Source organism: Nocardioides sp. B-3, from assembly GCF_024703895.1.
In the GTDB taxonomy this organism is placed as follows: domain Bacteria; phylum Actinomycetota; class Actinomycetes; order Propionibacteriales; family Nocardioidaceae; genus Nocardioides.
In genome coordinates, this window is record NZ_CP087968.1 from 1,926,893 (window position 1) to 1,979,687 (window position 52,795).

General features: G+C 71.1%; 67 protein-coding genes and 13 pseudogenes (2 of these 80 cut by a window edge). 40 read left to right on the forward strand and 40 right to left on the reverse strand.

The genetic code is table 11. The annotated features are described in order from the left end of the window. Both LP418_RS33295 and LP418_RS12690 read left to right on the forward strand, forming a co-directional pair. Positions 1 to 286: the 3' portion of an acyl-CoA dehydrogenase family protein gene (locus LP418_RS33295; RefSeq protein WP_257956532.1), read on the forward strand. 236 nt of this gene lie to the left of the window's left edge; only the last 286 of its 522 coding nucleotides appear in the window; the start codon falls outside the window, past its left edge; it ends in the stop codon at positions 284 to 286. A gap of 179 nt (positions 287 to 465) precedes the next feature. Next, complete coding sequence (locus LP418_RS12690; RefSeq protein ID WP_257956533.1) at positions 466 to 588, forward strand: hypothetical protein; 123 nt, start codon at positions 466 to 468, stop codon at positions 586 to 588. Here the strand turns inward: LP418_RS12690 and LP418_RS12695 are convergent, their stop codons facing one another. Both LP418_RS12695 and LP418_RS12700 read right to left on the reverse strand, forming a co-directional pair. Beyond that, positions 589 to 1,236, reverse strand: coding sequence for a BBE domain-containing protein (locus LP418_RS12695; protein ID WP_257956534.1), 648 nt, complete (start codon positions 1,234 to 1,236; stop codon positions 589 to 591). After that, a complete protein-coding gene (locus LP418_RS12700) occupies positions 1,236 to 1,976 on the reverse strand; it encodes an FAD-binding oxidoreductase (protein ID WP_257956535.1) in 741 nt (246 codons plus the stop codon). The genes LP418_RS12695 and LP418_RS12700 overlap by 1 nt, the downstream gene beginning before the upstream one ends. An 85-nt stretch (positions 1,977 to 2,061) precedes the next feature. Between LP418_RS12700 and LP418_RS12705 the strand changes: the two genes are divergently transcribed. After that, positions 2,062 to 2,733, forward strand: coding sequence for a winged helix-turn-helix transcriptional regulator (locus tag LP418_RS12705; protein ID WP_257956536.1), 672 nt, complete (start codon positions 2,062 to 2,064; stop codon positions 2,731 to 2,733). Between the two features lie 121 nt (positions 2,734 to 2,854). On the opposite strand, the gene LP418_RS12710 is transcribed toward LP418_RS12705, so the two are convergent. The 3 genes and pseudogenes from LP418_RS12710 to LP418_RS12720 form a co-directional block, all read right to left on the reverse strand. Beyond that, positions 2,855 to 3,190 carry a hypothetical protein gene (locus LP418_RS12710; protein WP_257956537.1) on the reverse strand — a complete coding sequence of 112 codons (336 nt, stop codon included), beginning with the start codon at positions 3,188 to 3,190 and terminating at the stop codon, positions 2,855 to 2,857. Between the two features lie 632 nt (positions 3,191 to 3,822). Further along, positions 3,823 to 4,101, reverse strand: a pseudogene (locus tag LP418_RS33300) (VOC family protein); the annotation flags it as partial. A 10-nt stretch (positions 4,102 to 4,111) separates the two neighbouring features. Beyond that, positions 4,112 to 4,570, reverse strand: a complete 459-nt coding sequence (locus LP418_RS12720) for a helix-turn-helix domain-containing protein (RefSeq protein WP_257956539.1) — start codon at positions 4,568 to 4,570, stop codon at positions 4,112 to 4,114. 30 nt (positions 4,571 to 4,600) lie between these two features. Here LP418_RS12720 and LP418_RS12725 point away from each other — a divergent pair, with 30 nt between their 5' ends. After that, the gene (locus LP418_RS12725; protein WP_257956540.1) at positions 4,601 to 4,975 is read left to right on the forward strand and encodes a PLDc N-terminal domain-containing protein; all 375 of its coding nucleotides are present in this window, start codon (positions 4,601 to 4,603) and stop codon (positions 4,973 to 4,975) included. Here the strand turns inward: LP418_RS12725 and LP418_RS12730 are convergent. From LP418_RS12730 to LP418_RS12800, 15 genes and pseudogenes are all read right to left on the reverse strand, one after another. Then, complete coding sequence (locus LP418_RS12730) at positions 4,921 to 5,541, reverse strand: protein-L-isoaspartate O-methyltransferase family protein (protein ID WP_257956541.1); 621 nt, start codon at positions 5,539 to 5,541, stop codon at positions 4,921 to 4,923. The genes LP418_RS12725 and LP418_RS12730 overlap by 55 nt on opposite strands. Before the next feature lie 74 nt (positions 5,542 to 5,615). After that, positions 5,616 to 5,843, reverse strand: a complete 228-nt coding sequence (locus tag LP418_RS12735; protein ID WP_257956542.1) for a hypothetical protein — start codon at positions 5,841 to 5,843, stop codon at positions 5,616 to 5,618. Beyond that, complete coding sequence (locus LP418_RS12740) at positions 5,827 to 6,228, reverse strand: hypothetical protein (protein ID WP_257956543.1); 402 nt, start codon at positions 6,226 to 6,228, stop codon at positions 5,827 to 5,829. The genes LP418_RS12735 and LP418_RS12740 overlap by 17 nt, the downstream gene beginning before the upstream one ends. 169 nt (positions 6,229 to 6,397) lie before the next feature. Then, positions 6,398 to 7,015 (reverse strand): RNA polymerase sigma factor, encoded by a 618-nt coding sequence (locus LP418_RS12745; RefSeq protein ID WP_257956544.1) that lies wholly within the window; start codon positions 7,013 to 7,015, stop codon positions 6,398 to 6,400. Positions 7,016 to 7,131: 116 nt separating this feature from the next. Beyond that, complete coding sequence (locus LP418_RS12750) at positions 7,132 to 8,295, reverse strand: DUF1295 domain-containing protein (RefSeq protein WP_257956545.1); 1,164 nt, start codon at positions 8,293 to 8,295, stop codon at positions 7,132 to 7,134. Between the two features lie 62 nt (positions 8,296 to 8,357). Further along, positions 8,358 to 9,143 (reverse strand): annotated as a pseudogene (locus LP418_RS12755) (class I SAM-dependent methyltransferase); the annotation flags it as partial. After that, the gene (locus LP418_RS12760; protein WP_257956546.1) at positions 9,140 to 10,273 is read right to left on the reverse strand and encodes an SAM-dependent methyltransferase; all 1,134 of its coding nucleotides are present in this window, start codon (positions 10,271 to 10,273) and stop codon (positions 9,140 to 9,142) included. The pseudogene LP418_RS12755 and the gene LP418_RS12760, both read right to left, overlap by 4 nt. Then, the gene (locus tag LP418_RS12765) at positions 10,156 to 11,430 is read right to left on the reverse strand and encodes a DUF1365 domain-containing protein (protein ID WP_257956547.1); all 1,275 of its coding nucleotides are present in this window, start codon (positions 11,428 to 11,430) and stop codon (positions 10,156 to 10,158) included. Before LP418_RS12765 ends, LP418_RS12760 begins: the two co-directional genes overlap by 118 nt. Positions 11,431 to 11,519: 89 nt before the next feature. Beyond that, positions 11,520 to 12,569: an NAD(P)/FAD-dependent oxidoreductase gene (locus LP418_RS12770; RefSeq protein WP_257956548.1), complete on the reverse strand. Its 1,050-nt coding sequence runs from the start codon at positions 12,567 to 12,569 to the stop codon at positions 11,520 to 11,522. Further along, positions 12,566 to 12,856, reverse strand: coding sequence for an anti-sigma factor (locus LP418_RS12775; RefSeq protein ID WP_257956549.1), 291 nt, complete (start codon positions 12,854 to 12,856; stop codon positions 12,566 to 12,568). Before LP418_RS12775 ends, LP418_RS12770 begins: the two co-directional genes overlap by 4 nt. Continuing rightward, positions 12,853 to 13,263 carry a hypothetical protein gene (locus LP418_RS12780; RefSeq protein ID WP_257956550.1) on the reverse strand — a complete coding sequence of 137 codons (411 nt, stop codon included), beginning with the start codon at positions 13,261 to 13,263 and terminating at the stop codon, positions 12,853 to 12,855. Before LP418_RS12780 ends, LP418_RS12775 begins: the two co-directional genes overlap by 4 nt. After that, positions 13,260 to 13,871: an ECF RNA polymerase sigma factor SigK gene (gene sigK / locus LP418_RS12785; RefSeq protein ID WP_257956551.1), complete on the reverse strand. Its 612-nt coding sequence runs from the start codon at positions 13,869 to 13,871 to the stop codon at positions 13,260 to 13,262. The genes LP418_RS12780 and sigK overlap by 4 nt, the downstream gene beginning before the upstream one ends. Positions 13,872 to 13,910: 39 nt before the next feature. Then, positions 13,911 to 14,384: a fasciclin domain-containing protein gene (locus tag LP418_RS12790; RefSeq protein WP_257956552.1), complete on the reverse strand. Its 474-nt coding sequence runs from the start codon at positions 14,382 to 14,384 to the stop codon at positions 13,911 to 13,913. Positions 14,385 to 14,681: 297 nt separating this feature from the next. Then, complete coding sequence (locus tag LP418_RS12795) at positions 14,682 to 15,200, reverse strand: molybdopterin-dependent oxidoreductase (protein WP_257956553.1); 519 nt, start codon at positions 15,198 to 15,200, stop codon at positions 14,682 to 14,684. A gap of 79 nt (positions 15,201 to 15,279) precedes the next feature. Next, a pseudogene (locus LP418_RS12800) lies at positions 15,280 to 15,594 on the reverse strand (molybdopterin-dependent oxidoreductase); the annotation flags it as partial. Between the two features lie 650 nt (positions 15,595 to 16,244). Here LP418_RS12800 and LP418_RS12805 point away from each other — a divergent pair. The 13 genes and pseudogenes from LP418_RS12805 to LP418_RS12865 all read left to right on the forward strand — a co-directional run bounded on the left by LP418_RS12805 (position 16,245) and on the right by LP418_RS12865 (position 25,152). Continuing rightward, positions 16,245 to 16,721 (forward strand): enoyl-CoA hydratase-related protein, encoded by a 477-nt coding sequence (locus tag LP418_RS12805; protein WP_257956554.1) that lies wholly within the window; start codon positions 16,245 to 16,247, stop codon positions 16,719 to 16,721. Next, on the forward strand, positions 16,681 to 17,076 hold the full coding sequence (locus LP418_RS12810; RefSeq protein WP_257956555.1) for a hypothetical protein: 396 nt from the start codon (positions 16,681 to 16,683) through the stop codon (positions 17,074 to 17,076). Before LP418_RS12805 ends, LP418_RS12810 begins: the two co-directional genes overlap by 41 nt. 1,808 nt (positions 17,077 to 18,884) lie before the next feature. Next, positions 18,885 to 19,247, forward strand: a complete 363-nt coding sequence (locus LP418_RS12820) for a hypothetical protein (RefSeq protein ID WP_257957328.1) — start codon at positions 18,885 to 18,887, stop codon at positions 19,245 to 19,247. Positions 19,248 to 19,609: 362 nt separating this feature from the next. After that, positions 19,610 to 20,182, forward strand: coding sequence for a hypothetical protein (locus tag LP418_RS12825; protein WP_257956556.1), 573 nt, complete (start codon positions 19,610 to 19,612; stop codon positions 20,180 to 20,182). Then, complete coding sequence (locus LP418_RS12830) at positions 20,125 to 21,513, forward strand: anthranilate synthase family protein (RefSeq protein WP_336275982.1); 1,389 nt, start codon at positions 20,125 to 20,127, stop codon at positions 21,511 to 21,513. The genes LP418_RS12825 and LP418_RS12830 overlap by 58 nt, the downstream gene beginning before the upstream one ends. Before the next feature lie 271 nt (positions 21,514 to 21,784). Then, positions 21,785 to 22,114, forward strand: a pseudogene (locus LP418_RS33305) (sulfatase-like hydrolase/transferase); the annotation flags it as partial. A 439-nt stretch (positions 22,115 to 22,553) separates the two neighbouring features. Continuing rightward, positions 22,554 to 22,868 (forward strand): annotated as a pseudogene (locus LP418_RS33310) (sulfatase-like hydrolase/transferase); the annotation flags it as partial. Between the two features lie 93 nt (positions 22,869 to 22,961). Beyond that, positions 22,962 to 23,351 (forward strand): hypothetical protein, encoded by a 390-nt coding sequence (locus LP418_RS12840; protein WP_257956558.1) that lies wholly within the window; start codon positions 22,962 to 22,964, stop codon positions 23,349 to 23,351. A gap of 105 nt (positions 23,352 to 23,456) precedes the next feature. Further along, positions 23,457 to 23,925, forward strand: a pseudogene (locus tag LP418_RS12845) (anthranilate synthase component II). After that, positions 23,922 to 24,107 (forward strand): hypothetical protein, encoded by a 186-nt coding sequence (locus LP418_RS12850; RefSeq protein WP_257956559.1) that lies wholly within the window; start codon positions 23,922 to 23,924, stop codon positions 24,105 to 24,107. The pseudogene LP418_RS12845 and the gene LP418_RS12850 overlap by 4 nt, the downstream one beginning before the upstream one ends. A gap of 212 nt (positions 24,108 to 24,319) precedes the next feature. After that, complete coding sequence (locus LP418_RS12855) at positions 24,320 to 24,655, forward strand: chorismate-binding protein (protein ID WP_257956560.1); 336 nt, start codon at positions 24,320 to 24,322, stop codon at positions 24,653 to 24,655. Next, positions 24,652 to 24,758, forward strand: a pseudogene (locus tag LP418_RS12860) (chorismate-binding protein); the annotation flags it as partial. The gene LP418_RS12855 and the pseudogene LP418_RS12860, both read left to right, overlap by 4 nt. A 109-nt stretch (positions 24,759 to 24,867) precedes the next feature. Next, entirely contained in the window at positions 24,868 to 25,152 is a 285-nt protein-coding gene (locus LP418_RS12865; protein ID WP_257957024.1) for a chorismate-binding protein, read from the forward strand. A 134-nt stretch (positions 25,153 to 25,286) separates the two neighbouring features. On the opposite strand, the gene LP418_RS12870 is transcribed toward LP418_RS12865, so the two are convergent. The 8 genes and pseudogenes from LP418_RS12870 to LP418_RS12900 form a co-directional block, all read right to left on the reverse strand. Next, positions 25,287 to 25,691 (reverse strand): sensor histidine kinase, encoded by a 405-nt coding sequence (locus tag LP418_RS12870; protein ID WP_257956561.1) that lies wholly within the window; start codon positions 25,689 to 25,691, stop codon positions 25,287 to 25,289. Continuing rightward, a complete protein-coding gene (locus tag LP418_RS12875; protein ID WP_336276073.1) occupies positions 25,684 to 26,073 on the reverse strand; it encodes a histidine kinase dimerization/phospho-acceptor domain-containing protein in 390 nt (129 codons plus the stop codon). Before LP418_RS12875 ends, LP418_RS12870 begins: the two co-directional genes overlap by 8 nt. Beyond that, the gene (locus tag LP418_RS12880; protein WP_257956562.1) at positions 25,989 to 26,657 is read right to left on the reverse strand and encodes a hypothetical protein; all 669 of its coding nucleotides are present in this window, start codon (positions 26,655 to 26,657) and stop codon (positions 25,989 to 25,991) included. The genes LP418_RS12875 and LP418_RS12880 overlap by 85 nt, the downstream gene beginning before the upstream one ends. Beyond that, a pseudogene (locus LP418_RS12885) lies at positions 26,654 to 27,323 on the reverse strand (response regulator transcription factor). The gene LP418_RS12880 and the pseudogene LP418_RS12885 overlap by 4 nt, the downstream one beginning before the upstream one ends. Before the next feature lie 336 nt (positions 27,324 to 27,659). Then, positions 27,660 to 28,292, reverse strand: coding sequence for a fructosamine kinase family protein (locus LP418_RS12890; RefSeq protein ID WP_257956563.1), 633 nt, complete (start codon positions 28,290 to 28,292; stop codon positions 27,660 to 27,662). Between the two features lie 41 nt (positions 28,293 to 28,333). Then, the gene (locus LP418_RS12895; protein WP_257956564.1) at positions 28,334 to 28,693 is read right to left on the reverse strand and encodes a hypothetical protein; all 360 of its coding nucleotides are present in this window, start codon (positions 28,691 to 28,693) and stop codon (positions 28,334 to 28,336) included. Next, entirely contained in the window at positions 28,690 to 28,809 is a 120-nt protein-coding gene (locus LP418_RS33315) for an arsenate reductase/protein-tyrosine-phosphatase family protein (protein ID WP_442940180.1), read from the reverse strand. Before LP418_RS33315 ends, LP418_RS12895 begins: the two co-directional genes overlap by 4 nt. Positions 28,810 to 28,825: 16 nt before the next feature. Continuing rightward, positions 28,826 to 29,470 (reverse strand): arsenate reductase/protein-tyrosine-phosphatase family protein, encoded by a 645-nt coding sequence (locus tag LP418_RS12900; protein ID WP_257956565.1) that lies wholly within the window; start codon positions 29,468 to 29,470, stop codon positions 28,826 to 28,828. A gap of 335 nt (positions 29,471 to 29,805) precedes the next feature. Between LP418_RS12900 and LP418_RS12905 the strand changes: the two genes are divergently transcribed. The 9 genes from LP418_RS12905 to LP418_RS30890 all read left to right on the forward strand — a co-directional run bounded on the left by LP418_RS12905 (position 29,806) and on the right by LP418_RS30890 (position 35,288). Continuing rightward, positions 29,806 to 30,240, forward strand: a complete 435-nt coding sequence (locus LP418_RS12905; RefSeq protein ID WP_257956566.1) for a hypothetical protein — start codon at positions 29,806 to 29,808, stop codon at positions 30,238 to 30,240. Beyond that, complete coding sequence (locus LP418_RS33320; protein ID WP_442940262.1) at positions 30,167 to 30,364, forward strand: hypothetical protein; 198 nt, start codon at positions 30,167 to 30,169, stop codon at positions 30,362 to 30,364. Before LP418_RS12905 ends, LP418_RS33320 begins: the two co-directional genes overlap by 74 nt. After that, positions 30,298 to 30,948 carry a PxKF domain-containing protein gene (locus LP418_RS12910; protein ID WP_257957026.1) on the forward strand — a complete coding sequence of 217 codons (651 nt, stop codon included), beginning with the start codon at positions 30,298 to 30,300 and terminating at the stop codon, positions 30,946 to 30,948. Before LP418_RS33320 ends, LP418_RS12910 begins: the two co-directional genes overlap by 67 nt. A 140-nt stretch (positions 30,949 to 31,088) precedes the next feature. Continuing rightward, entirely contained in the window at positions 31,089 to 31,583 is a 495-nt protein-coding gene (locus LP418_RS12915) for a VanZ family protein (protein ID WP_257956567.1), read from the forward strand. Positions 31,584 to 31,592: 9 nt separating this feature from the next. Then, a complete protein-coding gene (locus LP418_RS12920) occupies positions 31,593 to 31,727 on the forward strand; it encodes a hypothetical protein (RefSeq protein ID WP_257956568.1) in 135 nt (44 codons plus the stop codon). Between the two features lie 21 nt (positions 31,728 to 31,748). After that, positions 31,749 to 32,822, forward strand: a complete 1,074-nt coding sequence (gene hisC, locus LP418_RS12925) for a histidinol-phosphate transaminase (protein ID WP_257956569.1) — start codon at positions 31,749 to 31,751, stop codon at positions 32,820 to 32,822. Positions 32,823 to 33,062: 240 nt separating this feature from the next. Beyond that, positions 33,063 to 34,175 carry a mechanosensitive ion channel gene (locus LP418_RS12930; protein WP_257956570.1) on the forward strand — a complete coding sequence of 371 codons (1,113 nt, stop codon included), beginning with the start codon at positions 33,063 to 33,065 and terminating at the stop codon, positions 34,173 to 34,175. 109 nt (positions 34,176 to 34,284) lie between these two features. Next, positions 34,285 to 34,764 carry a hypothetical protein gene (locus LP418_RS30885; RefSeq protein ID WP_336275983.1) on the forward strand — a complete coding sequence of 160 codons (480 nt, stop codon included), beginning with the start codon at positions 34,285 to 34,287 and terminating at the stop codon, positions 34,762 to 34,764. Continuing rightward, entirely contained in the window at positions 34,761 to 35,288 is a 528-nt protein-coding gene (locus tag LP418_RS30890; RefSeq protein ID WP_336275984.1) for a glutathione S-transferase C-terminal domain-containing protein, read from the forward strand. Before LP418_RS30885 ends, LP418_RS30890 begins: the two co-directional genes overlap by 4 nt. Positions 35,289 to 35,394: 106 nt before the next feature. On the opposite strand, the gene LP418_RS12940 is transcribed toward LP418_RS30890, so the two are convergent. The 3 genes from LP418_RS12940 to LP418_RS12950 form a co-directional block, all read right to left on the reverse strand. Then, positions 35,395 to 36,252: a family 43 glycosylhydrolase gene (locus LP418_RS12940; RefSeq protein ID WP_257956571.1), complete on the reverse strand. Its 858-nt coding sequence runs from the start codon at positions 36,250 to 36,252 to the stop codon at positions 35,395 to 35,397. A gap of 200 nt (positions 36,253 to 36,452) precedes the next feature. Then, positions 36,453 to 36,656, reverse strand: a complete 204-nt coding sequence (locus LP418_RS12945) for a hypothetical protein (RefSeq protein ID WP_257956572.1) — start codon at positions 36,654 to 36,656, stop codon at positions 36,453 to 36,455. Positions 36,657 to 36,743: 87 nt separating this feature from the next. Then, positions 36,744 to 37,799 (reverse strand): hypothetical protein, encoded by a 1,056-nt coding sequence (locus LP418_RS12950; RefSeq protein WP_257956573.1) that lies wholly within the window; start codon positions 37,797 to 37,799, stop codon positions 36,744 to 36,746. Between the two features lie 163 nt (positions 37,800 to 37,962). Here LP418_RS12950 and pdhA point away from each other — a divergent pair. From pdhA to LP418_RS33335, 5 genes and pseudogenes are all read left to right on the forward strand, one after another. Beyond that, positions 37,963 to 39,135: pseudogene (pdhA, locus tag LP418_RS12955) on the forward strand (pyruvate dehydrogenase (acetyl-transferring) E1 component subunit alpha). Continuing rightward, positions 39,132 to 40,119, forward strand: a pseudogene (locus LP418_RS12960) (alpha-ketoacid dehydrogenase subunit beta). The pseudogenes pdhA and LP418_RS12960 overlap by 4 nt, the downstream one beginning before the upstream one ends. Before the next feature lies 1 nt (position 40,120). Next, complete coding sequence (locus LP418_RS33325) at positions 40,121 to 40,555, forward strand: biotin/lipoyl-containing protein (protein WP_442940181.1); 435 nt, start codon at positions 40,121 to 40,123, stop codon at positions 40,553 to 40,555. After that, on the forward strand, positions 40,555 to 40,818 hold the full coding sequence (locus tag LP418_RS33330) for an E3 binding domain-containing protein (RefSeq protein ID WP_442940182.1): 264 nt from the start codon (positions 40,555 to 40,557) through the stop codon (positions 40,816 to 40,818). The genes LP418_RS33325 and LP418_RS33330 overlap by 1 nt, the downstream gene beginning before the upstream one ends. A 139-nt stretch (positions 40,819 to 40,957) precedes the next feature. Next, positions 40,958 to 41,600 (forward strand): annotated as a pseudogene (locus LP418_RS33335) (2-oxo acid dehydrogenase subunit E2). Positions 41,601 to 41,655: 55 nt separating this feature from the next. On the opposite strand, the gene LP418_RS12970 reads toward LP418_RS33335, so the two are convergent. After that, positions 41,656 to 42,414 carry a hypothetical protein gene (locus tag LP418_RS12970; protein ID WP_257956574.1) on the reverse strand — a complete coding sequence of 253 codons (759 nt, stop codon included), beginning with the start codon at positions 42,412 to 42,414 and terminating at the stop codon, positions 41,656 to 41,658. Beyond that, the gene (locus tag LP418_RS12975) at positions 42,335 to 42,532 is read right to left on the reverse strand and encodes a hypothetical protein (RefSeq protein ID WP_257956575.1); all 198 of its coding nucleotides are present in this window, start codon (positions 42,530 to 42,532) and stop codon (positions 42,335 to 42,337) included. Before LP418_RS12975 ends, LP418_RS12970 begins: the two co-directional genes overlap by 80 nt. Positions 42,533 to 42,612: 80 nt before the next feature. Between LP418_RS12975 and LP418_RS12980 the strand changes: the two genes are divergently transcribed. Genes LP418_RS12980 through LP418_RS12995 form a run of 4 tightly spaced genes read left to right on the forward strand, consistent with a single transcriptional unit; the run spans position 42,613 to position 45,279 of the window. Further along, positions 42,613 to 43,077, forward strand: coding sequence for a hypothetical protein (locus tag LP418_RS12980; protein WP_257956576.1), 465 nt, complete (start codon positions 42,613 to 42,615; stop codon positions 43,075 to 43,077). Beyond that, entirely contained in the window at positions 43,074 to 44,057 is a 984-nt protein-coding gene (locus LP418_RS12985; RefSeq protein WP_257956577.1) for a hypothetical protein, read from the forward strand. Before LP418_RS12980 ends, LP418_RS12985 begins: the two co-directional genes overlap by 4 nt. A gap of 35 nt (positions 44,058 to 44,092) precedes the next feature. Continuing rightward, positions 44,093 to 44,224 carry a hypothetical protein gene (locus tag LP418_RS12990; protein WP_257956578.1) on the forward strand — a complete coding sequence of 44 codons (132 nt, stop codon included), beginning with the start codon at positions 44,093 to 44,095 and terminating at the stop codon, positions 44,222 to 44,224. Continuing rightward, positions 44,221 to 45,279 (forward strand): protein kinase, encoded by a 1,059-nt coding sequence (locus LP418_RS12995; RefSeq protein ID WP_257956579.1) that lies wholly within the window; start codon positions 44,221 to 44,223, stop codon positions 45,277 to 45,279. The genes LP418_RS12990 and LP418_RS12995 overlap by 4 nt, the downstream gene beginning before the upstream one ends. Before the next feature lie 3 nt (positions 45,280 to 45,282). Here the strand turns inward: LP418_RS12995 and LP418_RS13000 are convergent, their stop codons facing one another. The 5 genes from LP418_RS13000 to LP418_RS13025 form a co-directional block, all read right to left on the reverse strand. After that, positions 45,283 to 45,804 carry a hypothetical protein gene (locus LP418_RS13000; RefSeq protein WP_257956580.1) on the reverse strand — a complete coding sequence of 174 codons (522 nt, stop codon included), beginning with the start codon at positions 45,802 to 45,804 and terminating at the stop codon, positions 45,283 to 45,285. A gap of 174 nt (positions 45,805 to 45,978) precedes the next feature. Next, on the reverse strand, positions 45,979 to 46,836 hold the full coding sequence (locus LP418_RS13005; protein ID WP_257956581.1) for a glycosyltransferase: 858 nt from the start codon (positions 46,834 to 46,836) through the stop codon (positions 45,979 to 45,981). Further along, positions 46,833 to 48,167: an alpha/beta hydrolase gene (locus LP418_RS13010; RefSeq protein ID WP_336275985.1), complete on the reverse strand. Its 1,335-nt coding sequence runs from the start codon at positions 48,165 to 48,167 to the stop codon at positions 46,833 to 46,835. The genes LP418_RS13005 and LP418_RS13010 overlap by 4 nt, the downstream gene beginning before the upstream one ends. A gap of 73 nt (positions 48,168 to 48,240) precedes the next feature. Then, on the reverse strand, positions 48,241 to 48,804 hold the full coding sequence (locus LP418_RS13020) for a class I SAM-dependent methyltransferase (RefSeq protein WP_257956584.1): 564 nt from the start codon (positions 48,802 to 48,804) through the stop codon (positions 48,241 to 48,243). Beyond that, positions 48,789 to 49,334 (reverse strand): hypothetical protein, encoded by a 546-nt coding sequence (locus tag LP418_RS13025; protein WP_257956585.1) that lies wholly within the window; start codon positions 49,332 to 49,334, stop codon positions 48,789 to 48,791. Before LP418_RS13025 ends, LP418_RS13020 begins: the two co-directional genes overlap by 16 nt. A 177-nt stretch (positions 49,335 to 49,511) precedes the next feature. Here LP418_RS13025 and LP418_RS13030 point away from each other — a divergent pair. The 5 genes and pseudogenes from LP418_RS13030 to LP418_RS13050 all read left to right on the forward strand — a co-directional run. Further along, a pseudogene (locus LP418_RS13030) lies at positions 49,512 to 49,796 on the forward strand (helix-turn-helix transcriptional regulator); the annotation flags it as partial. A gap of 46 nt (positions 49,797 to 49,842) precedes the next feature. Continuing rightward, positions 49,843 to 50,739 carry a hypothetical protein gene (locus LP418_RS13035; RefSeq protein ID WP_257957329.1) on the forward strand — a complete coding sequence of 299 codons (897 nt, stop codon included), beginning with the start codon at positions 49,843 to 49,845 and terminating at the stop codon, positions 50,737 to 50,739. Next, on the forward strand, positions 50,622 to 51,101 hold the full coding sequence (locus tag LP418_RS13040) for a hypothetical protein (protein WP_257956586.1): 480 nt from the start codon (positions 50,622 to 50,624) through the stop codon (positions 51,099 to 51,101). The genes LP418_RS13035 and LP418_RS13040 overlap by 118 nt, the downstream gene beginning before the upstream one ends. Positions 51,102 to 51,221: 120 nt before the next feature. After that, positions 51,222 to 51,572, forward strand: a complete 351-nt coding sequence (locus LP418_RS13045) for a hypothetical protein (RefSeq protein ID WP_257956587.1) — start codon at positions 51,222 to 51,224, stop codon at positions 51,570 to 51,572. Beyond that, complete coding sequence (locus LP418_RS13050; RefSeq protein WP_257956588.1) at positions 51,475 to 52,161, forward strand: helix-turn-helix transcriptional regulator; 687 nt, start codon at positions 51,475 to 51,477, stop codon at positions 52,159 to 52,161. Before LP418_RS13045 ends, LP418_RS13050 begins: the two co-directional genes overlap by 98 nt. On the opposite strand, the gene LP418_RS13055 is transcribed toward LP418_RS13050, so the two are convergent. Together LP418_RS13055 and LP418_RS13060 are read right to left on the reverse strand one after the other, a co-directional pair. Next, on the reverse strand, positions 52,152 to 52,526 hold the full coding sequence (locus tag LP418_RS13055; RefSeq protein WP_442940185.1) for a carboxyl transferase domain-containing protein: 375 nt from the start codon (positions 52,524 to 52,526) through the stop codon (positions 52,152 to 52,154). The two genes, LP418_RS13050 and LP418_RS13055, sit on opposite strands and share 10 nt — an antisense overlap. A 91-nt stretch (positions 52,527 to 52,617) precedes the next feature. Then, a pseudogene (locus tag LP418_RS13060) lies at positions 52,618 to 52,795 on the reverse strand (acetyl-CoA carboxyl transferase) (its annotated part continues 149 nt past the right edge of the window); the annotation flags it as partial.

Here is a 52,795-nt window from a genome sequence, read left to right on the forward strand (position 1 = left end):
CGCCGGCGGCGAGGTGGCCTGCAACGCCTCCGACGTGGCCGTGCACACCCATGGCGGCAACGGCCTCACTGAGGAGTACGGCCCGGCCAACATGCTGGTCGGGGCCCGCCTCGGTCGCATCGCCCCCGTGTCGCGCGAGATGATCCTCAACTTCGTGGCGATGCACTCCCCGGGGGCTGCCGAAGTCCTACTGATGTCATGCTGGGGTGATGACTCGGGTCATCGTGATTGCCGTGTGGGTGCTGGCGTTCGCCGTACTCACTGTCGGGTGTGGCTCCTCCGATGAGCCGGCTGAACCATCGGAGGAACCGACCATGACGTCCTCACCACCCGACAGCGGTCCCGCCGCGGCCGCAGTCGACGACCCGGCCACCCGCCTCGACGTCGACGCCGGCTCGGTCGAGGTCGTCTCCATGGAGGAGGTGACTCGGCGCGACGGCAGCCCTGGGCTGCGCGCAGGAGGGCATGGTCTACACGCAGGCCCCGGTCGACGGGTCCCGGATCATCCTGCGCGCCGACGGCACGGACTACGAGTACCACTCCGGCGCCTCGCGCCCCCCGTTCTGGTGCGAGACGCCGACGCAGTGATCAGGCCGGCACGATGTTGGCGTTGCGACTGAAGAAGTTCGTCGGGTCGTACGTCGACTTGAGCCGTCCGAGGCGATCGAGCTGTCCCGATGTATAGGCCCGCGACGTGGTGTCGTCCGACGTGAAGTTCACGTAGACACCGCGACTGTGCGGGGCGAGCGCGTCGAAGAACCCGCGCACCCGGGCCCGGTGCCGGTCGGCCTCGCCGGCCTGCTCGGGCAGCCAGGAGCCGACGATGTTGATGTCGTGCGCCGCGTCGCGGTGCGGGAAGGCCGTGGCACCGTCGGGCACCCGCGCCATCGCGCCGCCGAAGCTGAAGATCGGCACGGACGAGAGCGGCGAGCTGATCGTGCCGAGGTGCTCGCAGATGATGGCGATCACGTCGTCGGTGAGCGGGCCGAGCCGGTGCGACTTCCAGTAGTAGTGCCGGCCGTGCGGGACCGCCGGGTCGAGCATCTTCTGGTGCGCGACGTAGGGCTTCTGCGTGATGGCGTCGACCAGCGGCGTGCCGAGGGCCCGCAACGGCTTGAGGAGCTCCTCGCCCGCAGCGATGTCACCGGCCCGGGTGACGATCAGCCCGACGATCGGGGTGCCGTGCACCTCGGTCGGGAAGACCGGCAGCGGTGGCGCCAGCCGCAGGTTGGCCATCAGCCCGAGCTCGTCGGGGAGCGTCGGCGATGAAGTCGCGCAGGAAGGCCAGCACGGTCGAAGCCCGGGTCGCCGGCCACGCGATCAGGCCGGCGAGGATCGTCGGCCCGAGCGGCTGCAGGTCGAAGGTGAAGCTCGTGACGACGCCGAAGTTGCCCCCCGCCGCCTCGCAGTCCCCAGAAGAGGTCGGCGTTCTCGTCGGCACTCGCCGTCACGAACTTCCCGTCGGCCGTCACGACGTCGCACTCGCGCAGCGCGTCGATGGACAGCCCGAGCTTCCGCATCAGGTGCCCGATGCCGCCGCCCAACGTCAGCCCGGCGATGCCGGTGTGGCTGACGAACCCCCCGGTCGCGGCCAGCCCGAACTGCTGGGCCTCGCGGTCGACGTCCGACTGGAGCGCTCCGCCGCTGGCCCGGATGGTGCGCTCGGCCGGGTCGACGCGGGTGCCGGTCATCGCCGACAGGTCGATGACGATCCCGTCGTCGAGCACCGCGTGCCCGGCCACCGCGTGCCCACCGCCGCGGACGGAGGCGGGCAGGTCGTGCTCGCGGGCGAAGCGGATCGCGGCCGCCACGTCGGCGGCCCCTCGGCAGCGGGCGATGAGCGCCGGGCGGCGCTGGATCTCGCCGTTCCAGACGAGCCGTGCGGTGTCGTACGCCGGGTGGTTGCGGTCGATGAGCTCGCCGCTGAAGTGTGGTGCGAGGGCCTCGATGCTCGGGCTGGGTGCGATGGTTGTCATGGATTCAGGGTCGGACCGGACCGTTCCGGCGGCCAGTACCGATTGTGTACTGGTACAGAACCCATAGCGGTCCTACCGTCAGAGGATGACGACGACATACGGCCAGTTCTGTCCGGTGGCGATGGCCTCCGAGGTGCTCACCGAGCGGTGGACACCGCTCGTGGTGCGCGAGCTGCTCTGCGGCAGCACGCGCTTCAACGACCTGCGCCGCGGCGTACCCCTGATGTCCCCGGCGCTGCTCTCCAAACGGCTCAAGACCCCGGAGCGGGTGGGCGTCGTCACGCACCACGACGGGGAGTACCTGCTGACCCCGGCTGGTGAAGAGCTGCGATCGGTGATCGAGTCCCTCGGCGTCTGGGGCCAGCGCTGGGCGCGGGGCGACGTGGTGGCCAAGAAGTACGACGCGTCCCTGCTGATGTGGGACATCCACCGCAACGTCGACGTCACGGCGTTGCCGCCCCAACGCGTGGTCGTGCACTTCCACCTGCAGGGCTCGAGCGATCGCAAGAGCCACTTCTGGCTGGTGCTCGAGGCCCCGACCGTCGACCTGTGCCTGACCGATCCCGGCCACGACGTCGACGTCGAGGTCGCCGGGCACATCACCACGATGGTCGACTACTGGATGGGGCGCGCCGACTTCATGGGAGCGGTGAAGGCGGGTGACCTGTCTGTGGCCGGGCCGCGTCCGCTCGTACGCGCCTTGCCGACGTGGTTCCTGCGGTCGTTGTTCGCCCCGGTGCCGCTGCCTGCTGCGTAGGGGTCGCGCTCTCGTGCGTCTCGGTCGGAGCTACCGAACCGTACGGGGGTCCGCCGCGCCGGAGACCCCCTGACTGTTCGGTAGCGTCGCGGGCTGGGGTGGCTCTCCCCGTACGCGTGGGCTATCGGTCGCAGGTGTCGACCCGGGCCTCGCCCCAACCTCCGGGCACCCTCTCGACAACGACCCGTCCCGTCAGGTCTCCGTCGGCGTCGTAGCCGCGGAAGGTCACCGTCTCGATCCCCTTCGAGATGTTGTGGTCGCGGGTGATCTCCTCGGCCCCGCCGAGGTGCAGCCCCAAAGCGCCGAGGGCAGTCCCGGCCATGGGGGCGTCGGCGTCGTGCAACCCGCTGAATCCGGTTGTCATGGCGCTCGGGCAGTTCTCGTCGCGGCTCGCGAGTGCGTCCGTGCCGAGCACCGGGGTCACTGCGACGGCGGCGACGGCGAGGATCCACTTCATGCGCTGACTCTAGTGTCGGTGGTGCGTCCTATCGTGTGCGTCATGGCGCCGAAGGACCGTCCGCTCGTGCCCGAGGAGTGGGTGCGGCGGCTGAGCTCGATCCTCTGTGCGCTGTCCGAGTGCCGGGAGGAGCCGGCTCGGGTCGGCACCCGCTGGCGGGTGGGGGCGGCCACGATCGCGCACGTCTTCGGCGGCGAGGACCAGTTGTTCCGGATCACGTTCCGCGCCGAGCCCGACGAGGTGATGGCGTTCGAGCACTCGGGCGAGCCCTACTTCCCGCTCCGGCTGGGGCGCCAACGTCGTCGGCATGCTGCTCGACGACGACACCGACTGGACCGAGCTGGGCGAGCTGCTGACAGATTCCTACTGCCTGCAGGCTCCGGTGAAGCTGGTGGCGCAGGTGGAGCGCCCGGCCTGACGGAGGCCGGACGCTCCGGGGGTGGACGAGGCTCAGGCCTGCACCGAGTCGTACGTCTCCTGCACCTGCTCGGACGTGAGGTCGGCGAGCTGGCTGATCCGGACGTGGTTGCCGAAGGGGTCGCGGACCGCCATGTCGGTGCCGTAGGGCTGCTCGACCGGCTCTGGGTGATCTCGACGCCGGCGGCGTCGAGTGCGGCGTACGTCGCGTGGATGTCGCTGCTCGTGAGGAACAGTCCGCCCAGTGCGCCCTTGGTGACGAGCTCGCGCACCTGAGCGGCGGTGTCGGCGTCGTGCTGGGGGCCACCGACGAGCTCGAGCAGCAGCTTGACCTCGGCGCCGGGGACGCCGATCGTCAGCCACCGCATGAACCCGAGATCGATGTCGTCGCGGACCTCGAAGCCCGTGTGCTCGGTGTAGAAGGCCGGGGCCTCGTCCCGGTCGAGGACGGGGACGCTCTTGATGCTGATGGAGGTGATGTGGTTGGTAGTCATGACGAGGACGCTATGGCGCTGAGGGGTCGGTCCGCTTCTCCGAAACCGCTGTCTGTCCCGGGAAGGGCGGCGCCGACTCCCGGGGCCCGGTCCGAGCTGCGATGAAGCAGGTCGGCACGTGCACCGGCTCGTGCCGCACCCGGAACTCCGACGGCGAGCAGCCCACGATCGTCGAGAACGTGCGGCTGAAGGTGCCGAGGCTGGCGAAGCCGACGTCCCACGCCACGTCGGTGACCGGCCGGTCCGTCTGCCGCAGCAGCGTCATCGCCCGCTCGACGCGACGCCGCTGCAGGTAGCGGTGGGGCGTTTCGCCGTACACCTCCTTGAAGACCCGGCCGAACTGCGAGGCGCTCAGGTGCGCGATCGCCGCGAGGGTCGGGACGTCGAGCGGCTCGGCGTAGCGGCGGTCCATCTCGTCGCGGGCCCGGAGCATCCGCCGGTTGACATCTTCTTGCGGGGACAGCTCCACAAGGTCACGCTAACGGGGCATGCTGTCCTCGTGTTCAAGGTCTACGCGCTGCTCTCGATCGTGAGCATCATCTTGATGGTGTTCTGCCTGATCGAGGCCGTCTCCACGGACGAGTCGCGGATGCGCAACCTGCCGAAGCTGTGGTGGATCCTGCTGATCCTCTTCTTCCCGCTCGCCGGCTCCATCGCCCGGCTCGTTGCCGGACGGCCTGCCGCGGCCGGCCCGCGGCCCGGTGCTGCGCCGGCCTTCCCGGAGTACGACCGACCCGGGCGGGCTCGACCCAACGACCCCGTCAAGGACGAGGACTTCCTGAAGAAGGTGCGTGAGCGGGCCGAGGAGCAGCGCCGTCGCTACGAGGCGCAGAAGAAGAAGGACCGGGACAAGGACAAGCCCGACGCCGAGTGACTCGTCGGAGGTGTCAGCGCAGCGGCACGAAGCGGTAGCGCCCGTGCTCGGTCACGACTGCGCCGGGATTGGTGACACGCAGCATCGTGCCGGCCACCGGGATGACCATCACCCCGTTGTCGCCGAGCTGGTCGACCAGCTCGGTCGGCAGCTCGCGCGGCTCCGCTGACACCAGGGATCCGGTCGTACGGCGAACGGTCGGGCATCCCCAGCACGCCGGCCTCCGCCCGGCTGATCGAGGCCCGGGGCTGGTCGGTCGCCGCCGGGTTGGCGTCGCCGAAGGCGACCAGCTCCGGCTCGAGCTCGACGCCGATGACCCGGCCGGTCGACCCGACGAGGTGGGCGAGCAGGGCGGTGGTCCACCCAGACCCGGCACCGACGTCGAGGACGCGCTGCCCCGGCCGGACGTCCAGCAGCCGGAGCATGTCCGCGACGGTGCGCGGCTGCGAGTTCGTCTGACCGGCGGCGATCCGCACCGGACCGTCGAACGCCGCCTGCGACCGCGCGCTGGTCGGCAGGAAGTCAGCTCGTGGGAGAGCGGCGAAGGCTGCCTCGACGGCGTCCATCCCTCGAGTCTCGCCCGAAATGACCGAGACGGCCACCGCTTGCGCAGTGACCGTCTCGAGGGGGGTCGAACGGGTCAGCTGGTGACGGCCGTGGTCGGCTTGTTCGTCGGGGTCGGCTTCGCGGTCGGCTTGTTGGTCGGGGTCGGCTTCGCGGTCGGCTTGTTGGTCGGGGTCGGCTTCGCGGTCGGCTTGTTCGTCGGCGTGGGCTTCGCGGTCGGCTTGTTGGTCGGCGCGGGCTTGGTCGCCTTGGGCGACTTGGTGGGCTTGGCCGGCTTGACCTTCGGCTCACCGACGACGCTCACGCAGTAGGTCGCGATCGCGGCGGGGTCCTCGCTGCCGGCCGCGGTGGCCGTGGTGGCGAACGCGGCGCTCTCGAGCCACGCACCGTCGAGCTTCTTGTGCGCCCGGGAAGGCCTTGCACAGACCGTTGACGTTGGGAGTGGGGGTCGACTTCTCGGACTCGGTCTCGGTCGGCGTGGCCGTCGCGGTGGCGGTCGTCGTCGGGGCCGTGGTCGGCGAGGTGGCGCGGTTCTTCGCGACCGAGGCGGTGGCCTTGTCGGACGCCCGGTCCGGCAGGGTCGGCAGGTGGTCGGTCGCGGCCAGCGCGAAACCGCCGGTCGAGAGGGCGACAACGACGCCGGTGGCGATCGCTGCCCGGGTGGCGGCGCTACGAGCGGTGGTGGACATGTCACTCCTGTTGCTGATGGGGGTGTCAGTCGAGCACTGTGGAATGCCGCCACCGTCGCGTCCTCGCGACGCAGCTCGCCTTCACGGGCGGGCGCGCGCAGGGCATCGAGGACGGGACCGACGACGTGGTCGGTCTCGGCCTGACGGCGGAAGAGGTGGCGGTGTGTGCTCATTTCGTACCCTCAGCGTCGGTGGGACCCGAAGTGTCACGGGTTGGCGGAAACTTCTTCGAGGAATCCTTCGTGAGCCGCTTCTCGAGCGCTCGCAGACCACGATGCGTGGCGCTGCGTACGGCGCCGGGTCGCTTGCCCGGGATCCGCGCCGCCGTCGGGGCGTCGAAGCCGAAGACCGTCCGCAACATGATCGCCTCGGCCCTGGTCCGCGGGCAGGTCGGCCACCGGGCCCCAGTGCCGCCTCGGTGCCGAGGCCGATCGTGACGGTGTTCTCGACGTCGTCCTCGGCCGGCCGGTCCAGGGACCTCTACGAGCTCGCTGTCCGCGCGGGGCCGGCGCTGCTGTCGACGCAGGTGGTCCATCGCCCGGTGCCGACCGATCGTGGTCAGCCAGCCGCGGAATCCGTCCGCGTCGCCGGAGAACCGGTCGAGGTCACGGAACCCCTGCGCCCACGTCTCGCTCGCGACGTCCTCGGCCTCGTCGGGTCCGACCAGCACCGTCAGGTAGCGCAGCAACCGGGGCTGCACGTCGTGGTAGACCGCCCGGAGCGCCGTCTCGTCGCCCGCGAGCATCTGCTCGACGAGCGGATCGAGGGGATCGGCGGACTCGGACACGGGCGTTGGTTCTACCCCACCTGTCCGATCCGCGCCAACGCGTCAGCCCCGTCTGGGCGGCAGCGGCACGAACATCGAGGTCCGCGCGGCGTACTCCGGATAGCCCGGCCGCTGCATCATCGTGCGCTCGAGAAGGCGTGCTCCGGTGGCGAAGGCCGGAAATAGGTCATCGCGACGGGCGCGATGATCGTCAGCAGCCCGGGCAACCAGCCGGTCGACAGCGCGCCGGCGAGCCAGATTCCCCACCAGACGCAGGCATCACCGAAGTAGTTCGGGTGTCGGGTCCAGCGCCACAGCCCGGTCTGCATGACCTGCGGCTTCACGTCCTTGGGGAGTTTCCTGTACGCCGCCAGCTGCGCATCGCCCACGGCCTCGAACACCAGCCCGACCAGCCACAGGGCGACACCGGCGACGACGAGCCACGGCCACCGGACGGCATACACCGCGGCGGTCATCAGCGGCAGCGACACCAGGAACACGGCCGGGCCCCGGACGAGGAACACCTTGCGGATGACGGTGCCGAAGCCGGCGTCGCCGAGCATCGCGGCGTAGCGCGGGTCCTCGCCGTGACCACGCGAGCGGCGCTGGATGTGCAGCGCGAGCCGACCGCCCCAGACCGCCACGAGCCCCGCCAGCAGCCACGACAACCAGTGACCGGAGAAGACCGCGAGCGCGAGCCCGACGGCGACGAACGCCAACCCCCGGGCGACGTCGACCACCGAGACGCGGCCCACCCGCCGGCTGACCCACGCCGTCAGCCCCATCGCGACGAGGCAGATCAGCAGGTCGATGCCTGCGACAACGAACACGGCTCTCACCGAGGCTCGCTTGGCGGGCAGCGTGTGGACCGCGCCCGGGCGCACCATGAGGATCTGGTCGACCCCCATGCGCCCGTCCCGGAAGGCCATCGAGCCGCCGACGAGGTAGAGCCGCCACACGCGGACGACCTCCTCGCCGACCAGCTCGGTGAGCCGTGGCAGGTTGGCCTCGAAGCGCTCGAGCCATCCCGCCACCGTCTGCACGTAGTGCTCGCGCAGGCCGTGCACGTCGCGAACCTCGAGGCCCCCGTGCTCCGGGTGCGCGATCGTCTCGCCGACCGGGCGCATGTGCATGTCTGGGGCGATGAACGACTCGATGAAGGGGCCGCCACCGGGGTGCTTCCCGCCCTTGCGTCCCGAGCGGGACATCTGCTGGACCAGCACGCGGCCGCCCGGCTTGACGGCGCGACGGAGCACCTCGACGTACGTCGGATAGTTGGCCTCGCCGACGTGCTCGCCCATCTCCGGGAGCCCACGGCGTCGTAATGGTCGCGCTCCGGGACGTCGCGGTAGTCCTGCAGCCGGATCTCGACCCGGTCGCCGAGACCGCGCTCGGCGATCCGGGCGTCGATGAACTTCTTCTGCTCGGCCGCGATCGTCACGCCGGTGACGTGGGCGCCGAAGTGCTCCGCCGCGTGCAGCGACAGCGAGCCCCAGCCGCAGCCGACGTCGAGCATCCGCATCCCCGGCTCGAGGCCGAGCTTGCGGCAGACGAGGTCGAGCTTGGCGCGCTGCGCCTGCTCGAGGGTGGCGCCCGGGGTCTCGTGGTAGCCGCAGCTGTAGGCCATCGCGGGGTCGAGGATGAGGGAGTAGAACTCGTTGCTCAGGTCGTAGTGGTGGCTGATCGCGCGCCGGTCCCGGATCGCGCTGTGCAGCCGGCCCTTGACGCGCCCCCGGCTGGCGGGGAGCTTCGGCGGCAGGCCGAGCACGCCGAGACCGGCCGCGGTGCGCAGCGCGTTGACGAAGGTGCTCGGCGATCGGCGTACGCCCTCGAGGCCACGCTCCCGGCCCACGGCGAAGGCGTGGGTCAGTGCCGAGTCGAGGGTCCAGCCGTCCTGCTCGGGTACGTCGAGGTCGCCGGTGACATAGGCCCGGGCGGCGCCGAGCTCGCCCGGGTGCCACAGCAGCCTGCGCAGGGCGTCGGGGGAGCGGAGCACGACGAGCGGGGCGTCCTCGGGGCCGGCGATCGAGCCGTCCCAGACCCGGAGCCGCACCGGCAGGTCACCACCGATGAACGGGCGGGCGGCCTCGGCGAGCCTGTGCGCGATGCCCGTGGCGGTGACCGTCGGACGCTCGGTCGTGGTCGTCATCGGACGTCCTCCTTCACGAGGGTGATCTGCTGGACGTTGATGTAGCCGCTGGCGAATCCGGCGCGGGAGTATTCGAGGTAGAAGTGCCACATCCGCATGAATGCGTCGTCGAAGCCGAGGGCGATGACGGCGTCGCGTTGCGCGAGGAAGCGCTCGTCCCACCGGCGCAGGGTCTCGGCGTAGTGGCTGCCGAGCTCGAGGATCCCGGTGCGCCGCAGTGACGTCTGCTGCGCGGTGATCTCGTCGATCACCCGGACGCTGGGCAGGAAGCCACCGGGGAAGACGTACTTGTTGATCCACGTCTGGGTGCCGCGGGTGGCGAGCATCCGGTCGTGCGGCATCGTGATGGCCCGGATCGCGACCCGGCCGCCGGGCGCGAGTGCATGGTCGATGGTCCGGAAGTAGGTGCCCCAGAACTCGTGGCCCACCGCCTCGATCATCTCCACGCTGACGATCGCGTCGTACGCCGCCGCGAACTCCGGCGCCGACAGCGCGCGGTAGTCCAACAGCTCGATCGTGACGTGATCGGCGAAGCCGGCGTCGGCGACGCGCTGCTCGGCGAGCTCGAGCTGCTCGACCGACAGGGTGATCGAGTGGACGTGGGCGCCGCGACGGGCGGCCCGGATCGCGAGCTCACCCCAGCCGGTGCCGATCTCCGGGACCCGGCTGCCCTCGGTGACACCGGCCTCGTCGAGCAGGCGCTCGATCTTGCGCGCCCGGGCCTCGGCGAAGTCGGATCCGTTGTCGGTGGCTTCTGGTTCAGTCGCGACCAGGTGATCAGGCCCGTCGGGGCCGGCGACGAAGGCGGTGGTGAACAGGGCAGACGAATAACTCAATGTCTCGTCGAGGAAGAGCGCGAAGAGCTCGTTCGACAAGTCGTAGTGATGCGCGATGTTGGCCCGGCTGTTGGCCTCCGTGCTCCGATGGTGGTGCGGGGTGCGGTGGGTGACGACGGCTCGCGCTCGTTGCAACGACTCGGGGATCAGCGTCGCGATCCGGGCCGCGGGCACGGTCAGGAAGCCGGCCGGGTCGTCGGTGTCCCGGGCGCCGGTGAGGTAGGCCTCGCCGAAGCCGATGAGCCCGTCGCGCCCGATGCGGGCGTAGAACTCCTCCGGGCGGTGGATGACCATGCGCGGGCCACCGCGACCGAAGGTGCGACCGATGCCCCGGCTGTTGGGGGCCTCCTCGACCAGCACGTCCAGGCGGCGGATCGCAGCGGCAGAACAGTCGGCGCGCGATCGCGGCCGAGACGGTGGTGCGCGGACCCTTGGACACGGGCTCGAGGCCGGGCATCCGGGGATCGCCGGGCGCCGCGATGTCCGTCGTGGTGTCCGGGGTGGTGCTGTGGACTGGGTTGTTGGCCGGGCTCGTCATCGAACACCTTCCCCGGGTGGTGGGTCGGTCGGGGGCGGACCGGGAGTCGTCGAGCCCACAGCCAGATGCCGTGGACCCGGATCAGGGCGCTGCCGCGCAGGGCGGCGCCGGCGCTGCGCCAGCCCGCCCCGAAGCCCGCGCGCTTGCCGGAGGTGGTGACCCGCTCGCCGGTGACGCCGGCGCTGAAGGGCTGCCCGTCGGCGGTGTGCAGGGTGACGGCGATGTCGAGCCGGTCGGTCGGACGGGGGATCGCCAGCTCGTAGTGCCCGTCGACACCGTGGAACGGCGAGACGTACATCGCCTTGGCGGTCCCGGCCCGACCTTGCTCGTCAGGGTGGACGAGGTAGGCGTGGCGGTCGCCGTACGTGTTGTGCACCTCGACGACGGCTGCGACCTGCGCGCCACTGGCGTCGAAGCACCAGAAGACGGAGATCGGGTTGAAGCAGTAGCCCAACGAACGCGGGTTGGCGGCCATCAGGATCCGGCCGCCCGCCGGGTCGACGTCGTGCTGGGCGAGGAACGCCTCGACGTTGCCGCGGATCGTCGTGGAGGGCGACCCGAGGTGGTCGCGCGCCCTCGAAGCGGGCCAGCAGGCCGCGGTCGGGCAGGTCGTCGAGATCGACCAGCCACAGGTGCGACTTGTGCTCGAAGGTCCGCTTGAAGGGGGTGCGCCGGGTGTGGCTGATCGTGGTCCGGAAGAGGCCGGGCTCGATCGGCGGAGTCGTGACGCCGGAAGGAGCTGGCCACGTGAGCCCGAGCCGGGTCGCGGCAGCGAGGCCGGGCGCGCGCCGTCCTCGTGGAAGCCCCAGCCGTGGTAGGCACCGGCGAAGGTGACCCGGTCACTGTCGATCTCCGGCAGTCTTCCTTGGGCGGCCACGGACGAGGGTGTGTAGAGCGGGTGCTCGTACTCCATCCGCTCGATCACCGTCGACGGGTCGACGAGGTGCTCGCCGCCGAGAGTGACGAGGTAGCGGGTCTTCGTCGGCAGCCGCTGCAGTCGCGTCAGGTCGTAGGTGACGGTGACCCGGCCGGTCGGGGGTGGCGGGACGCTGGAAGTTCCAGCTCGACCGGGCGTTCGGCGCCGCCGGCAGCAGCGAGGTGTCGGTGTGCAGGAGCGCGGTGTTGGCGGAGTAGGGCAGCGAGCCGAGGACCTCGGTCTGGGCGACCGTCGGCGACTCGAGCATGGTCAGCGCCTGCGAAGGGGTGCGTGGCGATCACGATCGCGTCAAAGCTGTGGACCCGGCCGTTGCCGTCGGTCACCTCGACCCGGTCGTCGAGCTCGCGCACCGAGGTGATCTTGGTGCCGGTGCGGACCGACTGCAGGTGGGTGGCGACCGCGTCGACGTACGTCCCCGAACCGCCGGTGACCGTGCGCCACTCGGGCGAGCCGAAGACGCCGAGCATGCCGTGGTGCTCGAGGAAGGTGAAGAGGTAGCGCGCGGGGTAGTCGAGCGACGTCTCCGGGTCGCACGACCACACGGCGGCGACGAGCGGCTCCATGAAGTGGCGGACGAAGTGCTCCGAGAAGCCGCCCTCGTCGAGGAAGGACCGCAGGGTCTGGTCCGCGGTGCCGTCATACGTCGATGCACCAGTGGGTCCATCGACGGATGACGTTGCGGCCAGGAGTCGACGTGCCTGCCGGTGGAAGCGCGGGATCGAGGCCAGCATCCGCCAGTGGTCGAGCGACCGCAGCGCCGAGCGGGTCGGGAACAGTCCACGGGCCCCGAGAGCGCCGGCGAACTCGACCCCGGTGCCCCGGTCGGACACCGACAGCGACATCTCCGAGGGCTGGGTGGCGATCCCGAGCTCGGCGAAGAGGCGCAACAACGTGGGATAGGTCCGTCGGTTGTGCACGATGAAGCCGGTGTCGATGCGCAGGTCGGGGTCCGACGAGCCTGCCGGCGAGGGGACCACGTGCGTGTCGGCGTGGCCGCCGAGGCGATCGTCGGCCTCGAACAGCGTGACGTGCGCGGTGCGCGAGGCGACGTACGCAGCGGTCAGGCCAGCGACACCGGAGCCAATGACTCCGATGTGACGGGGCGCGGTGGTCATGTCGCTTCGGAGAAGTCGAAGAGTGCGACGGGTGGAAGGTTGGGCTCCTCCGAGCCGCCGTCAGGCTCGACCGTCACGCCCACGGCGCTGGCGGTCGCGGCATCGCCCTCGAGCACGATCTCCTCGTCTCCTCCGCCTGCCATCAGGCCGGCCGAGACCATGTCGCCCCGCTGCTGCAGCCAGAGCTGGTAGACCTGCCCGCTCGGCGCGGCGGCCATGTCCTCGGTGGTGATGACGGCCTTGTGCAGCGACTTCCGAGCGGGTGACGGTCGCCTTGCCGGCCTCACCGAGGTCGACGCTGACCGACTGCGCATCGGGTGCTCGGAGCACCTGCTCGGCGGCGGTCAGCGAGGGGTTGTCGGACGGCGCCCACGGCTGCCAGACGGAAGCGGCAACACCGAGAACGGCGACAATGGCGGCGGCGACCAGAAGTGGAAACCACGCAACACGCCTCGACGGCGTGACGACCGGGGGCAGCGGGCGGACCCGGGAGATGCCGGAGAGCACCGATGCGCGCAGCGAGGGCGGCGGCGTCACCGCGACCGACTCGGCCAGCATCGCGGTGGTCTCGCGCAGGCTGGCGAGCTCGTCGCGGCAGTCCTCGCACTCGGCCGTGTCGTTCGAAGGCGGCGCGCTCGATGTCGTCGACCGCATCGACGGCGTAGGCGCCGGTGAGCTTGTGGATGTCGCTCATGACCCAACTCCCATCGCGTCGCGCAGCCGGATGAGTCCATCCCGGATGCGGGTCTTGGCGGTGCCGACAGGAACGTCGAGCATCGTTGCTACTTGTGTATGTGTGTATCCCCCGAAGAACGCGAGCTCCACTGCTTCTCGCTGGACCGAGGTGAGGCCCGAGACCGCGGTGCGGACTCGCTGGGCCTCGAGAGAGGCGTGCGCCGCCTCGAGCGTCGAATCGTGTTCCACGGGACGGCTCTCTCGGTGGTATGTCGCGTCGCGAGCCGAGGAGGCCTCGGCCGAGCGGACCCGGTCGACTGCCTTGCGGTGCACGATCGTCAGGAGCCAGCCGATTGCGCTCCCCCGAGCGGGATCGAAGCGACTGCTGGTGCGCCACGCGTCGAGGTAGGCCTCTCGGACCACTTCTTCGGCGTGGGCGGGGTTGCGGACCACCCGGAGTGCGAGCCCGTAGGCGCGGGCCGACGTTGCGTCGTACAGCTCGGCGAAGGCAGCCTCGTCGCCGCGGCTGGACCGCTGCATGAGTGAGCCGAGTCGAGCTGATGCGTCCCCCGACGGGGTGCCCTCCGATGAGGGCACCCCGTCAGGTACGGACTTCAGGTGATCCACGGTTGTTGATCCTCAGGCCGTTGTCTCGATGTCTGACTATTACATCTGGGGCATCATGACGGTGTCGATCACGTACACCGTCGCGTTGGCCGTCTGGATGTTGCCGCAGATGATGTTGGCCTTCTCCTCCTTGTCGGCGGTGAAGGCCTCGCCCGAACCCTTGACGACGAGCTTGTCCTTGTTCAAGGTGTCGAACTTGCCGGCCGGGTTGTCGGGCGTCAGGGTCTCGCCGACGACGTGGTGCGTCAGGATCGCGGTCAGCGTCGCCTTGTCGGCCAGCACGGCGTCGAGGGTCTTCTTCGGGATCTTGGCGAAGGCGTCGTCGGTCGGGGCGAAGACGGTGATGCCCTCGGCCGAGTTGAGGGTGTCGACGAGGCCGGCCTCGGTGACGGCGGCGACCGGGGTCTTGAGGAGCGGGTTGCCCGAGGCGGCGGTGGCGACCGGCTCGGTGGCCATGCCCTCGAAGGAGCCCGGGTCGGACGGGTCGGTCGGGATGGCGGCGCAGCCCCTCACCGAAGGTGCCGTCGGCGGCGCCCGACGCTGCGGGCTCCTCCTCAGTAGGCTCCTCCGAAGGAGTCTCCGACGTGGTCTCAGAGGCGGTGTCGGTGCTGGTGGGCTCTTCGTCGCCGCCACAGGCAGCCATGCCGAGGGAGAGGGTCAGCGCCATCGTGGCGAGGCCGGTCTTGCGGGCAATGCGGTTCATGGGAACTGCCTTTCGTGAGGGGCTCCGGAGCCGGTGGCCCCGGGAGTGTCTTTCCGGTGGGTGTTCGGTGCCTCGGTCGAGGCGGATTGGAACTGCGGGAAAAAGATTCAGCCGACGTTGACGGCGATCTCCCGGATGCCGCTGGAGCCCTCGGGGAAGGGCGACATCCGGGCGGCGGTCTGCACCTCGCCGTCCTTGTTGGTGGCGCGGCAGGCCACGAAGTGCTGGCCCGCGTCGGCGTCCCACTCGAGGTACCACTGGCGCCAGTAGTCGTTGTTGGCGTCCGGGCCGAGCGTGGCCTGCTGCCACGGACCGCCGTCGATGCGCACCTCGACCTTGTCGATGCCGACGCCCCGGGCCCACGCCACGCCGCCGATGAAGGTGCGTCCGACGGGGCTGTCGGACAGCGGCTTGGGCGTGTCGACGCGGCTGGAGATCTTGATCGGGGCGTCGGTGGCCCAGTCGCGTTCGGTCCAGTAGGCCTGCTCGGCGTCGTAGGTCGTCAGCGTCATCCGGGAGATCCACTTGCAGGCGCTGACGAAGCCGTAGAGGCCGGGCACCACCATGCGCACCGGGAAGCCGTGCTCGCGTGGCAGCGGTCCGCCGTTCATGCCGAAGGCGATCATCGCGTCGCGTCCGTCCGTCGGTGGCGACGCCGAGCGGGGTGGAGATGGTCATGCCGTCGACGTCGGTCGAGAGGATCTGGTCGGCCGTGGTGTTGTCGATGCCGGCCAGCGCCGGGACATCGGTGAGGCGGACCCCGAGCCAGCGGGCGGCGCCGATGTAGGGACCGCCGACGTCGTTGGACACGCAGGTCAGGGTGATGTCGCGCTCGATCACCTCGAGCTCGTAGAGGTCCGCCAGCGTCAGCGTGACCTCCTTGTCGACGTCGCCGTCGATGGTCAGTGACCGGGACTCGGCGTCCACGATGGGCAGCGAGAGGCGGGTGTCGACCCGGTAGAAGTCGCCCGTCGGCGTACGGAACGGAGAGATCCCCCCGACCTTCTCCTCCGGGCCCATCGGCAGCGGCTTGGCGAGGTCGGTCGCGGTCGGGAGCTCGATGTCGGTGCCCTTGAGCCTGTACGCCGCAATGAACCGTCCGGCGCCGCCGAACGCGGCAGCGGCGACTGCGATGCCGCCGGCCGCGACCCGGGACGCCGCGACGGGTCGGTCCCGTCGTGCCCGCGTCCGACCCGGCCTCCTCGAGCCGGTGCAGCCACCACAGGGCGACGACACCGACGAGTGCGGCGACCGCGCTGGGCAGCAGGTCGAGTGGCCCGGCGGTCGGGCGGATCAGCGCCAGCACGCCGGCCGGGCCGGCGAGTCCGACGATCATCAGCAGGCCGACCGTGATCCGGCGGGCCGCGATGATGCCGGCGATGCCGGCGAGCACGAGCACGCCGAGCATCACCGAACCGATCAGGATCGGCTTGTCGGCGGTGCCGAAGTTCTTGATCGCCCACTCCTTGACGGGAGTGGGGGTCAGGTCGATCACCGTCGAGCCGACCGCGAGGACGGGCGAGGCCGCAGGAACGGTCAGGGCCGCCACGAGGTGAGCGGCCGCGACACCGGCGAGGGTGGCGAGGACGCCGAACAGGGCGTGGAGCAGTCGTGTCAGCACGCCGAGGGTTCGTCGCAGGGCCGTGCGCGGATTGGTGCAGGATGGCGGCATGGAGCTTGTCCACTACTCAGTCGCTGATGCCGTCGCGACCATCACCCTCGATTCGCCGCACAACCGCAACGCGTTGTCGAGGCAGCTCGTCACCGAGCTGTTCGCGCACCTGACCACCGCCGCTGCCGACGACTCCGTGAAGGTCGTGCTGATCGCCTCCGCCGGCAGGGTCTTCTGCTCCGGCGCCGACCTGTCCGAGGCCACGGCCGACGGCATGGAGGAGGGCGCCCGGCGCATCGTCGAGCTGCAGCGACTCATCGTGTCGATGGACAAGCCGGTCGTGGTCAGGGCGTACGGCGCAGTGCGGGCCGGCGGCATCGGGATCGTCGCCGCGGCGGACATCGTGGTGGCCAACGAGTCGGCGACGTTCGCGCTGACCGAGGTGAAGCTCGGCCCTGGCCGCGGCGATCATCAGCCTGACCGTGCACCACCGGATGAACCCGCGCGCCGCCGCTCTCACGACGCTCGGCGGTGAGGTGTTCTCCGGCGCCGACGCTGCGGCGTACGGACTGGTGACGATGGCCGTGCCCGACGACTCGATCGACGAGCGGGTCGCGGCCGTGTGCGCGTCCCCGGCGACGGGTGCTCCCCGGGGACTGCGCGAGTCGAAGCGGATCCTCAACGCCGATCTGATCGGGCGGATCGACGCCCGCGGGGCCGAGATGGCCGCGCTCTCCGCCGGGCTCTTCGCCTCCGACGACGCGCGAAGCGATGACGGCGTTCCTCAGTCGCAAGAAGTAGGCCCGCGTCACTGTGGGTCGGTAGTCTTGATCTTCTGCCGCTTTCCTGACGGTGGACGACCGAGACATGGGGGATGCCCGAGTGAGTGATCAGCTCGTGGAGCGCGAGATCGCGGTTGAACAGGCCTATGTCGATCGCGTCTACCTCCAGCTGGAGGCCAGCGCGCTCAGTGCGGCCCAGCTCGCCAAGGAGGGTCACGAGCGCGGCAAGCTCGAGCACGAGGGCGGCCTCGTCGAGCGCGACGCGATGGTCTTCCGGGCGGCCAAGCGGATCGCCCAGCTCGACGCGGCGCACGAGGGTCTCGTCTTCGGCCGCCTCGACCTGACCGAGGAGATCGACAAGGAGCCGCGCTACATCGGCCGGATCGGCCTGCGCGACGCCGATCGCGACACGCTCCTCATCGACTGGCGCGCCCCCGCGGCGAGCGTGTTCTACCGGGCCACGGCCGCCGAGCCGCAGGGCGTGATCCGCCGCCGGGTGCTGTCCGCCGATCGCCGTACTGTCATCGGAGTCGAGGACGAGCTGCTCGACACCGATGCCGAGACCGACCTGCCGATCATCGGCGAGGGTGCGTTGATGGCACAGCTGGGCCGCGCCCGCGACCGCTCCATGCACTCCATCGTCGCCACCATCCGGGCCGAGCAGGACAAGGCGATCCGCGCGCCCGGCAAGGGCGTCGTGTCGATCTCCGGCGGCCCCGGCACCGGCAAGACCGTGGTCGCGCTGCACCGCGCGGCGTTCCTGCTCTACTCCGACCGCCGCCGATACGAGTCCGGCGGCGTGCTCGTCGTCGGCCCCAGCGGCGTCTTCATGCGCTACATCGAGCGCGTGCTCCCGAGCCTCGGCGAGACCGCGGTCGCGCTGCGCAGCCTCGGCGAGGTCGTCGACGGCCTGCGTGCGACGCGCCACGACGAGCCCGCGGTCGCCGACATCAAGGGTTCGGACCGGATGGCGGAGGTGTTGCGGCGTACCGCCCGCCAGCAGGTCCCCGGCAGCAGCGGCGACTTCGACTACTTCTGGCGCGACGACCGGCTCAAGCTCGATCGGGCGACGTTGGGGCGCGTACGCCGACAGCTGATGTCCCGGGGACGCCGCAACCGGCAGCTGCCGCGCGTGGCCAACGCGCTGCTCGACGCGCTGTGGCGCCGGGTCCGCGGCGAGCGCGGTCGCGAGCAGGGCCGTGAATACTTCAACTCCGAGCTGCTCTCCGACCAGCGCTTCGTCGACTTCGCGACCGCTCGGTGGCCGCCGCTCGACGCGCCGACGGTCCTGTCGTGGCTGCATGACCCGGAGTTCCTGCACCGCGTCTCCGACGGGATCCTCACGCCCGAGGAGCAGCGCCTGCTCACCAAGTCGTGGGACGGCAGCGGCCACTCCGTCGAGGACGTGCCGCTGATCGACGAGCTGCGCTACGCACTCGGCGACGTCCCCACCGGGCACCGATGCCGACCACGACCGCGACGACACCCTGACCGCGCTCGAGGGCGGGGTCGACCTGCAGGAGCTGACGACGGCCGCCGATCGGGAGTACGCCCCCTCCGGTCGTGCATGGGCGCCGCCGACCCACCGGATCGAGGACGACGGCTATGCGCACGTCCTGATCGACGAGGCGCAGGACCTCACGCCGATGCAGTGGCGCATGGTCGGGCGACGCGGCCGCACCGCGAGCTGGACCATCGTCGGCGACCCGGCGCAGTCGTCGTGGCCCATCCCGGCCGAGTCCGCTGCGGCGCGGGCCGAGGCGCTCGAGGGCAAGCAGACCCACGAGTTCCACCTGTCGACCAACTACCGCAACTCGGCCGAGATCTACGAGTTCGCAGCCGCCTACGCGCAGCGGGTCGGGCTCGGCGCAGACCTGCCCGACGCCGTACGCCGCACCGGCACCCCGCCACGCGAAGTGACCGCGTCCGACCTTGAGGCGACCGTCCGCGAGGAGGTCCTCGCCGTGGCCGGCCGGGTCTCCGGCACCGTCGGCATCGTCGTCCCGGTCGCACGCCGCTCCGAGGTCAACGGCTGGCTGGCCTCGTGGCCCGAGCTCGCGTCCGACGCCGCCGGTGCTCGCGCGGCCATCGACTCCTCGGTCACCCCGAGCGGCGAGGACCGCGTCGTCGTGCTGACCGGCCTCGACACCAAGGGCCCGGAGTTCGACGCCATCGTGGTCGTACGCCCCCGGGAGATCGAGGACGAGTCGGCCACCGGTCGCGCGACGCTCTACGTCGTGCTCACCCGCGCCACGCAGCTGCTGACGACCGTCAGCTGAGGCTTCCTTGCGGTAGTCCAGTGGCAGATGGCTGCTGGATCAGCACCGTGACGACCAACTGCCACTGGACTACCGCGGACCCCGGCAGGGGCGCCCGCAGACGTCAGTGTCGAGCCACCAACGGAGGTAGTTGGGCGCTTCGCCGTACGCCGTGAGCGTGCGGCTGGTCACATGGCTGGCGAACTGCCTCAGTTGAGCGGAGCCTCAGCGCCGAGATCTGCACGGTGCCGCGGCGGTGGCGGCACATTGCGCCGTACGGCGAACGGAACCACGATGTGCCGCCACCCCGGCAGCGGGCGCGAGCCGGGCCGGCGCTGAGATGTGGCAAAGGGCCGGGCGGCGCGACAACTAGGGTTTCGGCCATGACTGCCGCCGCTGACGTCCGCACCCTCCCCGGAGCAGGTCCGGGGGCAGCAGGCGTGGGCGGTGATCCGGCGCAAGGCAGCGGCCACCGCCGGCATCGTCGGCGGCACCCGCAGCGAGGTCGACTCGATCCTCGACATCCCGCTCGAGGACGGCATCCCGGAGCCGGGACGCAGCGCCGACCGACTCGTCGCGGTGCCGTTCCGCCAGATCGCCGAGCGTGGCTTCGACGTGATCGACGACGGCACCCCGCTCGTGGTCGTCGACATCACCGAGGAACACGAGGTCGCGGTCGACGACCTGATCGCGGCACTCCCCGACGTACCCATCGAGTTCGCCGACCGCGGCGGCTTCGGCGTCGACGACGACGACTACGCGGTCATCGTCGACCGGATCATCAAGGACGAGATCGGCCGGGGGCGAGGGCGCCAACCTCGTCATCGGCCGGCACTACCGCGCGGTCATCGCCGACTGGGACGTCGAGCGCGCACTCACCGTCTTCAAGCGCCTGCTCGTGCACGAGCGCGGGGCCTACTGGACCTTCATCTTCTTCACCGGCGACCGGTTCCTGATCGGGGCATCGCCCGAGCGGCACGTGTCGGTGAAGGGCGGCGACGTGCGGATGAACCCGATCTCCGGGACGTTCCGCGTGGGCAAGGGCGGCGACGAGGAGGAGCTGAAGGAGCGACTCCTCGACTTCCTCGCCGACGAGAAGGAGATGTTCGAGCTCTTCATGGTCGTCGACGAAGAGCTCAAGATGATGTGCGACGTCTGCCACGAGGGTGGTCAGGTGCTCGGGCCGTTCCTCAAGCCGATGACGCACCTCGTGCACACCGAATACCTCCTTGCCGGCCGCAGCGACCGCGATCCGCGCGAGATCCTGCGCGACACGATGTACGCCGCCACGGTCACCGGCGCCCCGGTCGAGAACGCCTGCCGGCTGATCAGCAACTACGAGACCGAGGGGCGCGGCTACTACGGGTCGGCGCTCGCGCTGTTCGGCCGTGACAAGCAGGGCAACCCGACGATGGACAGCCCGATCCTGATCCGCACCGCGGACGTCGCGCCCGACGGACACCTCAAGGTGACGGCCGGTGCCACGCTGGTGCGCGACAGCGATGCGGCCTACGAAGTGGCGGAGACGCACGCGAAGGCGGGCGGCATCCTCAGCGCCTTCGGCCCGGTGCCGCGCGCGACCACCGACAGCGACGCGATCGCCGCGCTGGCGCGCGACGAGGACGTGCTGCTCGCGCTCGGCTCGCGCAACCAGCGGCTGAGCCGTTTCTGGCTGACCGACCGGGGGGGCGCGCCGCCGGACCCGACGCTGAAGGGCAAGAGCGCGGTCATCCTGCACGGAGAGGACGACTTCGTGAACATGCTGCGTCACGTGCTCGGCGTCTTCGGCATGAGCTCGACCGTGGTCCGCCACGAGGACTACGGCCCCGGTGCCTTCGACGGCGCCGACTCGGTCATCGTCGGCCCCGGGCCGGGCGACCCCGCGGACGGCGAGCACCCCAAGATCGCGTCCTTCCGGACGGCCGTCGATGACCTGCTGGCCAGTGACCAGCCGTTCCTCGCGGTGTGCCCGGGCCACCAGACCCTGTGCCAGTGCCTCGGCATCCCGCTGGCCTTCAAGGACATCGTCTTCCGGGGCACGCAGTCGCCGATCCCCTATCGCGGGCGCACCGAGCGCGTCGGCTTCTACAACACCTTCGTCGGTCGCGTCACCGACCCGGCGACCCTGCCCGAGGGGGTCGCTGTCGAGCGCGACGAGGCGACCGGTGACGTGCACTCGGTGGCCGGTCCGCACTATCGCGGCATCCAGTTCCACGCCGAGTCGATCCTGACCGAGCACGGCTACGACCTGATCCACGACCTCGTCAGCGACCTCGTCGGGGAATAGTCAACCAAAACACTCGACTTTGGGTTAGGGTGCGTCGGGCAACGGAAACAGCAGCCCGTGCGTCACCATGGTGACGCCACATCTCTGGACGGGGGAGTCCTTGCAGTTCGTACGACGATCGGTTGCTGCCGCCTGCCTGCTCGCGGTGACCGCATGTGGCGGGGTGGCCACCGAGACCACGACCCCGGGCGGCCCCCGGGGCCGGGCCGACCAGCCCGAGACCCGACTCCGGGTCGCGGCCGTGAACGCGGAGCCGAAGGCCGCCCGGCAGATGGCGACCCGGCCCAACATCGTGCTGGTCCCGGTCGACGACTTCTCGATGGACCTCGTGCAGACCATGCGGTCCGTGCGCGCGATGCGCCGTCGCGGTGCCGACTACTCCCACGCCTTCGTCGTCGACTCGCTGTGCTGCGTGTCGCGCTCGAGCCTGTTCACCGGGCAGTTCCCGCACCAGACGGGCGTACGCACCAACACCTCCGGCACCGCGAGCGGGATGCCGCTCGGTGGCTGGCCCGCCTTCGAGACCCACGGCAATCCCGAGCGGGCGTTCAACGTCGCGCTGCAGTCGGCCGGCTACACCACCGGCTTCGTCGGGAAGTACCTCAACGAGTACGAGTGGGTCCCCGGCCGTGCGCTGCCGCCGGCGCCCCCGGGCTGGTCGGAGCTCAACGTCGTCTTCGGATCCGGCTACGACGGCTGGGACTTCGGCTCGAGCTACCTCGCCAACGGTCGCCTGCAGGCCGGGCAGCACGACGCGCCGCCGTTCTCCGCGCCGATGGCGGTCCGCGACCGGGCCTACGCGGGCAGCGTCATCGAGCGCTACGCGATGAGCTTCATCAAGCGTCACCGGGGCGCCACGGCGCCGTACTTCCTCGAGGTGGCGGCCTACGCGCCGCACAACCGCACCCAGCCGCAGCCCTACTACCCGGGCGACCCCGTCTTCCCGCCGATGTTCCGCGACCGTCCGCACGACGGGAAGCCCGGCAACTGCGGCCGCGTGGCGTGCACCGACCTGACGACCCGACGCCTGCCCGGCTTCGGTGACAACCGCCCGGACAACCACCCGCTCAACGCCAAGGGCAAGAAGACCAAGCACTGGAACACGAGGGCCAACCCTTTCCCGCGCGGCCGTCAGCGTCAACGACCTGCGCAACCGCGCGATGATGGCGCAGTCGATCGACCGCACCGTCCGCAAGATCCTGCGCACCGTGGACGACAACACCTATGTCGTGTTCACCTCCGACAACGGCTTCCACCTCGGCCAGAACGGCCTCGGTCGCGGCAAGGGCACCGCCTACGACACCGACGTGCACGTGCCGCTGCTCGTCGTCGGGCCGGGCGTCGTGAAGGGCACGCGGGCCGAGCTCACCTCCAACATCGACCTCGCGCCGACCTTCGAGGAGATCGCCGGCGTCGCCCCGCAGCCCTACCGCTTCGGTGCCTCGCTGGTGCCGACGTTCGCCGACCCGGCGCTGGTCCGTCGCAACTACGTCTTCTTCGAGCACACCGCCCGGGCGCTGACGAAGGCCGATCCCGACTCCGCGCTGAACGGTGACGAGCTCGATCGGATCCCGTCGTACGTCGCCGTACGCAGTCGCACCGGTCTGCTGATCCGCTACGACTTCGACAACGCGCCGCAGCGGCACGACTACGGCTACGAGTTCTATCCCTACAAGAACCGCATCTGGGAGAAGACCAACTCCTTCGCCAAGCCGCTACGCGGCCGAGGTGAAGCTGATGATGCAGAAGATCGCCGACTTCGACTTCTGCTCGGGCCCGACCGCCAACGCGCCCGTGCCCGGCAACTGCCGACTCATCACATCTTGACGACCCACTAGCGTTCGGCCTGTGCCGCCGGACGTCATCGTGGTCGACCACCACGACTCCTACACTGGAACCTCGTGCATCTCGTCGCGAGCGTGACCGGGGTGCTGCCGACGGTCGTGCAGCACGACGCGGTGTCGGCGGCCGAGGTGCTCGCCCACTCGCACGTGATCCTGTCGCCCGGGCCCGGTCACCCCTTGTCACCGTCCGACTTCGCGGTCGGGACGGAGGTGCTGCTCGCCGGCACGGTGCCCGTGCTGGGCGTCTGCCTCGGGATGCAGGGGCTCGTGACGGCGTACGGCGGAGTGGTCTCCCGCGTCGGAACCGGCCCACGGCGACGTCGCGATCATCCGCCACGACGGGCAGGGCGTGTTCGCGGGGCTGCCGCCGGACTTCGAGGCCGTGCGCTACCACTCGCTGGCTGCGACGACGCTGCCGTCGTCGCTGCTCGCGACGGCCCGGTCGTCGCAGGACGATGTGGTGATGGGAGTGCGCCATCGCTCGCTGCCGCTGGAGGGCGTGCAGTTCCACCCTGAGTCGATCCTGTCGGCACAAGGCTTCGAGCTGATCGCGAACTTCCTGCGATGAGCACCCCCATCGAGTTCTTCCGTTCCGTCGCGGCCGAGCACCGGCGCTGCTTCTGGCTCGACGGCGGCGGCGGCGCGCGAGTGGTCCGGGCAACGCTCGCTGATCGGCTGGCTCGACGAGGACGACGTGTCGTTGACCTACTCCGCGGCCTCGCGGCAGGTCACTCGTCACGCGGGGGGTGAGTCGAGTGTCGTGGGCGATGACGTGTTCGCCGTACTCGAATCAATGATGAGTCCCGGCGAACAGTGGTTCGGCTACTTCGGCTACGCCTGCCGCCCCGACCTGCCCGCCCGCCCCGGCCCCGCCCTGCCCGACGCCGTGTGGATGCGGGCGCGGAACGTGCGGATCTTCGAGCACCCTCCGGGCCGCTGGTTGAGCAGCGAGCGCAGCGAGCGTGTCGAAACTCGAGGTCCCCAGTGGGTACGCCGAGGCGTTCACCGACGTCCGGGAGCAGCTGCGCGCCGGGAACTCCTACGAGGTCAACCTCACCTACCGGCTGGCCACGGAATCGACCGAGCACCCGGCCGATGCCTACCTCCGGCTGCGCGACCTCAACCCCGCGCCCTACGCGGGGTTCCTCCAGCACGACGTCGAGGGGCACCGGGCCCGGCTGCTGTCCTCCAGCCCCGAGCGCTATGCCCTGATCACCCCCGACCGGACGCTGCAGACCAAGCCGATCAAGGGCACGACGCCGCGCGCGGCGGGACCGACGAGGAGGACGAGGCTCTGAGCAAGCGCCTCGCGCAGGATCCCAAGACCCGCGCCGAGAACCTGATGATCGTCGACCTGCTCCGCAACGACCGGCGATGGTGTGCGAGGTCGGGTCGGTCGAGGTGCCGGCGCTGATGCAGGTCGAGAGCTACGAGTCGGTGCACCAGCTCGTCTCGACGGTCAGAGGCAAGCTGCGCGACGACGTCTCGACGCTCCAGGGCGCTCCGCGCACTGTTCCCCGCGGGCTCGATGACGGGTGCTCCCAAGCTGCGCACGATGGAGATCATCGAGCAGGTCGAGGAGACGCCCCGCGGCGTCTACGCGGGTGCCTTCGGGTGGATCAGCGGCGACGGCCCGGCCGACCTCGGCGTGGTGATCCGCTCGCTGATGACCGCCGGCGACGGCCGCTGGACGCTCGGCACCGGCGGCGGCATCACGGTCCGCTCCGACCTCGACGACGAGTGGGCCGAGTCGCGCTGGAAGGCCGCGAAGCTGCTGTCAGTCTTCGAAAGGTGAGTCGGCACAAGTTGCACCCCGAGTCGGCACAAGTTGCACCCCGAGTCGGCACAAGTTGCACCCCGAGTCGGCGCAAGTTGCGCCGACTCGGCATGTAATCTGCGCCGACTCGGCGGGTGGTTTGCGCCGACTCGCTAGACGCCCGGGATCGAGACCGACAGGCGCGTCCCGCCGGCCGGAGACGCGCCGACCACGACCCGGCCGCCGTGCTGGTCGACGACCTGCTTGACGATCGCCAGCCCGAGCCCCGAGCCCGGCATGGAGCGCGACTCGTCGGAGCGCCAGAACCGCTCGAACACGTGCGGAAGATCGGCAGCGCTGATCCCCGGGCCCTCGTCGTCGACGGTCAGCACCCCCGACTCGAGCCGCACGGTGATCGTCCCGCCGGGCGGGCTCCACTTCGCGGCGTTGTCGAGCAGGTTGGTGATCGCGCGCTCGAGGCCGGTGGCGTCGCCCTGCGCCGGCCACGAATCGAGGCGTACGTCGAAGTCGACTCCCGGAGCGCGGCGGCGTACACGCGTCACCGCGCGATCAGCCACCTCGGCGAGGTCGAGGGGTGGCGACGGCCGCCTCGGGCTGTTCCTCGCGGGCGAGCATGACGAGGTCGCCGACGAGGGTGGTGAGCTCCTCGATCTGGCCGCGCACGTCGTCGAGCAGCTCGCGTCGCGACTCCTCCGGCAGGTCACCGGTGGAACCGTCCGCCCGGGCGAGCAGGTCGAGGTTGGTGCGCAGCGAGGTGAGCGGAGTCCGGAGCTCGTGGCTCGCGTCGGCGACGAGGCGGCGTTGGCGGTCGCGCGACGCGGAGAGAGCGCCGAGCATCTGGTTGAAAGCCTTGGTCAGGCGGGCGATCTCGTCGTCTCCCTCGACGGGCAGAGGGGTGAGGTTCTCCGTGGCGGCGTTGCGCTCGACGGACAGCGCCAGTCGCCGTACGGGCCGAAGACCGTTGGTCGCGACCGCCCAGCCCGCGAGCGCGGCCCGCGAGCACGCCGAGCGCGCCGCTGACGAGCATCACGGTCCCGAGCTTGCGCAACGTGCGGTCCTGCGACTCCAGTGCCTGCGCGAGCACGAGCGCCCGGCCGCTGCCGGCGGGCACCGTGGCGACGCGGTAGCGCGCGCCGCCCTTGTCGACCACCGTTCGGATCGCGGACGGCGACTGCCCGGCGGCCACCGCCAGCTCCGGCTTGCCGAGCTGGAAGTTCGGCAGGTTGTCGGCCGAGCGCACGCCGCGCTCGGCGGTGATGAAGATGACGCGGACGTCGGCGGCACCGAGCATCCGGGCCGGCACGTCCTGCGCGGTGGCTTCGGGACAGGGCCGTCGACTCGGCGGCCAGCCGGGCCCGGTTGAGCAGGGACTCGTCGAGCGAGGACTGCAGCTGCATCCGCATCACCATGAAGGCGCCCAGCGCCATCAGTGCGATCGAGGCGCCGACCGCCATCGTCGTCAGCAGCGCGACGCGCGACGCGAGCGATCGCCGGTAGTGCCAGCGACCGGTCCGCTCGATCATGCTTCCTTCAGCACGTAGCCGACGCCGCGCACCGTGTGGATCAGCCGCGGCTCGCCCTCGGCCTCGGTCTTGCGGCGGAGGTAGCCGACGTAGACCTCGAGGGAGTTGGCGCTGGTCGGGAAGTCGTAGCCCCACACCTCCTCGAGGATGAACGACCGCTCGAGCACGCGCCGTGGTCGTCGCAGGAACATCTCGAGCAGCGTGAACTCGGTGCGGGTGAGCTCGATCGCGCGCTCCCCGCGGCGGCGTACGTCGCGGAGCCGATGTCCATCGTCAGGTCGGCGAACCCCAGCGACTCGTCGTCCTCGGTCGGCACCACCCGGCGGAGGAGGGCACGCAGCCGTGCCAGCAGCTCTGGGAGCGCGAAGGGCTTGGTGAGGTAGTCGTCGGCTCCCGCGTCAGGCCCCTCCACCCGGTCGCCGACGGCGTCACGGGCGGTGAGGACGAGGACGGGTACGTCGTTGCCGGTCGCTCGCAGCGCGGGTCGTCTCTGATGCCGTCGAGCCGGGGCATCATCACGTCCATCACGACCACGTCGGGGTGAGTCGTCCCCGGGGTGGCGAGCGCCTCCGCGCCGTCGGCCGCCAGCGACACGTCGTAGCCGTTGAACTCGAGCGAACGGCGCAGCGATTCGCGCACGGCCTTGTCGTCGTCGACGACGAGCACACGGGGACGGGTCTGGGGCACGGGCCAAGGATGCCAGCAGTGCCTGAGGGTGGGCTGAAGAGTCGAGTGATGAAGTGGCTGCATCCACGGTGCAGCGATTGCGGCGTCCATTCTCGATGGCGTGGTGACCCGCAATGGACTTCCACTCGCACGAGTGGAACTTCAGGCGGCGAGGCTGTCCGCCCGCTGGACCGTGAATGGATTTCCACTCGAGCGAGTGGAGCTTCATGGGGCGAGTCGGCCGTGCCAGGAGAAGAGGCTCGAGATGGAGGCTGCGATGCGGGCGGCCAACGCCTACCGGGCAGGGACGCTGAGATGATTGCTGCGTGGTGAGCATCAGCACGGCGGCCGAGCTCGAGGTGCTCCTCGAGATCCGGGACAAGGGGCTGCGAGGCACCTTCGGCTGACCCGTCCGGCCGCCCCGTCGTCCGCATCGTCTCCGTGCGCGCCTGCGTCGTTGTTGACGCAGCCTTGCGAAGCGCCGCTCGGAGGTGTGCGAGGCCGCTCAGGCGAAGCGCGCGGCGACGGTGGCCGCGCGGGCGCCGTACCCGCCACCGAACATGCAGGCGTGGGCCAGCAGCGGGAAGAGCTGGTGCAGCGGGAGCCGGTCCTCCCAGCCGTCGGCCGGGGGAAGGCCTCGGTGTAGGCCTGCATCACCCGCGGCAGGTGCGGGAGGCCGAAGAGGTGCAGCATCGCCACGTCGACCTCGCGGTGGCCGGCGTAGGCCGCGGGGTCGATGACGTGGACGGCGCCGTCGGCACCCCAGATGCAGTTGCCATTCCACAGGTCGCCGTGCAGCCGTGCGGGCGCCTCGTCGGGGATCAGTGACGCGAGCCGGCCGATGACCGACTCGATCGTGGCGGCCTCGCCCTCGGTGACCGCTCCGCGGTCGCGAGCGAGCTTGAGATAGGGCAGCACTCGGCGTACGGCATAGAACTCGGGCCGGGTCTCGCAGGCCTTGTTGGGCATCGGGAGGCGACCGATGAAGCCGTCGTGCGCGGCGCCGTACGTCAGAAGCGCCGGCGCGGTGAGTGGTCGCGAGCGCTGTGCCGAAGCTGATCGCGGCGTCGGGCTGGTGCTTCGGAGTCGGCTCGACCCGGGCCCGGGATCACGCAGTCGCTGTCGGCCGCGAGGACGGAAGGCACGGGCACGCCACCCTCGACCGAAGCCAGCCAGCGCAGCCCCGCGGCCTCGGCCTCGAAGAACCCCTCGGGTGCGTGCGCGAGGGTCTTCATCAGCGCCACCTGACCGTTGGACAGGCGCAGTCGGGTAGCGGTCGCGATGTCCCCGCCGGCGACCGGGGCGGTCGACACCACCGACGTGTCGAGGAGCTCCTCGGCACGTTTGGCGACCAGCGGCTGGCGGGTCATGAGGGCGAGAGGGCTCGCTCGATGTGGGGGACCGGGGCACGGCATGTGCGCTCGATCATGTCCAGCACCTCCTCGAAGCCATCCCTGCCACCGTAGTAGGGGTCTGGTACTTCCACACCCGGGGTTTCCGGATCAGAAGTCGCCGAACAGCCGGATCCGGGCCGGATCGCCGAGCCGGGCGAGGTCGCTGCGGTGACTCTCGTCCATCGCGAACAGCACGTCGTCGCGGCCGAACCAGGTGTCCTGCACCTGCTGCGCGCGGTGCCGGGACGGGTCGTAACCCCGCGCGGCCAGCGCCGCCGCCGATCGCGAGTCCATCGGGTCGCCGACGTGCCAGTCGCCCATGCCACCGGAGACGACCTCGACGCGATCGGAGAGCCCGGCCTCGGCCAGCATGGACAGGAGCACGACGTCGGCACTGGGCGATCGGCAGATGTTGCCCGAGCAGATGAAGGCGACGCGGTACCGCCCCAGCTCGTGCGGAGCCGGCAGGGACGTCACTCGCCCGTGACCGCGTCGACGGCCCAGCCGACGATGGTGATGATCACGGCGCCGACCACCGCCGCCCGGGAAGCTGGTGACGCGGAAGCCGATGTCGAAGCCGTCGGCGATCCGGTCTGCCAACAGCAGCATCAGGCCGTTGATCACCAGCTGGAAGAGGCCCAGCGTCAGGATCGTGATCGGGATCGAGATCGCGCTGAGGATCGGACGGATGAACGTGTTGATCAGCGTCAGGATCAGGGCGACGCCGAGCAGCGGCAGCACCTTCTCCTGCACTTCAGGCGGAACCGTGGGACGGGCCGGTGAAGCGGATGCCGTCGAGGAACCGGGCGGCGACGGCCAGCCCGGCGGCGTACGCAAGAAGCTTGAGGAGGAATCCCATGCGCGACAGCCTAGGCGCCCGAGCAGCACAAGCGCTCCTTGATACATCACACGGCAGATATACCCCAGTGGGGACAAGTGGTCTTAGACCTCCGTGACGAATGCAGTGAACGCGGTTAGCGTTTTCAATGAGCGGTGTCGGACGACGTGGCTCTTCTGGGCGACCCATTGAGGTCGCTTTTTATATCTCGAGGGGAATATCTGTCATGTTTAGACGCAAGTCTCTTGGAATGCTCGCCACCACCGGGGTCGCCGCTGTGCTGCTCGCGCCCTTGGCCGCCCGGGCCGTCATCACGCCGTCGATCGATGCCAACGCGCTCGGCCGGGCCCTGTTCACGAACGCCTCGCAGGTGACGGGCGGAACGCTGATCGCGCCGTCGCTCGGCGCCAATGCCGTCTCCACCACGCCGTTGGCCGGCTTCCCGACCAACGGTGACAGCTACGCACTGCTGACCTCCGGTGGGGCCGAGCTCGCCGACGACGCCAACACCGCCGGCAGCTCCGGAGTCGACCGAGGGCGGTGCTCCCCTGCGCGGCGACTCCGACCGCGACGTCTCGGTGCTGGAAATCGATTTCACGGCCCCGGCGGGAGTGAACTGCATGGTCGGAATGGACTTCAGGTTCCTTTCGGAAGAATTCCCCGAATATGTCGGGTCGAGCTTTAATGACGCATTCATCGCCGAAATGGACGCGAGCACTGGACGACCAGCGGAAGCACCATCATCGCGCCGGACAATTTCGCTTTCGACCCGGCCAACAACCCCATTTCGATCAACGCGGCCGGGGTGACGTCCTTCGATGCGGCCAACGCGGCCGGCACGACCTACGACGGTGCCACTCCGCTGCTGACGGCGGCCACGCCGGTCACGCCCGGAGCACACACGCTCTACCTGTCGATCTTCGACCGGGGCGACGCGATCCCGGACTCCGCCGTCATGGTCGACAACCTGCGCTTCGGCAAGGTCGCCGACCCGGCGACCGGATGTGTCCCGGGCGCCCGGGTCGTGGAGTACGACTTCGAGGGCTTCTTCTCGCCCGTGGAGATGGACGGGATGACCAACAAGGCCAAGGCCGGCCAGACGGTCCCGCTGAAGTGGCGTCTCACCGACGCCGCGGGTGTCCCGGTCTCCGACCCGGCCGAGATCGGCAGTGTGCGGTCCTACGGCGTGCCGTGCTCCACGCTCGCTGGTGACCCGGTCGACGCGGTCGAGGAGTACGCCACCGGCGGCTCGGGCCTGCAGTACCCGGACGACGGCACCCGGCAGATCAACTGGCAGACCCCGGCGTCCTACGCGAACACCTGCCGTGCGGCCTTCGTCGAGTACGGCTCGGGTGAGGTGAGCCCGCCCGCCTTCTTCTCCTTCAAGAAGTAGCAGCAACGCTCGGCCCCTCACTGCGCAGACGGCGGGGTGGGGGGCTGAGCTGCGGGCGGGGGTGGTGGGCGCCGCTAGTCTCGTGGCCGTGACGATCGGCGGGACAGGGGTGATGCTCTCGGGCTGCGTGGGTTCGCTCGTTGTGTTCGCCGGCCCTGGCCCGCCTGCTGACGCGACGCCTCGGCCGGGTGACCGCGATCGCCATCGCCGGCTTCTGCTGGACCGTGGTCTGCATCGCCATCCTCACGCTGATCCCGGCGCGCTGGGGGATCGGCGTCGTGCCCGTCGACCGGGCGCAGACGCAGTGCTCCCCGGACTACGGCGGACCGGCGCCCGACGGGTTCTGGATCCTGCCCGGAAGTCAGCGGCTGCTGAACATCGCGGTCTTCGTGCCGGCCGGCGCGCTGTGGGTCCTCGCCGTGGCCCGCTGGCGCCGGGCACAGGCGCTCGCGCCGCTGGGCATCGCGGCGCTCGGGGTCTATTCGATCGGCATCGAGACGCTGCAGCTCGCCGCCTCGCGGATCGGCCGAGCCTGCGACATCACCGACATGGTCGACAATCTCGCGGGCGCGATCATCGGGGGGCGCGGTCGGGGTGCTGCTCGCGCTGCTCTTCCGCCCTTGGCGTCGGCGTAGTGTCGCGACATGGAACTGATCATCCTGCTGGTGCTCGTCGTCGGTGGCTATCTCGCCTACCGCAACCGGGTCGCCCTCATCGCCAAGGTCCCGGGGCAGCCCGAGGCACGCATCGAGCGCCGCCTCAACCAGCGCAAGAAGTAGCCACGTCCTAGGGTGAGCGGCATGCCGCAGACACCCCAGGCCCGCCGCAACGTGTCGGAGATCCCGACCTACGTTCCCGGCAAGCCGCCGACGCCGCGACCCGGCCTCACGACCTTCAAGCTCTCCTCCAACGAGAACCCCTACCCGCCGCTGCCGGGCGTCCTCGACGCCGCGATGAGCGCGGCCGCGGCGATGAACCGCTACCCCGACATGGGCAACAGCGCGTTGTACGCCGCACTGTCGGACACCCTCGACGTGCCGGTCGACGACACGGCGGCCGCGACGGGGTCGGTCGCACTGATCTACCAGCTCTTCAACGCCTTCTGCGAGCCCGGCGACGAGGTCGTCTACGCGTGGCGCTCCTTCGAGGCCTACCCGATCGCCGCCACCGCGGCCGCCGCCGTGTCGGTCAGGGTGCCGGTGCTCGCCGACGGCCGCCACGACCTCGACTCGATGGCCGCCGCGATCACCGACCGCACCCGGGTCGTGATCGTGTGCACTCCCAACAACCCGACCGGACCGGCGGTCACCCAGTCCGAGCTCGACGCGTTCGTGGCGCGCGTTCCGTCGCGGGTCCTCGTGGTGGTCGACGAGGCCTACCTCGAGTTCGTCCGGATGGACGACGCGATCGACGGGCTCGCGACCTACCGCGCCCACTCCAACGTGGTGCTGACCCGCACCTTCTCCAAGGCCTACGGGCTGGCCGGCTTCCGGGTCGGCTACGCCGTTGGGCCGGCTCCGCTGGCTGCGGCGCTCCGTGCCGTGTCGCTGCCCTTCGGCGTCTCGTCGGTGGCGCAGGCTGCCGCGATCGCGTCGCTGGCTGCTTCAGATGCGCTCTTCGAGCGCGTCGATGCACTGGTGGCCGAACGGGACCGGGTCGTCGGCGCCGTACGCGAAGCAGGGTGGGAGATCCCCGACGCACAGGGCAACTTCGTGTGGTTCGACTCGGGCGAGCGGACGGCCGCGTTTGCCGCTGCTGCCGACGAGCTCGGCATCGTCGTGCGCCCGTTCGCCGGCGAGGGAGCACGGGTCTCCATCGGCGAGACCGAGGCCAACAACCGGTTGATCTCGCTGGCGCAGACCTTCGTGCTATGAAGGTCAGGGGTTAACAACCGAGCAAGTTTGCGGAAGAGTGAAAGGGGCGGGGGAACTACTCGGAGGTTACCCAGATGGACACTTCAGTTGGATTCTGGAACGACATCGACTGGGCGGACATCGCCCAGAAGGCGGGCACCGCACTGGTGATCCTGCTGATCACCCGGATCGTCGCCCGTGTCGTGAGATGGGCGTTCACCAAGCTCACCAGCCGTGTGCCGGCGCTGCAGCGGGCTGGGGGTGACGGGGAGTCCCCGGGGCAGCTCGCTGGGCACCGCCGCGTCCTTGCTGGTGTGGCTGTTCGGCCCGGTCGCCATCCTCCGGGTCTTCGCGCTCGACCGGGTGCTGGAGCCGATCCAGACCCTGCTGACGCGCGTCATGGAGTTCCTGCCCAACCTGATCGGCGCGCTGTTCGTGTTCTTCATCGGTGCGCTGGTGGCCAAGGTGGTCCGGCAGCTGATCGAGACCGCGCTCGGCGCCGTGCCGTTCGAGCGGTGGTTCAGCTCGGCGAGGTCGACGGTGGACAAGCAGACGGGCACCGGCACCACCACGACCGGCACCACCACGACGGCGTACGCCGACGGCTCGACGTCCTCGGGACTGTCCGCGCTTCCCAAGACCCCGGCGACCGTCGTCTACGCACTGATCATGATCGTGGTGGCCATCGCGGCGCTGCAGATCCCGGGCATCAAGTCCATCTCGGACCCGGCCGAGCAGATGCTGACCACCATCTTCGACACGATCCCGCTCGTGATCGCGGCGGCGCTGATCCTCGGCATCGGCGTGATGATCGCCCGGTTCGCGGGCGACATCCTCGAGCAGGTGCTCGACGGCTTCGGCACGGATCGGGCCCTGACGGCCATGGAGGTGCTGCCCGAGGGCAAGAGCGCGACCCCGGTCATCGCCAAGGTCGCCCGGGTCGCGATCGTGCTGTTCTTCGCCGTGATGGCGGCCCAGTGCTGGCCTTCCCGCAGATCACCGAGTTCCTCAGCGAGGTGCTCGAGCTCGGCGGCCGGGTGCTGTTCGGCGGGGCGATCATCGCCGCCGGGTTCTTCATCGCCAACCTGCTCGCCAAGCTCGTCACGGGCACGGGGAGCACCGTCGTGCGCTACGCGACGCTCGTGCTGTTCGTCGCGATGGGCCTGTCCTACATGGGGATCGCGGACTCGATCATCGAGCTCGCGTTCGGTGCGCTGGTCGTCGGCGGTGCCGCAGCCCGCGGCCCCGGCGTTCGGCCTCGGGTGGTCGCGACGCTGCGGCCCGCCAGCTGGCGCGCCTCGCGGACTCGTCGTCAAGCGCGTCGACCCGACCCACGGACGAAGGGACCGGTCAGCACATCTGACCCCCATGTAACCGGCGTTTACCTCGACTGCCCGGCCGTTGCAGCGGCCGGCCAGTCCGGGTAGACGCCGGTTACATGAGTGGTGCGTGCGGTTCTGGTTGAAAGCGGCATGATGTAGCCATGGCCGACAGTGCGACGTACAGCGAGAAGGGCAAGCCGTTCGAGCGGGACATGACCTACATCCCCGATCGCGTCCGCGCTGGCTCGACCCCGGCGGATCCGCTCGAGGGCTCGTGCAGGCGCCGACCCGGACGCCCCCGTCTGGCCGGTCGAGCCCGGGCGCTACCGACTGGTCGCGGCGCCCGCCTGTCCGTGGGCCAACCGGGCGATCATCGTGCGGCGCCTGCTCGGCCTCGAGGACGTCATCTCGCTCGGTACGCCCGGACCGACCCACGACGCGCGGAGCTGGACCTTCGACCGCGACCCCGGCGGCGTCGACCCGGTGCTCGGCATCGAGCGGTTGCAGGAGGCCTACTTCAACCGCGTGCCCGACTATCCGCGCGGCATCACGGTGCCGGCGATCGTCGAGGTGTCGACCGTCAAGGTCGTGACCAACGACTTCCCGTGGATCACCCACGACCTCTTCTTCGAGTGGCGTGAGCACCACCTGCCCGGACGCGCCAGACCTGTGGCCGGTCGAGCTCCACGAGGAGATGGAGGCCGTGATGAAGCGGGTCTTCACCGAGGTCAACAACGGCGTCTACCGCTGCGGGTTCGCGGGTTCGCAGGAGGCCTACGACTCGGCGTACGACCGTCTCTTCACCGCCCCGGACTGGCTCGAGGAGCGGCTGGCCGACCGCCGCTACCTCATGGGCGACGCCATCACCGAGGCCGACGTTCGGCTGTTCACCACGCTGGCGCGCTTCGACGCCGTCTACCACGGGCACTTCAAGTGCAACCGCAACAAGCTGAGCGAGATGCCCGTGCTGTGGGCCTATGCGCGCGACCTGTTCCAGACGCCCGGGTTCGGCGAGACGATCGACTTCGAGCAGATCAAGGCGCACTACTACCGCGTGCACACCGACATCAACCCGACGCAGATCGTGCCGAAGGGCCCGGACGAGTCAGGCTGGCTGACCCCCACAACCGCTGACCGGTCACAAAGTGCGCCCGCAGACGACTGACCGGTCACAAAGTGCGGGACTTTGTGCCCGGTCGGCGGGGGAACGCGGGACTTTGCGCCCGGTCGGCGGGAGCGCGCGAGGGTCGGACGACCGACGAAGCGTGCCCTCAGGGAGATGGGCTGTCCGTCGGGGACGTGGTCGGAGGGGACGTGGGTGACGTCGTCGTCGGGGTCACCGTGGGGGACGTCGGCGGGCTGGTCGGGGACGTCGGCGGCGGGGTCGTGGGGGTGACGGTCGGGGTCTCGGTCGGCGTGGGCGTGGGCGTTGGCGTGGGCGTCGGGGTGGGCGTAGGAGGGACCGGCTCCGGGCCCTGCACGAACGCCGAGAGGACGGGTCCGTCCTTGGTCCACAGCAACCGGGCGGCGTACAGCGCGCGCTTCCCGACGTCCTCGTAGTCCTGCGCGCCCCGGTAGCTCTGGTAGCACGGCAGGTTGGTGCCCTTGCAGACCCAGCCGTGGAAGAAGAGCCGGTTGGCGTGGGCGGCGGTCGCCTCGACGTAGTCGGCACCGCCGGGGCCGCAGACACCGGAGTTCTGCCGGTTGACCAGCGCGTGCCCCCGGGTGCCCTGCCAGCTCTGGTGCCGGAACTTCGAACGGCGCCAGATCGTGCGGTAGCGGCAGTCGCCGTAGTCGCCGCGCGAGGTGATCAGGTAGTACCACCCTCCGTGCTTGACCATGATCGGGTTCTCGAGCACGCCGACGTCGCGGATCAGCTCGCGGCTGCGGCCGAAGGTCCCGGTCCCGGCGGCGTTGAGGCGGATCATCCGGATCGTCGATGGCTTGCCCTGCGTGCGGTAGAGCAGGAACCGGCGGCCGTCGTCGGCGATGAACGACGACGGGTCGATGACTCCCCGCCGCGGCAGGCCGACGCGGCCGGCGACCGGGTCGAACGCGGGCTGGGTCGTGGAGTAGTCGGGGCACACGAGCGGCCGGTTGCTGACCGGGGTGAAGGTGACGCCCAGCATCGGGGGAGGTGGCGACGCCGATGCAGCGGTCCTGCTCGTGGGGGAGACCGCGCGAGGGCATCGTGTAGTAGGCGAGCCAGCCCGTCGGGCTCTGCTCGAGGTCGGGGCCCCACACGCCGGCGAACTTGGCCCACGCCGGCCTGCCGTTGAGGAGGTCGCCGGTCGCGTTCCAGTGGCCCCAGTCGTAGTCGGACGCCGAGCTACGGGCGCGGAACCCGGTCGCGGCGCCGAACCACTTCGTGCCGTCGAAGACGACGCTCGGGTCGCCGAAGTCGCGGTCCCAGATGAGTGGACGTGGAGCCGCCGCGGCCTTCCGCTCGTCGGCAGTGCTGGCCGTGGACGAGCCCGGCGCGAGCGCGAGCAGGGCGGGCAGGGTGGCCAGCGCGGTCAGTGCGCCGGCCCATCGGATCAGGTGACGTGGCATGCCGGGAACCCCCTTCAAGGCACCACCTTGATACCCCGACGCCGGGGGTCAGTGCAAACCGACAGGCCTAGAGGAAGCCGGCGATGACCGGGACGCCGTCGACCCAGTCGAGGTCGGCGGCATACATCGGTCGTACGGCGCGGGCCCGGTGCCGCAGCTTGTCGCGGTGAATCTCCGGCCCGCACGGCGCCGTACGACCGTGGCAGGTCCATGCATGGAAGAAGATCCGCAGCCTGCGCGAGTGCGGCATCGGCGTGACGTCGGCGCCGCCCGGGCCGCACAGCCGCGAGGACTGGTCGAGGAGCACGCCCGTGGTCGCCCCGACCCAGTTGAGGATCGACGTCGAGCGGCGCCAGACCGTCCGGTAGGAGCACCGGGTGAAGTCGCCCTGCGACAGCAGCATCACCCAGCCCGCGGGTCGCTCGATCAGCACCGGGTTCTCCAGCACGCCGTCGTGGCGGAACAGCTCGACGCTGGTGCCGGCCGCGTGCAGTCCGCTCCTCGACAGCGGCAGCAGCCGGATCGAGGACGGGATGCGGTCGGTCTTGTAGAGCAGGTGCGGTCGCCCACCGGCGATCACCAGCGACGGGTCGATCACCCCGGCCCGGGGCAGGCCCGCCACGGCGATCGGCACCAGGGTCCTCGGCGGGCGGCACGTCGACGGCTGGTGTCCCGGCATATGGCGGGCAGACCGGGGGACTGCCGCCGACCGGCTTGAAGCCGGACGTGGCCGAGCGGGAGCGGGCGACGCCGATGCAGCGGCCGTACTCGCCCAGCCCGCGGACCGGGGCCGCGAAGTAGAGCACCCACCACTTCCCGACCCGCGCGATGTCCGAGGCCCAGATGTCGCCGTCGTCGTGCGACCCGGGACGGCAGGCGGACCAGCGCGGAGGCGCCCGCGCGCCGGGCATCGGCCGGCCCGTCGGCGTACGACCGCGGCACCGGGCTGCCGGTCGAGAACCCGGACGAAGCCGTCGCCGTGCACGGCCACGGCCGGGTCGGCGAAGTTTCCCGCGAGCACCGGTCGAGGCGTCGGCTCCGCCTGAGCGGGTACGGCGAACGCCGCGAGCGCGATGGCCGGGACCGTTGCGAGGAGGCCGGTGAGAGCGGGTCGGAGGAGCACGGCCGACAAGATACGACCCGGTCCGATTCGCGCCCGGGGTGGTGGGCCGGATAACTTTGGCTGCACCATGTGGTCGGGGTCACACACGCCTACGGCAGCATGGCCAAGAGACAGCCGTCGGCGTGCCCGGTGACCCCGAGCAGCCGCTAGCGAATGGAGTGCCATGAGCGACCCCGCAGTGACCACCGGAGGCTTCGGCCCGGATCTCGTGGAGGTCTTCGGGCCTTCGCAGCAGGACGGCGGCCCCGAGCTCGTGCAGCTCCTGACGCCCGAGGGTGAGCGCGTCCACCACCCCGAGTTCGACCACGACTTCTCCGCCGAGGAGCTGCGCGGGTTCTACCGCGACATGGTGCTGACCCGGCGCATCGACACCGAGGCCACCGCGCTCCAGCGTCACGGCGAGCTCGGCATCTGGGCCCAGCTGCTCGGCCGGGGAGGCCGCGCAGATCGGCGCCGGTCGCGCGTTGCGCCCGCAGGACTACGTCTTCCCGACCTACCGCGAGCACGGCGTCGCCTACTGCCGCGGCATCGACCCGCTCGACCTGCTCGGCCTCTTCCGCGGCGTCGACCGGGGCGCCCGGGACCCGGCCGAGAAGAACTTCGGTCTCTACACGATCGTCATCGGCGCGCAGGTGCTGCACGGCGTCGGCTACGCCATGGGCATCCAGCGCGACGGCGCCGTCGGCACCGGCGACCCGGACCGCGACTCGGCCGTCATCGCCCACTTCGGTGACGGCGCGTCCTCGCAGGGCGACGTCAACGAGGGCTTCATCTTCGCCGCGTCCTACAACGCGCCGGTCGTCTTCTTCTGCCAGAACAACCAGTGGGCCATCTCGGAGCCGATCGAGCGCCAGTCCCGCATCCCGCTCTACCAGCGCGCCCTCGGGTTCGGCTTCCCGGGCGTCCGCGTCGACGGCAACGACGTGCTGGCGACGTACGCCGTCACGAAGGCCGCGCTGCAGCGTGCGCGCGACGGGCAGGGCCCCACGCTGGTCGAGGCCTACACCTACCGCATGGGTGCGCACACGACCACCGACGACCCGACGCGCTACCGGCTCTCCGACGACGTCGAGCACTGGAAGCTCAAGGACCCGATCAAGCGCCTCGAGGTCTACCTGCGCCGCAACGGCCTGATCGACCGGGGAGTTCATCGACGCCCTCGACGACGAGGCCAAGGAGCTCGGCCACCACCTGCGCGAGGGCTGCAAGGCGCTGCCGGACCCGGCGCCGATGAGCGTCTTCGACCACGTCTACACCGAGATGACCGACGAGCTCGCCGCCCAGCGACGGCGGCTACGCCGCCTACCTCGCCTCGTTCGAGGGAGAGCACGCATGAGCAACCTGCAGAAGATCACGCTCGCCAAGGGCCTCAACATGGGCCTGCGCAAGGCCATGGAGGACGACCCCAAGGTCCTGATCATGGGTGAGGACGTCGGCAAGCTCGGCGGCGTCTTCCGCATCACCGACGGCCTCCAGAAGGACTTCGGCGAGGACCGCGTCATCGACTCGCCGCTGGCCGAGTCCGGCATCGTCGGTACGGCGGTGGGCATGGCGCTGCGCGGCTACCGGCCCGTCGTCGAGATCCAGTTCGACGGGTTCGTCTACCCCGCCTACGACCAGATCGTGTGCCGGGTCGCGAAGATGACCTTCCGCTCGCAGGGCAAGTCGAAGATGCCGATGGTCATCCGGATCCCCTTCGGCGGCGGCATCGGCGCGGTCGAGCACCACAGTGAGTCGCCGGAGGCGCAGTTCCGCGCACACGCCCGGCCTCAAGGTCGTCGCGTGCTCCAACCCTGTCGACGGCTACTGGATGATCCAGCAGGCCATCGCCTGCGACGACCCGGTGATCTTCCTCGAGCCGAAGCGGCAGTACCACGCCGACAAGCTCGAGCTCGACGAGTCGGCGACCCCCGACCCGCTGTTCACGAGTCGCACCGTCCGCGCCGGCTCCGACGTGACCGTCCCGGCCTACGGCCCGACGGTGAAGACCGCGCTCAAGGCCGCAGAGGCGGCCGCCAACGAGGGCAAGTCGCTCGAGGTCATCGACCTGCGCACGCTCTCCCCGCTGGACATGAAGCCCGTCTACGAGTCCGTCCGCCGCACCGGACGCGTCGTCGTCACCCACGAGGCGCACGTCAACCTCGGCATGGGCTCCGAGCTCTCGGCCCGGATCACCGAGGAGTGCTTCTACTCCCTCGAGGCCCCGGTGCTGCGCGTCGGCGGCTTCGACACCCCCTACCCGCCCTCGCGCATCGAGGAGGAGTGGTTGCCCGACCTCGACCGCGTCCTCGACGCCGTCGACCGCTCGCTGGAGTTCTGACATGGCCGAGTTCAAGCTGCCCGACGTCGGCGAAGGCCTCACCGAGGCCGAGATCGTCTCGTGGAAGGTCAAGGTCGGCGACGTCATCGAGATCAACGACATCATCGTCGAGATCGAGACCGCCAAGTCGCTCGTCGAGCTGCCGTCGCCCTATGCCGGCACGATCCTCGCGTTGATGGTCGACGAGGGCGAGATGGTCCAGTCGGTACGCCGATCATCTCGGTCGGAGACCCGTCCGAGGCCGCTGCTCCTGCGACTCCTGCCGCGCCGGCCCCCGAGGCCGACCTGTCCGAGATGGACCTCTCCAACCCCGCCGCGTCCGGTGGCGGCGAGGGTGAGTCGCTGGTCGGTCGTAACAAGGCCGAGCGCGGACCGCAGCGCCGGGCCCGTCGTGGCTCCGCGTCGCCGGCCTCCGCTGCCGGTGCGCAGACGCTGATGCAGGTCCGGGGCTCGTTCGCCCCGGGCGGTGCCCGGTCCGACGAGGTCGCACCCGTCGACGAGCCGGCCGTGCCCGCGACGTCCGCTTCGACGGGTCCCGCCCCCGCTCCGGCCGAGGCGTTGGTGCCGGCCGCTGCACAGTCGCCCAACGCCGTACGCGCCCCGGCGAAGCCGCCCGTGCGCAAGCTCGCGAAGGACCTCGGGATCGACATCACGACGCTGATGGGGACCGGTGCCAACGGGGGTGATCACGCGGGCTGACGTGGAGGGTGCCACCTCCGGTTTCGTGACGGGCGCCAGCGCGCCCTCCTCAACCTCCGGTTTCGCGGCCCCCTCGACCTCCGGTGCCGGGGAGACGCGCGAGCCGGTCAAGGGCGTGCGCAAGATGATGGCGACCGCGATGGTGGGGAGCGCGTTCACGGCCCCGCACGTCACCGAGTGGATCACCGTCGACGTGACGGCCACCATGGAACTCGTCGCGCGGCTGAAGAAGCGTCGCGAGCTCAAGGACGCCAAGGTCTCGCCGCTGCTGGTGCTGTCCCGCGCGGTGATGCTGGCGATGAAGCGGACGCCGGAGATCAACTCGTTCTGGGACGACGCAGCGCAGGAGGTCGTCTACAAGAACTACGTCAACCTCGGCATCGCCGCGGCCACCCCGCGCGGGTTGGTCGTGCCGAACATCAAGGACGCCGACCAGCTCTCGATGGTCGACCTCGCGGGTGCGCTGGCCGGGCTGACCGCGACCGCTCGCGACGGCAAGACGCAGCCGGCCGAGATGGCCGGGGGACCTTCACGATCACCAACGTGGGTGTCTTCGGTGTCGATGCCGGTACGCCGATCATCAACCCCGGCGAGGCGGCGATCCTGTGCTTCGGCGCGATCCGCAAGCAGCCGTGGGTGGTGGGCGACGACATCGTCGCGCGGACATCACGACGCTGGCGCTGTCGTTCGATCACCGCCACATCGACGGTGAGAAGGGGTCGCGCTTCCTCGCCGACGTGGCCGGGATCCTCGAGGACCCGGGCACGGCATTGCTGTTCTGAGGCGGCATCGACCGAGGGGCCGGGCTCTGCGAGGATGGGCGCCATGACCGCGGAGTCACCTCCACCCCCCGCAGCGGTCCTCCTCCGGGCACAAGTCGTCGCCGAGCAGCTTCGTCGCGAGTCCGAGGAGGAGGCCGCGCGCGCGACCGCGCACGTGCGCGAGCTCGTCGCCGACGCTGCACGCGACCGCGAGGACGCCCTGCGGGTGCGCGCCGAGGCGGAGCAGGTGCGCCTCGACGCCGATCAGGTGAGGCTGCGCGCCGAGCAGGTGCTCCGGGAGGCCTCGGAGGAAGCCGGCACGATCGTGGCCGACGCGGGCGAGCAGGCCACCGTGCTGCTGCGCACCGCACAGGCCCAACGCGACCGGTTGCTCGAGGAGGCACACCAGCATGCGGAGACGCGGCATCTCGAGGTGTCGGGTCTCGTCGAGCAGGTGCAGGGGGAGGCGGCGAGGCTGCGGGACTCGGCCGAGACGGAAGCGGCCGCCCTGCTCGAGGGTTCGCAGCGCCGGGCCGCCGAGCACCGGGCCCGCGCGCAGCAGGCTGCCGAGGAGCTGACGCGCGCGTCGAGCACGGAGGCCGACCGGGTCCTGACGGCGGCGCGCCGAGGCCGGGGCGCTGCTCGAGGCGGCGATCAGCGAGGCCGGTCGGCTGCGCGACGACGCCGAGAAGGAGGCTGCGGCGCTGCGCGACGAGGCCGCGACCGAGCACGCCCGCTCCGTGGAGCTGGCCGCGTCACTGCTCGCCGATGCCGGGACCGAGGCCGACCGAGAGCTCGGGGCCGCGGCCGAGCAGACCGCCTGGGCCAAGGCCACGGTCGAATCCCTCCTCGCCACCGGCGAGCAGGAGCGCCAGTCGATGAAGAGCGCCGGGCACCGCGAGGCCGGAGAGCACGTCGCCGAGCAGCGGCGCCGGACCCGTGAAGTCCTGCACCGCATCACCGAGCGGATGCGCGTCCAGTCGCCGAGGCTGATCGCAAGGCCGTCGAGATCAGTGATGCCGCGGCCGACGTCGTGCAGGCCGCCGAGGCCGAAGCGGCCGACCTGCGCGCCTCCGCCGCGGCCCACGCCGAGAAGGTCACGCAGGAGGCCGAGTGGCAGGGCACCCGCGTCGCCGAACGTGCCGAACGCCGCCGGGCCGAGGCCGAGGCCGGTGCCGCGAGCCTGCGGACCCGGGCGGCCGAAGAGGTCGTGCGCAGCCAGAACGCCGCCTCCGAAGAGCTGCGCCGGGCCAAGGAGGAGTCCCTGCGGATGCTCACCGAGGCACGTGCCGAGGCCGACGACATGCGGCAGAAGGCCAAGGCTCTGCTGGCCGATGCGCGCCTCGAGATGACCACCCTGCGCAGTCGTCGCGACGGCATCGCCGCCGAGCTCACACAGCTGTCCGGCGTCATCGAGGCGCTCGCCGTCCCGACCGATGAAGCCCCCGAACCTGAATCCCCCGCCCTCACTCCCCCCGATGAACAGGATCAGTCATGACCCAGTCCGACCCGCAGTTCCGAGTGGTGCTGCGCGGCTACGAGCCCGCCCAGGTCGACCGTCGGCTCGCCGAGCTCGCCGAACGGCTCGCTGCCGCCGAGCAGAACACCGCGGCGTACGCCGAACGCGTGCAGCTGCTCGAACAGCACGCCGCCGAGGGCGCCAACCGTGAGGCGGAGCCCGTGGCACCGCCGACCTTCGCGCACCTCGGTGAGCGGATCGCCCAGATGCTCACGCTCGCCGAGGTGGAGGCAGGGGCCGTCCGCGCCCGAGGCCGACCTCGACGCCGAGAACCTCCGCAAGCAGGTCGAGCAGTCGACCATCGGAATCCACGACGAGGCCGACCAGTATGCCGACCAGCGGCGCCGCGACGCCGACGCCGAGAGCGGTCGCGTCCTGACCGACGCCCGGCGCGAGGCCGACGAGATCCGCGACGCGGCCGAGCGCGACGCCGCCGCGCGCCGCCGGAGGCCGAGGCCATCTACGAGGAGCAGCGTGCCAACGCGGCCCGGGCGGCGGCGGACTTCGAGACCACGCTGGCCCAGCGCCGCGAGCGCACCGCCGCGGAGTTCCGTGAGCAGCAGGGCGCCACCCAGCTCCAGCTCGAGACCATGGCCAGCCGGGTCGAGGAGATGCGTACCGCGGCCGAGGCGGAGCGCGAGGCCGCCGACACCGAGTCGCGGCGCGTGCTCGCCGATGCGCAGAGCCGGGCCACGGCCATCGTGCGCGAGGCCCGCGCCAACGCCGAGCGGATCCGCTCCGACTCGGAGCGCGAGCTGGCCGCCGCGACCCAGCGCCGCGACAGCATCAACGAGCAGCTCGTCAACGTCCGCCAGATGCTCACCACCCTGTCGGGATCTGCGGCCGGGATGCTCGCCGAGGAGCCGGCGCCCGTCGCGGCGGCTGCGGACGAGGCTCCGGTCGCGGACGAGCCGGTCGACGAGGTCGACGAGGGCGACGACGTGGAGCAGCAGTCCTGAGGATTGGGATCGCCGGATCGGGGTAGAAGGCCCCGGTGCATCCCTATCCGATGGTCGGCGACAAGGTCGGCCCCTACCGGATCGAGGGACGTCTCGGCGGCGGTGAGCACGGGGTCGTCTTCTCCGCCGTGCAGGCTTCGTCGGGGAGCGCGTCGCACTCAAGGTGATCTCACCCGACGTCGCGCGCGACCCGGTCACACGACGTCGGCTCACCCTCGCGGCGCGTGGCGCCGTCTCGGTCCGTTCGCCACACGTCGCCCGGGTGTTCCTGTACGGCGAGGACAACACCCGGCGCCTCTACATCGCCAGCGAGCTGGTGGCCGAGGGCTCGCTCGGTCAGGTGCTGGACAGCCGGGGTGCGGCCCCGGTCCGGGCGGGGCTCGACCTGATGGCCCAGCTGGCCACCGGCCCGGCCGCCGCCCACGCGCGCGGACTGGTGCACGGTGCGCTCACGCCGGCCAACGTGCTGCTGCAGTGGCGCGAGGGCCGGTCGGTCGGCCTGCTGGCCGATGTCGGCACGGGCTGGACCGCCACCGCTCCCGAGGTGCACCTCGGGAGCGAACCGAGCGTGGCCACCGACATCCACTCGATGGGTGCGCTGCTGTGGGAGACCCTGACCGGTCAGCCTGTCCACCACGGCACGCCCTTCCGTGTCGCGGAGTCCTACATCAAGGACTCGCCGCCGCAGCTGCAGGGGCATTCGCCGCAGGTCCGGCACCTCAACCAGCTGCTCGCCCGCGCGGATGCACCGCGACCCAGCTCGCCGCCACGGCTCGGCGCTGGAGCTGCGCGACGACCTGCTGATCGCCCTGTCGCTCCCCGGCGAGACGGGACCGCTGCTGCGGGCGCCGTACCCACGATCGCGGCCCAGCGAGCGCACCGAGGTCCTGACGTTCTGCTTCGCGCTGGCGCTGATGTCGGTCGGCCTCGTGGTCGGCGCGACGTTGCTGATGATGTCCTTCTGAGACCTCAGCGGGTGTGCCGGGCCGCCGGGACCTCGCGCTCCCCGCTCCGGGGTCAGCCCGGTCGCGGCCTCGCCGACGGTGTCGCGTGCGGTGTCGGCCACGGGGCGGAGCCGGAGGCCGGCATCGATGGCCGGTTGCGGGTCGTGCGACATCATCCCGTCGTTCTCCGGCCGCGGCAGCCACAGCGGGATCGCGTCCTCGCCGGCCCGGGGGCTGGACGTCGTGCTTCTCGAGGAACTCCGAGTCGACCCGGGTGAAGGTCACCTTCGCCCCCACGCCCTCGGCCACCTCGTTGAGCAGCCGCGCGGATCGGCATGATCTCGCCGACCCCGTCGAAGACGCCGCGGGTCCGCGCTTCCCGCCGCGTCCAGGAGCCGGGCCGCCAGATCGCGTACGTCGATCACCCGGACCGCGTCGTCGGGCGACCCCGGCGCCAGCACCTCTCCGCCGCGGGCCAGCCTCTCGGGCCAGTAGGAGAAGCGGCCGGACGCATCGTCCGGGCCCACGATCAGGCCGGGCCGCACGATCATCGAGGACGTGGTCCCGTCGAGCACCGTCTGCTCGCAGGCGACCTTCATCGGGCCGTAGGCCTCGGGGTCGTCGGCGAGGTCGATGTCGTCGGTGATCGCGTCGACGAGCGGCTCCATCGCGGGCGATGAGTTGTCGGCGTACACATTGATCGTCGAGACGAAGACCCAGTGCGCGTCGGGCACCGCGGCCACCGCGCGGCTCACGTGCGACGGCGTGCGCGAGACGTCGACGACCGCGTCCCACTCGCCCACGATCTCGGCCGGTGCGTCCTGCGACCGGTCCCACGGCAGGTGCGTGACCCCCGTCGGGCAGTGGGCCGGACGAGCCGCGGCAGGCGCAGGTGACGTCCCACCCGCGCTCGACCGCCCGGGTCGCGACTGCTCGGGAGAGGAACTTGGTGCCGCCGAGGACGAGGAGCTTCATGCTCACACTCCACCGGGCGCTCGCGATCGCGGCAAGGGTGTTCGCCGCGGGCGGAACGGGTCAGACCAGCTCGGCGAGCATGTCCGCCGCGCGGCGGCACCGTCCGTCTCGACGGGCCGGTAGTGGACCTCCGCGCGCACGGTCTTGGCGATCATCTCGGCCAGCAGAGTCGGGTCCGAGGCGTCCTCGTAGGTGACGCACTGGCCGGCGCCGTACCGCTCGAGGCGGTGTCGCACGTGGAAGTTCTGCTCGAAGTGGTTCTGCAGCGGCACGTAGAGGAACGGGCGACCGGTGGCTGTCAGCTCCATGCAGGTGGTGAGCCCGCCCCGGACGACGGCGAGGTCGCAGGCGGCGAGATGCCGGTGGAGGTCGGGCAGGAAGCCGCGCATGCGCACTCCCTGTCGACGCGGCAGTGACGCGGGATCGATCCGGGGGCCGCACACGACGAGGAACTTCAGCTCGGGGACGAGCCGTCGAGCGAGGGGTACGGCGTCCAGCACCCGACGAAGCAGGGAGGCGCCCACCCCGGAGCCGCCCACGGTGACGAGGCAGACGAGGTCGTCCTCGCGGTAGCCGAGCTGTGCGCGCAGCCGGGCCGACTCCTCCTCGGAGGGTGGCGTGAAGCCGGAGACGTAGCCGGCGAAGTCGAAGTTGGCCCCGGTCCACTCGCGGATGCCGGGCAGGTCGGGGCCGAAGGACTCGTCGACGACGTCGTCGGGGTTGCCGACGAAGATCGAGCGGTCGCGCAGCCGGTGGTGGCGGGCGCGCTGCTCGATCATCTCGGCGTTGTAGTCGGCGGTCAGCGCCGCCTCGTCGGCGCCGCCCGACGGCATCGGCAGCCACCCGACGAAGTCGGTCATCCAGCGAAGCCGAACCGCTTGAGCTCGGGGTTCTCGTGCAGGAAGTGGTCGACGTCCCGGGCCTCGTCACCGATCACCGTGTCGTAGTGAGTGTCGGCGACGACCTCGGTGAAGAGCATGAAGTTGTTGACCGGGATCTCGTCCATCCTCCGGATCGCCCGGAAGGCATGCAGGTCGTGCTCGCCGCACTCGTCCTCGAAGTGGGCGGACTCGCTGGCCAGCCATCGCGACGCGGGATGCACGGTCTCGCCGGCGCTCGCGAGGACGCGGGTGACCGGGTCCTGCGCGAGCCAGTCGACCCGGAGGTCAGGGTGTCTCGCGCGGAGCTCCCGGGCGATGGCGAGGTCGCGGCGGGCGTGCCCGAGGCCGATCGGGGGAGGACACGTAGAGCGCGCGCTTGCGACGGCGTGCGGCTCGCACCCAGGGTGCGGTCGCTCGAGGGCGGGTGCACCCTGTCGGCGAAGGCCTTGATCAGGTGGTTGGTGCGCACCGGCTCGCGCGCCGGCGGCCCGTGGCCGACACCCTCGAGGAGCACGAGCTCGCCGCCCGTCAGGTCGGCGAGCCGACGACCGACTCCGGGCCGGTCGGATGCGGTCCTCGCTGCCGTGGATGACGACGACCGGACACCGCACCCGCTCGCACAACGGCTCGAGCGGTGTCGCCTCGGCGCCGCGCAGTCCCAGCCGCCCGGCTGTCGTGTCGGCCGGGGTCTGGGCGGAGATGTCCGAGGCCCACGTGGTGAAGTCCTCGACCTGCTTGGTCGAGTGCGGCTCGTGGAACATCTGCCGGAAGAAGAAGTGGACGAAGTCCTCGAATCCGCCATCGAGCCAGTAGTGCTCGTTGTACTTCGCCCAGCCCTCAGTGGTGTCGAGCCGCGCGTCGAACGCGAACTTCTCCCTCGCCGGGCTCGGCACGGACAGTCCGCAGGAGGCGGCGATCGCGACGAGACCGCTCACCCGGTCGGGGTGCTCCGCCGCCACCTGCACCGACCACGCGGCGGCGCAGGAGAACCCGACGAGCAGCGCCCGCGGGGTCTCGGTTGCGTCCAGGACGGCCAGCGTGTCTGCGGGCGAACTCGCGATCGGCGTACGCCGCCGCGCCGGCCGGACGACCGGAGCGACCCGACCCCCTCCCGTCGAAGGTGACGACGCGGAAGTGCCGCGCGAGGTAGGGCACCTGCAACTTCCAGCAGCGCGAGTCGACGATCGACCACGTCGGCAGCAGGAGGATGGTCGGTCGGTCTGCCTCGAAGACGTCGAAGGCGATCTCGACGCCGACGCGCTCGACCGTGCCGGACCGATCGGGAGGCCGGGGACGGTGTCGGGACACACTCCCCTTGGGGTCCAGCACCATCCCGGCCTCCCTGCCTCGATCCTCCAGTGTCCACCCGCGACGTGCCCCGCGTCAGGGCCTGACCTCGAAGACCCGGTTGAACGGCGTCTCCGCGACCCGCGCGAACCGGGTGAAGCCTCCGGCGGTGGTCACGTCGCGGATCCTCGACGGTCCAGCCTGCGTGCCGAGGGCGAGGCCGACGTCCTGCGACAGCGACGACGGCGTGCAGAGCAGCGTCGAGAACCCGTAGTAGGCGCGGCCGACCGGGTTGAGGTTGTCCTCGACGTGGTCGCCGGCCATCGGCTCGACGACCATCCACGTGCCGTCGTCCGCCGGGGCTCCGCGGACGTGTCGCGTCGCGCCGACCGGATCGCCCATGTCGTGCAGGCAGTCGAACATCGTGACCGGGGCGAAGCCGGTGCCGCTGAAGCCGCCGGCCGGCGCCACCTCGAAACGGACCCGGTCCTGCACGCCAGCCTCGAGGGCTCGCTGGCGCGCCGTTGCGATCGACTCGGGGTGGTAGTCCGAGCCGACGAACGTCGAGGCAGGGAACGCCTGCGCCATCAGGATCGTGGACGCACCGTGGCCGCAACCGACGTCGGCCACGGTGGCGCCGCGGGTCAGCTTGTCGACCACGCCGTCGAGCGCGGGCAGCCACTCGGCGACCGGTGCGCGTGATAGCTCGGCCGGAAGAAGCGTTCACAGCCCACGTGGACGTCGGTGTCGTGCTCGTGCCAGCCGTAGCCGGCGCCACTTCGTGCTGCCTCGATGATGTGCGACGTGTCGTGGACCGTGCCCAGTGCGATCTGGAAGAAGCCGGGCAGGAAGGCCGGGCTGTCCTCGTGCGTGAGCGCGACGACCTGCTCCGGTGGCAGCGTGTAGGCGCCCGCCGCCGGGTCGTAGGTGACGTAGGAACCCGCTGCTCGGGCGTTGAGCCACTCGCGGGCGTAGGGCTCGCTCGTGCCGGTCCGCTCGGCGAGCGCACTCGGCGTGCTGGGGCCGTGGGCGGCCGGGTCGCGGTAGTAGCCGAGCTTGTCGCCCATCACCACCAGCGCGGCGTTGAGGGTCGCTCCCACCTCGTCCACTGCCCGGAACACGAACTGCATCAGCTTGTCGGTGTCGACCTCTGCCGGATCCTTCTGGGCCGGCGCCTGAGTCGTGGTCATCAGATTCTCCCTTCGTTGACCGATCCGAACGTAGGTACCGGTGGGCGACGACCGCGTCCAGTGACCCCCCGGTGGTGGGGAATCGCCCCTACACTCGGTGGGTGCTGATCGGTCGGGGAGCACGAGCAGCGGACCATCGATCGGCTCGTCTCAGGCGCGCGGATCGGTGCCAGTGGCGTGCTCGCCGTCACCGGGGAGCCGGGCGTCGGCAAGACCGCCCTCCTCCGCTGGACGGAGGGCCGCCTCGACGGTTTTCGCGTCCTGCGCGCCACGGGCACCGAGCCGGAGCGGGAGGTCCCGTTCGCCGGTCTCCTCGGAGTGCTGCGGCCGGCGCTGGACCTGCTCGACTCGATCGCCCCTCCGCAGGCCCGGGCACTGTCGGCGGCCCCGGCGATGGAAGAGGGGCCCGCCGGTGACAGGTTCGCGATCGGTGCGGCGACGCTCAGCCTGCTCTGCAGGTATGCCGAAGCGGCGCCCGTCGCCGTCCTGCTGGACGACGTCCACCTGCTTGATCGGCCGTCTGTCGGCGCCCCCGGTCTTCGCCGCCCGCCGCCTGAGCTCCGACCCGATCGCCGTACTGGTGGCGGGACGAGCGGGCGAGGCCGACGACCCGGTCGAGGGACTCGACAGCTTGGTGCTCTCAGGCCTCGACAGAGGCTCCGCCCGCAGCCTCGTCGAGGGGTTGTCGTCCACGCCGGTGTCCGACGAGTGGTTGACCCGCGTGCACGAGCTCACCGGTGGCAACCCGCTGGCCATCGCCGAGCTCGCCGAGGACCCCGATGCGTTGCTGCCCAGCGGCTCGGACGTCCCGCCGCCGCTGTCGTCCGCGCTCGCCGCGTCCTTCACCCGCCGGGTGCGCCTGCTCGACCCCGCCGCCCGGTCGGCGCTGCTGGTGGCGGTCGTGTGCAACGGCGACCTGCGACTGACCGCGGTGGTGTGCGCGGCGCTCGGTCTGGATGTCTCCCGGCTCGCGGTCGCGCAGCACGCGGGGCTGGCCGACGTGCTGGGTGGCGAGGTCACGTTCCGGCACCCGTTGCTCCGTGCCGCCATGTATCACGACAGCCCGCCCGACGAACGCCGGGCCGTGCACGCCGCGGTGGCGGCGGCCCTGCCTGACGACGATGTCGACCGGCGAGCCCGGCACCTCTCGGAGTCGCTCTGGACTGCGGATGCCGGCGTTGCCGCGATGCTGGACAGTGCAGCCGACCGGGCGGCGGCCGGTCCGCATACGCGATCGCGTCCACGGCGTACGAACGGGCAGCCCGGCTCAGCCCGGAGGCCGAGGAAATGGCGCCCCGGCTGGTGTCGGCGGCGGAGAACGCCCGGGCCGCGGGCCCGGCACCGCGGGCGATCGCGCTGTTGGACGAGCTGGCTCCGACCCACCTCGCGCCGGACCCGGCGATGAGCGCGCTCGAGCTCCGGGCGTCCATCGCCATCCGCAGCGGCTCGGTGCGCCACGCCGCCGCGCTGCTCGGGAGAGCTGCCGCCGAGACCGGCTCGCCCGACGCGCGCGCCGTCCTCCCCGGCCGAGGCGCTGCACGCGACGCTCTTCCTCGCCGACGGCGCGGCCGCTGGTCGGCTGGTCGACGAGCTGACCTCGGCGGTGTCCGCCGCGACGACGATGCGGTCCCGCGCGATCGGCACCGTGGCGCTCGGGATGGCCAAGGTCCTCGCCGGTCGCGGCGGCATCGAGGAGCTCCGCGCCGCCGTACCCCTCCTCGCCGGGGGCGGAGCTGCAGCAGGACGACCGCGGGGTGTCCCGGTTGATGTACGCCCCGCTGTTCATCCGTGACGCCGCGACCGGGCGCGAGCTGCGCTCGCGCGTCGACGAGGCGCGGGCGCGAGCCGGGGTGGGCACCCTGCCGGCGCTGCTGTTCCTCGTCGCCCGTGACGGCGCGGACGTCCGACTCGTGGGCCGGGGCCGCGGCCGACTACACCGAGGCGATCCGGCTGGCGAGGGACACCGGCCGGGCGACCGAGCTCGCCATGTCGCTCGCCGGCCTGTCGTGGCTGGAGGCGCGCACCGGCCGGGAGCAGGCGTGCCGGGAGCACGCCGCGGAGACACTGGCCCTGAGCGGGAGCCGGGAGATCCACTGGGCCGAGGCCCGGGCGCTGTTCGCTGGGCGATCTCGAGCTGTCCTTGGGGGATCCGGCCGCCGCGCTGTCCCATCTGCAGCGACTCGACACCCTGCTCGTCGAGCTGTCCCCGGGCGACCCCGATCTCTCGCCGCGCGCTGAGCTGGTGGACGTGCTGCTGCGGCTCGGTCACACCGACGAGGCCACCCGCACGGCTGCGGCGTACGGCGCAGCCGCGGACGCCAAGGGACAGCCCCGGGCGCGGGCGCGGGCGTTCCGCTGCCGGGCCATGGTGTCGGCGGAGGGCTTCGACACCGCCTTCCAGCAGGCCCCGGCCCTGCACGAGGAGACACCGGACCGCTTCGAGGCGGCCCGCACCTCCTTGGCGTACGGCGCCCGACTCCGCCGTGCCGGGCGCCGGGTCGACGCCCGGGCGCACCTGCGCGGTGCCCTCGACTCCTTCGCGGCCCCGGGCGCCGAGGTGTGGGCCGACCGGGCCGCGACCGAGCTCCACCTGACCGGCGAGCGGGTGCCGCGGCGTGCCGTCGGCGGCATCGCGTCGCTGACACCGCAGGAGCTCCGGGTCGCGGTGCTGCTCGCCGACGGCCGGACGACCCGGGAGGCGGCCGCGGCCCTGTTCCTCAGCCCGAAGACGGTGGAGTACCACTTGCGCAAGGTCTACACGAAGCTCGACATCCGCTCCCGGGAGGAGCTGGCGGGCGCGGTCGCGGGTTCGCAACCTCAGGTGTAGCGCTTGGTCCGATCCGCTGCCGACCCGGCACCCCGGTTGATCAACGCCGCCAGCTCGTACTCCAGCACCGCGCCGACCCGGCGGCAGAAGGCCTCGGGCTCGTCGGCCGCGTCGGGCTTCTCCGCGACGATCCGATCCACGATGCCGCGGCGGTAGAGGTCGAGGGCGCGGACCTGCTGGGCGCGCGCCATCTCCGGCGCGTGGTCGAGGTCGCGGTGCACGATCGCCGAGGCGCCCTCGGGCGGCAGCGGCGAGAGCCGGGCGTGCTGGGCGGCGACGACCCGGTCGGCCGGCAGGAAGGCGAGCGCGCCACCGCCGTTGCCCTCGCCGAGCATCAGGCACAGGGTCGGCGCCGTCAGCGTCACGAGGTCGGCGAGCGAGCGGGCGATCTCGCCGGCCGGGCCCCCGTTCTCGGCCTCGGGCGACAGGGCGGCGCCCCCGGGTGTCGATCACGGTGACGAGCGGCAGCCCGAGCTCGGAGGCGAGCCGCATCCCGCGCCGGGCCTCGCGCAGTGCGCCCGGCCCCATCGGGTGGTCGGTCGTCTGGCCGCGCCGGTCCCGGCCGAGGAACACGCACGGCGCCTCCCCGAACTTCGCCAGCGCGATGAGCAGCCCGGGATCGCTCTCGCCCTGA

What these genes read in the sequence shown, in the direction of transcription:
- LP418_RS12690 (WP_257956533.1), top strand. Translation starts at nt 466, where the DNA reads ATGGTCTACACGCAGGCCCCGGTCGACGGGTCCCGGATCATCCTGCGC.
- LP418_RS12695 (WP_257956534.1), bottom strand. Translation starts at nt 1,236, where the DNA reads ATGGCCAACCTGCGGCTGGCGCCACCGCTGCCGGTCTTCCCGACCGAG.
- LP418_RS12700 (WP_257956535.1), bottom strand. Translation starts at nt 1,976, where the DNA reads ATGACAACCATCGCACCCAGCCCGAGCATCGAGGCCCTCGCACCACAC.
- LP418_RS12705 (WP_257956536.1), top strand. Translation starts at nt 2,062, where the DNA reads ATGACGACGACATACGGCCAGTTCTGTCCGGTGGCGATGGCCTCCGAG.
- LP418_RS12710 (WP_257956537.1), bottom strand. Translation starts at nt 3,190, where the DNA reads ATGAAGTGGATCCTCGCCGTCGCCGCCGTCGCAGTGACCCCGGTGCTC.
- LP418_RS12730 (WP_257956541.1), bottom strand. Translation starts at nt 5,541, where the DNA reads ATGGACGCCGTCGAGGCAGCCTTCGCCGCTCTCCCACGAGCTGACTTC.
- LP418_RS12740 (WP_257956543.1), bottom strand. Translation starts at nt 6,228, where the DNA reads ATGTCCACCACCGCTCGTAGCGCCGCCACCCGGGCAGCGATCGCCACC.
- LP418_RS12750 (WP_257956545.1), bottom strand. Translation starts at nt 8,295, where the DNA reads ATGGGCGAGCACGTCGGCGAGGCCAACTATCCGACGTACGTCGAGGTG.
- LP418_RS12760 (WP_257956546.1), bottom strand. Translation starts at nt 10,273, where the DNA reads ATGGTCATCCACCGCCCGGAGGAGTTCTACGCCCGCATCGGGCGCGAC.
- LP418_RS12765 (WP_257956547.1), bottom strand. Translation starts at nt 11,430, where the DNA reads ATGGAGTACGAGCACCCGCTCTACACACCCTCGTCCGTGGCCGCCCAA.
- LP418_RS12770 (WP_257956548.1), bottom strand. Translation starts at nt 12,569, where the DNA reads ATGACCACCGCGCCCCGTCACATCGGAGTCATTGGCTCCGGTGTCGCT.
- LP418_RS12780 (WP_257956550.1), bottom strand. Translation starts at nt 13,263, where the DNA reads ATGAGCGACATCCACAAGCTCACCGGCGCCTACGCCGTCGATGCGGTC.
- LP418_RS12795 (WP_257956553.1), bottom strand. Translation starts at nt 15,200, where the DNA reads ATGATCGCCTTCGGCATGAACGGCGGACCGCTGCCACGCGAGCACGGC.
- LP418_RS12805 (WP_257956554.1), top strand. Translation starts at nt 16,245, where the DNA reads ATGGAGCTTGTCCACTACTCAGTCGCTGATGCCGTCGCGACCATCACC.
- LP418_RS12810 (WP_257956555.1), top strand. Translation starts at nt 16,681, where the DNA reads ATGAACCCGCGCGCCGCCGCTCTCACGACGCTCGGCGGTGAGGTGTTC.
- LP418_RS12825 (WP_257956556.1), top strand. Translation starts at nt 19,610, where the DNA reads ATGACTGCCGCCGCTGACGTCCGCACCCTCCCCGGAGCAGGTCCGGGG.
- LP418_RS12850 (WP_257956559.1), top strand. Translation starts at nt 23,922, where the DNA reads ATGAGCACCCCCATCGAGTTCTTCCGTTCCGTCGCGGCCGAGCACCGG.
- LP418_RS12880 (WP_257956562.1), bottom strand. Translation starts at nt 26,657, where the DNA reads ATGATCGAGCGGACCGGTCGCTGGCACTACCGGCGATCGCTCGCGTCG.
- LP418_RS12890 (WP_257956563.1), bottom strand. Translation starts at nt 28,292, where the DNA reads ATGCCCAACAAGGCCTGCGAGACCCGGCCCGAGTTCTATGCCGTACGC.
- LP418_RS12895 (WP_257956564.1), bottom strand. Translation starts at nt 28,693, where the DNA reads ATGACCCGCCAGCCGCTGGTCGCCAAACGTGCCGAGGAGCTCCTCGAC.
- LP418_RS12905 (WP_257956566.1), top strand. Translation starts at nt 29,806, where the DNA reads ATGCTCGCCACCACCGGGGTCGCCGCTGTGCTGCTCGCGCCCTTGGCC.
- LP418_RS12920 (WP_257956568.1), top strand. Translation starts at nt 31,593, where the DNA reads ATGGAACTGATCATCCTGCTGGTGCTCGTCGTCGGTGGCTATCTCGCC.
- hisC (WP_257956569.1), top strand. Translation starts at nt 31,749, where the DNA reads ATGCCGCAGACACCCCAGGCCCGCCGCAACGTGTCGGAGATCCCGACC.
- LP418_RS30885 (WP_336275983.1), top strand. Translation starts at nt 34,285, where the DNA reads ATGGCCGACAGTGCGACGTACAGCGAGAAGGGCAAGCCGTTCGAGCGG.
- LP418_RS12940 (WP_257956571.1), bottom strand. Translation starts at nt 36,252, where the DNA reads ATGCTGGGCGTCACCTTCACCCCGGTCAGCAACCGGCCGCTCGTGTGC.
- LP418_RS12945 (WP_257956572.1), bottom strand. Translation starts at nt 36,656, where the DNA reads ATGGGCCGGCGCACTGACCGCGCTGGCCACCCTGCCCGCCCTGCTCGC.
- LP418_RS33325 (WP_442940181.1), top strand. Translation starts at nt 40,121, where the DNA reads ATGGCCGAGTTCAAGCTGCCCGACGTCGGCGAAGGCCTCACCGAGGCC.
- LP418_RS33330 (WP_442940182.1), top strand. Translation starts at nt 40,555, where the DNA reads ATGCAGGTCCGGGGCTCGTTCGCCCCGGGCGGTGCCCGGTCCGACGAG.
- LP418_RS12985 (WP_257956577.1), top strand. Translation starts at nt 43,074, where the DNA reads ATGACCCAGTCCGACCCGCAGTTCCGAGTGGTGCTGCGCGGCTACGAG.
- LP418_RS13005 (WP_257956581.1), bottom strand. Translation starts at nt 46,836, where the DNA reads ATGACCGACTTCGTCGGGTGGCTGCCGATGCCGTCGGGCGGCGCCGAC.
- LP418_RS13025 (WP_257956585.1), bottom strand. Translation starts at nt 49,334, where the DNA reads ATGACCACGACTCAGGCGCCGGCCCAGAAGGATCCGGCAGAGGTCGAC.
- LP418_RS13040 (WP_257956586.1), top strand. Translation starts at nt 50,622, where the DNA reads ATGGCGCCCCGGCTGGTGTCGGCGGCGGAGAACGCCCGGGCCGCGGGC.